Consider the following 46668-nt stretch of genomic DNA (forward strand, 5'->3'; position numbering starts at 1 on the left):
CTTACATGGACGTACTTGCAGCGTCCCCCGCAAGCGGACCCACCCCGCCATTCCCCAGGAACTCAGCTTTGGCTGTTGCTCCGGCCGTTGCAGTTGCTTCTGCGGGTGCCGGGCGCAGCCCGGCCGAAACCCGCGCTTTTGCCGCATAATCAGCACATGACCGACGACCGCATCATCGGCGCCGGCGCCACCCGCGAGGATGACGCCGCCGACGCCAGCATCCGCCCCAAGCGCCTTGCCGACTACCTCGGCCAGGTGCCGGTGCGCGAGCAGATGGAGATCTACATCCAGGCGGCCAAGGGGCGCGGCGACGCGCTCGACCATGTGCTGATCTTCGGGCCGCCCGGCCTGGGCAAGACCACCCTCAGCCATGTCATCGCCAACGAGCTGGGCGTGGCCCTGCGGGTCACCTCCGGCCCGGTGATCGAAAAGGCCGGCGACCTCGCCGCGCTGCTGACCAACCTGCAGCCGCACGATGTGCTGTTCATCGACGAGATCCATCGCCTGTCGCCGGTGGTGGAAGAAGTGCTGTACCCGGCGATGGAAGATTTCCAGATCGACATCATGATCGGCGAGGGCCCCGCCGCCCGCTCGATCAAGATCGACCTGCCGCCGTTCACCCTGATCGGTGCCACCACCCGTGCTGGCCTTCTGACCGCGCCGTTGCGCGACCGCTTCGGCATCGTCCAGCGCCTGGAGTTCTACAGCGTCGAGGAGCTGACCCGGATCGTGCGCCGCTCGGCAGCCATCCTGACCATCGACTGCACGGCCGATGGGGCAGGGGAGATCGCGCGCCGCGCGCGTGGCACCCCGCGTATCGCCAACCGCCTGCTGCGCCGCGTGCGCGACTATGCGCAGGTGAAGGCCGGCGGCCACATCGACGAGGCCGTGGCCCAGGCCGCGATGAAGATGCTGAAGGTCGACCCGGAGGGCTTCGACGAGCTTGACCGGCGCCTGCTCAAGACCATGGTCGACTACTTCGACGGCGGTCCGGTCGGCATCGAATCGCTGGCGGCGGCGCTGTCTGAAGAGCGCGGCACGCTGGAAGACGTGGTCGAGCCGTACCTGATCCAGCAGGGCTTCCTGGTGCGCACCGCGCGTGGCCGCATGGCCACCCACAAGGCCTACCGGCACATGGGCCTGAAGCCGAAGAACCCGCCGCAGGACCTGTTCGCGGAGGTTCCCGATGTCGGTTGAGCCCCGATTCAGTTGGCCGACACGCATTTACTGGGAAGATACCGACGCAGGTGGCGTGGTCTACCACGCCCGCTACGTGGCCTTCATGGAACGGGCCCGGACCGAATGGATGCGTGCGCTGGGCTACGGCCAGGAGCGCATGCGCGCCGAGCACGGGATGGTCTTCGCGGTGCGCTCGATGCAGATGGATTTCATCAAGCCGGCACGGCTGGATGACACCCTGCAGGTGAGTGCCCGCCTGGTCCAGCTGAAGAAGGCCAGCATGGTCTTCGACCAGCAGATCCTGCGCGACGGCGAGCTGCTGCTGTCGGCGCAGGTCCGCATCGCCGCACTGGAAGCGGCCAGTTTCCGCCCGCGTGGCATGGACGAGGCCGTCCTTGCCGTGCTGCAACCCCACCTCCACCCCGAATCCGAACACTGAGGAACAACGGATGATCGCAACGCTCCTGGCCCTGCAGGCCACGGTCACCGAGGCACTGCCGGCCGACGTCAGCAATGCCGCGACACAGACCCTTGCCCAGGCCACCACTGGCGGCGGCATCAACTACCTCGAACTGATGGCCAAGGCCAGCCTGCCGGTGAAGATCATCGTGCTGCTGCTGCTGGTCGGCTCGTTCGTCAGCTGGGTGATCATTTTCCGCAAGGCCCGCGTGTTCAAGCAGGCCACCCGCGAAGCCGACGAGTTCGAGAACCGCTTCTGGTCCGGTGCGGACCTGGGCAAGCTGTACAGCTCGGCCACCGACCGCAGCCGCAATGTCGGCGGCCTGGAAGCCATCTTCGAAGCCGGCTTCCGCGAGTACACCCGCCTGCGCGACAAGCGCCGCCTGGACGGTCGCGCCCAGCTGGAAGGCGCACAGCGTGCCATGCGCACCACCTACACCCGCGAAGTGGACCAGCTTGAGCGCAACCTGGAACTGCTGGCCAACATCGGCTCGACCGCGCCTTACGTGGGCCTGGTCGGTACCGTGTTCGGCATCATGGTGACCATGCACGACATGATCAGCAGCGGTGCGCAGGCCGGCATCGCCGCCGTCGCGCCGGGCATCTCCGAGGCACTGTTCGCCACCGCCATCGGCCTGTTCGTGGCGATCCCGGCGGTGTGGGCCTACAACCGCTTCACCACGCGCGTGGAGCGCATGTCGGTGCGGTTCGAGACCTTCGCCGAAGAGTTCAGCTCCATCCTGCAGCGCCAGAGCGCTGGCGACGAGTAAGCGCCTGACCCGGGAGTCCAAGCCATGTCCGCTGCCATCGGTCGCCGCAAGCGCCGCAAGCTGAAATCGGAAATCAACGTCGTTCCTTATATCGACGTCATGCTGGTGCTGCTGATCATCTTCATGGTCACCGCACCGCTGCTCACCCTGAGCTTCGACGTCGACCTGCCGCAGTCCAACGCCAAGGCGCTGGAGAGCAAGCAGGATCCGGTGATCGTCTCGGTGCGCCAGGACGGCCAGCTCAGCCTGAAGCTGCCCGACGCCAAGGACCCGACCGCCGTGTCGGCCGAGGAACTGGAAGGCCGTCTGGCCGGCATCGCCGCCCAGGACAAGGGCGTGCGCGTGATCGTCGCCGCCGACCGCGCCGTGGCCTATGAAAAGGTCATTGCTGCAATGGATGTGATCAAGCGCGCCAAGGTAGACAAGGTAGGCCTGGCCACCGATGCACGCTGACGCCCTGCCACCCCCGCATCAGCGCGAACCCGGCTGGGGCCTGCCCCTGGCGCTGGCGTTGCTGGTGCACCTGCTGGTCGCGCTGGTGTTCATCGTGGCCTGGTTCTGGTCGCCCGAGCGCAACACCGATGCCGCCGCCGGCGACCCCTCGGTCGAGGCCAGCCTGGCGCTGTCCGCGTCCGAGGCCTCCGCCGCGCGCCAGGCCCTGCGCCAGTCGGAGAAGCTGGAGGACCTGCCGCCGCCGGTGGCCGAGCCGATCCCGGTGCCGGAAGACACCATCCCGCCGCCGCAGCCGATTCCCGAGCCGCGCCCGCAGGACGCCCCCACGCCGCAGCAGCAACAGGCGCAGGAGCGTGTCGCGCAGCCGGACACCAAGGACCAGGAAGCGGTGAGCGCGCTGGCCATCTCGCAGGAGAAGGCCAAGCAGGAACAGGAAGCCAAGCGTCGGCAGGAGCAGATCGACCTGACCGAACGCAAGCGCCAGGAAGAAGCGGAGCAGAAGCTGCGCCTGGCCAAGCAGCAGGAAGCGGACGAAAAGAAGAAGCAGGCCGAGCAGGAGCGCGTGGCGGCTGACAAGGCCGAGGCCGAGAAGCAGAAGAAGATCGCCGAGATCCGCGCCCGCCGCGAGCAGGCCGAGAAGGAAGCCAAGCTGGCCGAGCAGAAGCTGCGCCAGGTGGCAGCCGCGCGTAATGCTGCCGGCAGTGCCGCTGCCGGTTCCAGCGGTGCCTCCCAGCCGGCCGCCGGTGGCGGTGGCAACAGCGATGATCTTTCGGCCAAGTACGCGGCCGCGATCCAGGCCAAGGTGCTGTCGCAGTGGGTGCGCCCGGATACGGTGCCGCTCGGCCAGCGTTGCCAGATCACCATCACCCAGATTCCGGGGGGCACGGTGATGCAGGCCAAGGTCAGCCCGAACTGCCCGTACGACGAGGCCGGCAAGCGTTCGATCGAGGCCGCCGTGCTCAACGCGCAGCCGCTGCCGTACCGCGGCTTCGAGTCTGTGTTCGCACGCACGCTCAACTTCACCTTTACCGCCCAGGATCGCTGAGGCGGGCAGGGCTGGGTGGCCATCGGGCCACCTGCGCCCACGGATGTCGCGCCTGCCTCTGGCGGGCCCGGTTTCAGCCGGGCAAGCTGGGGGCTGCTGTGGAATACCACCCTGCGGGGCGGTGTGGCCGGGGCAGGCGGTGCGATGTTAGCCACGACGTTAACGGTGCGTGAGAGGACGGGCTGGAACTGACCCGGAATTCACGTACCCTTGGTTCATGATTGCGAAGCGGTTCACTCCCGCTTTGTTATCCCTCGTTCCGGTTTCCCCCTATTGAGCGCTCCATGAAAAAGATGCCTCGCTGGCTTGCCGTGTTTGCGGCCCTGTTGCTGCCCTTTGCTGCCGTCGCGCAGCAGAAGGGGCTGGATATCGACATCATCGGCGGCAATGCCTCCGCGCTGCCGATCACCATCGTGCCGATGCCCTACCAGGGTTCGGCGGCTGCACCGCAGACCGACGTCGCCGGGGTGGTCCGCGCCGACCTCGAGCGTTCGGGCCAGTTCCGCACGCTGCCGGAAGCACAGATCGTCGAAAAGCCCGTGCGGGGCGGCGACATCCAGTTCGCCACCTGGCGCGCGCTGAAGCAGAACTACATCGTGGTCGGCCGCGTGCTCGACGCTGGTGCCGGCGCCTACCGTGTCGAGTACGAACTGTTCGACGTACCGAAGGGCGAGCGCCTGCTGGGCCTGGCGATGACCGCCCGTGGCAACGCCATGCGTGACGTCGCCCACCAGATGGCCGATGCCATCTACGAGAAGATCACCGGTGTCCGTGGCGCCTTCTGGACCCGCATCGCCTACGTGACCGCCAGCGGCAAGGGCGACGCCATGCGCTACGCGCTGATGGTGGCCGACTCCGATGGCTACAACCCGCAGACCATCGTGCGTTCGGCCGAGCCGCTGCTGTCGCCGTCGTGGAGCCCGGATGGCAGCAAGCTGGCCTACGTCAGCTTCGAGCGTGGCAATTCGGCCATCTACATCCAGAACATCGGCACCGGTGCGCGTGAGCTGGTCACCAGCTTCCGCGGCATCAACAGCGCCCCGGCGTTCTCGCCGGACGGCCGCAAGCTGGCCCTGACCCTGTCGCGTTCGGGTAACCCGGAAATCTACGTGATGGACCTGGGCAGCAAGCAGCTGACCCAGCTGACCAACCACTTCGCCATCGATACCGAGCCGACCTGGGCACCGGACGGCAGCGCGGTGTACTTCACCTCCGACCGCGGCGGCCGTCCGCAGGTGTACAAGGTCGGTGCGGGCGGCGGCAGTGCCGAACGCGTGACCTTCCAGGGCAACTACAACGCCAAGCCCTCGGTGTCCTACGATGGCAAGAAGATCGCCGTCGCCCAGGGCTCGGGCAACAGCTACAAGATCGCGATGATGGACAGCTCGCTGGGTTCGCCCCGCTGGAGCACGCTGTCCCCGGGTTCGCTGGATGAATCTCCGAGCTTTGCGCCCAACGCAAGCATGGTGTTGTACGCCGCCCGCGAGGGTGGCCGTGGTGTGCTGTACGCCGTTTCTGCCGATGCGCGCGTGCGCCAGCGGTTGGTTCTGGCTGACGGAGATGTGCGCGAACCGGCATGGTCCCCATACCGTACCCAGCGCTAAAAGAGTGTTAATATTTTCGCTGTCTTGAACCCCTCATCGGCCTAGGAGCCACAAAGGTATCGCCATGAACAAGTCCACCCGCGTTCTGCTTGTTTCCCTGCTGTCTGTGGCCGTCCTGGCCGGTTGCTCGAAGAAGGTGAAGGAAGAGCCGGCAGCCCCGGTTGACACCGGCACCTCGACCACCACCCCGACCGCTCCGTCGACCTCCGGCCTGTACGGCCCGGGCGACCTGGACACCGACGCTTGCCTGCGCCAGCGCGTTGTCTACTTCGACCTGGACAAGGAAGACGTGAAGCCGGAGTTCCAGGCCATCATGGCGTGCCACGCCAAGTACCTGCGTGACCGTCCGTCCTCGCGCATCACCCTGCAGGGCCACACCGACGAGCGCGGTTCGCGCGCGTACAACCAGGCCCTGGGCGAGCGTCGTGGCAACGGCGTCAACTCGGCCCTGCAGGCCAACGGTGGCTCGGCTTCGCAGCTGACCGTCGTGTCCTACGGTGAAGAGCGTCCGGTCTGCACCGAGTCGAACGAGTCCTGCTGGTCGCAGAACCGTCGCGTCGAAATCGTCTACACCGCGCAGTAATCCATGCGTATTGGCATCAAACTGATGCTGGTCGTTGCGGCAGCCCTCGTGGCTGCCGCACCGGCGCATGCACAGCGACAGAGCCTGGCCGACCGCGTTGGCGCGATCGAGCAGCAGATGTACAACAACAGTGCCAACCAGGACCTGTTGAACCAGATCAATCAGCTGCGGCAGCAGGTCACCAGCCTGCAGGCCTCGATCGAGCAGTTGCAGCACGACAACGCCCAGCTCAAGCAGTCCGCCCAGGACCAGTACCTGGATCTGGACAGCCGCCTGAACCGGTTGGAAGGGGGCAATGCCGCCCCGGCCCTGCCGCCCGTTCCGGCGAGCGCGCCGAAGGCCGCCCCGGCCCCGGCAAAACCCGCAGCGGCGGCCACTTCCGAGCGGCCGCCTTCCGTCCATGGTGATGCCGGCAGCCTTGCCGCCACCGGCGACGAGCGCACCTCCTACAACGTCGCCTTCGATTCGCTGAAGGCCGGCAAGTACGATGATTCGGCGCAGCTGTTCCTGAGCTTCCTGCAGCTGTACCCGAACGGCGTCTACGCGCCGAACGCGCTGTACTGGCTGGGCGAGAGCTACTACGCCACCCGCAATTTCCCGATGGCGGAGACCCAGTTCCGTGAACTGCTCTCGCGCTATCCGACCCACGACAAGGCCGCTGGCGGCCTGCTCAAGGTCGGCCTCTCGCAGTATGGCGAGGGCAAGGTCGACCAGGCCCAGCAGACGCTGGAGACCGTCGTGGCGCAGTACCCTGGCTCGGACGCCGCGCGCACCGCGCAGGACCGCCTGCAGTCGATCCGCCTCGGCAAGCAGATTCGCTGATCCGCTGACCGGGCGTACAATACGTGTCCTGTAGAGCCGAGCCCACGCTCGGCTGCTTTCGTTTCCGGACCGGCAAACCCGCCCGGATCCGGTAGAGCCGGGCCATGCCCGGCGGCTTGCATTACCGGCTGGGCCACACCCGACCGGCTGCAGTTGTAGAGCCGAGCCATGCTCGGCTGCTTTCGTTACCGGCCACGGTAGCCCACCCGCCACGTGTCCCACCAAGAAGTCCCCGCCATGACCGCCGTTACCCCGTCCAGCGCCGCCGCCACGCCCAGCGAGATCGTGCAGTCGCCGCTGCCACGCCTGAAGATCACCGAGATCTTCACCTCGCTGCAGGGCGAAGCCGATACCGCCGGCTGGCCGACCGTGTTCGTGCGCCTGACCGGCTGCCCGCTGCGTTGCCAGTACTGCGACACCGCCTATGCCTTCCATGGCGGCACCTGGTGGGACATCGACGACATCGTGGCCGAGGTGCTGGCCCAGGGCGTGCGCCACGTCTGCGTGACCGGTGGCGAGCCGCTGGCACAGAAGCGCTGCCTGGTACTGCTGCAGAAGCTGTGCGACGCCGGCATGGATGTCTCGCTGGAAACCTCCGGTGCGCTGGACGTCAGCGCCGTGGACTCCCGGGTATCGCGCGTGGTCGACATCAAGACCCCGGGTTCGGCCGAAGTGGCGCGCAACCGCTGGGACAACCTGCCGTTGCTGACCGCCCGCGACCAGATCAAGTTCGTCATCTGCAGCCGCGAGGATTACGACTGGGCCAAGTCCCTGTTGGCCGAGCACGATCTGGTGAAGCGTTGCACCGTGTTCTTCTCGCCGAGCAAGGGTGAGATCACCGCGCGCCAGCTGGCCGACTGGATCGTCGAGGACCGGCTGCCGGTGCGCTTCCAGATGCAGTTGCATAAAATCCTGTGGAACGACGAGCCGGGCCGATGAGCCCAGGCAGCGTTCCCTGATGTAGCTCCGGCGCGGGACAGCGTGCTGGCTTTCCCCTCCCAACCGGATGTTTTACCCATGAAGAAGGCAGTCGTGCTTCTCTCCGGCGGCATGGATTCAGCCGCCGTCATCGCCATGGCCCAGGAACAGGGCTTCGCCGTGCATGCCCTGAGCGTGCGCTACGGCCAGCGCCATACCTCCGAACTGGATGCCGCCGCCCGCGTGGCCAAGGCCCAGGGCGTTATCGCGCACAAGACCGTGGACGTGGACCTGCGCAGCATCGGCGGCTCGGCGCTGACCGACGACATCGACGTGCCCGAGGCCGGCGGTGCCGGCATTCCGGTCACCTACGTGCCGGCGCGCAACACCATCATGCTGTCGCTGGCGTTGGGCTGGGCCGAAGTGCTCGGCGCCAACGACATCTTCTGCGGCGTCAACGCCGTGGACTACTCCGGCTACCCGGACTGCCGTCCCGAATTCGTGGCCGCGTTCCAGGCGCTGGCCAACCTGGCCACCAAGTCGGGCGTGGAAGGCGCGGGCATCAAGGTGCACGCACCGCTGCAGTTCCTCAGCAAGGGCCAGATCGTCAGCGAAGGTGTGCGCCTGGGCGTGGACTTCGGCCTGACCGTGTCCTGCTACAACGCCGACGCCAACGGCGCCGCCTGCGGCCACTGCGATGCCTGCCGCCTGCGCGCGCAGGGCTTTGCCGAGGCCGGCGTAGCCGACCCGACGCTGTACGCCTGACCGCGCAATCACTCTCTCGGTGGGTGCGAACCGTTGGTTCGCACTCCTTGGCCTACCGCTGCCGCAACCACCCCGACGCGTCAATAAACGCCCGCACCGCCTTCGGATCGGCATAGTCCAGCTCGATCATCCGCGCGATGCCCGCCTTCTCATCGGCCTGCTGCCGCATGTACCCCTGCGCGATGCGATACCCGGCGTAGTACCCCACATCACTCACCCCGAACGGATTGCGGGCGCTGTTGTAGAGCCAGTTGTCGAGATTTTCCCCGTTCATCTCAGCAATGAAGCGTGTGCGGATTTCCGCTTCGTGTGTTGCGCCGTAGTCGTAGAAGGATAATGCCGGCCGGCGCCCACTCAGTCGCTCCGCCACATACTCGGCCACACCCTCGCGCACCGCGTACTGGGCCAGGCTGCCGGTGGTCTCGCGCTGCTGCGTATGCACGTACTCGTGCAGGTTGTTCTGCGCGTTGTTCGCCCCCGGACGGCTGTCGTAGAAGATCCGCAGGCGGCTGCGCATCGGCTCCGGCAGCTCGCTCACGTCCACGCGCTCATCGCCCAGCGCCATCTCCGCTCCGATCAGCACCTTGTCACCCAGCGTCGTGCCGCCGGTACGCAGAACACCGACCGCATAGGTGATGGTGGCAGGGCGCAGGGCGGGGTAGAGCGTACGGAAGGCAGTCAGGTCCCGTTCCAGTGTGGCGCTGGCCTGCTGCGCGTTGGCGGTCAATGGCCGTACCGACGTCCAGAAGCGCGGCCACGTACGCATGGCCGTGGCGTATTCGCGGGCGGTGTAGTTGCGGACCTGCATCAGCGCATGCAGGCCGGGGCTGCCTGGATCGATGTAGCGCTCCTGCACCAGTGCGACCTGGCGTTCAACGTCGGGCTCGGTGCGCACGGCGTCATAGGTAGCCCAGAAGCGGCCGATATCATCAGTGACGACCTGGGGCGGGGCGGCCAGTGCTGCGCAGGGCACAAGCAGGGCGGCAATGGGGCAGAAGGGCAGGCGCATCCGTGGCTCCGGGGAAGGATCACAGATGGGATGCGACGGAGGCCCGGAAGGTTTAAGCCGGCGGCCCAGATCGGGGTAGTGCCGGCCGCTGGCCGGCAACCTCGACGCACCAGGGTTTCACCCGGCCCGGCAAAGTAGGGTAGAATGCCCACCCCGCCGAAAGGCTGGGGCAGTGCAATGGGCCGTTAGCTCAGTCGGTAGAGCAGAAGACTTTTAATCTTTTGGTCGAAGGTTCGAATCCTTCACGGCCCACCAATTGCATCAACGACTTAGGCGACCGGTAGGTCGCCTTTTTTGTTGGCTCCGTAAAATGGTCCGTAATTCGCGCCTCAAACAGGCACTGGTATCGCTGGTACACTCGCCTTCACTTGAGGTAACGGACGGTCTCAGGGGGCCACGTGAGTAAAGAATTTCCACTGATCAAGGTCAGACAGTGGCTGACGAGTTGGGACCAAGCGGACTACAGCGCCGCGAACCTGCCTAAGCCGGCAGATCACTTCTTCATGGGTTCAATTCCCATCGCGGAACTTCGCCGTCTTGCAGGCGTCAGTCGCAGGCAGGTCGTTGAGGAGCGCAAACCTGGTGACGGCGGCTACCAGCGCGCCCATGAGGCTGAGAGATCCGGAAAGATTGCCAGGTACATGGAGTGGGGATTCCCGATCTCTTCTTCTTCGGGTATCAAGCCCCAAGAGCATAGAAACTTGATCCATCCAGGCTGGCTACCAACTGCCATCCTAGTAAACATCATTAAGCCCGAAGAAACGCGCCGTCGCCATGGCAAGAAGGCGACACTGCGGGCGGAGCATGCCATTCAAGTAAAAGAGGGAAGAGGCGGCAGCTTTGTTCTAAGCGTGCCTGACGTTCAGCTAGGTCAGGCTGGCGCCCTGGAGCCATTGGAGATCATTGACGGTCAGCATCGAATCTTCGCGGTCGACGAACTGGATATGTTGGCAGGAGAGTACGAGGTTCCCGTTGTCTTCTTCCATGGGCTGACGAACTCGTGGCAGGCATATTTGTTTTGGGTAATCAACGTTGAGCCCAAGAAGATCAATCCGAGCTTGGCGTTCGACCTGTATCCGGAGTTGCGAAACCAGTCATGGCTTGAAGAGGGTGAAAATCTCAAGGTCTATCGCGAGCATCGTGCTCAGGAGTTGACTGAGGCGCTGTGGCGCCATAGGAAGAGTGCTTGGCGTCAACGTGTGGAGCTGCTCGGCAACCGAATCGACGGACATGTGTCGAACGCTGCCTTCATTCGAACGCTGATGTCTACCTTTATTCGACGTTGGGGAGCGGAACACCGCATCGGCGGCTTGTTCGGTTCTACCAAGGGCGACGGCGGCGAGCGGATTCTCGAATGGACTCGTGCACAGCAGGCGGCATTTCTTCTGGTCATATGGCAATCGTTGTTGGAGGAGACCTCAAAAACGACGGTCAAATGGGCGGTTGCATGTCGCAATGCATATGCGCGCATTGATGGCGATGCCAGACAGCGCGCTAATCCTGATGACCTGGACGCCGCGTTCGCGGGCCCGCACACCTTGCTGGCCACCGATCAGGGTGTGCGCGCGATTTCCTACATATTCAATGCTATGTGTCAGGTTTCCTACTCTCAGCTGGGGCTGGAGGAGTGGGAAGTTGAGACAATCGAAGAAACCATGAGTGATGCGGCCATAACCGAAGCCCACAAGTCACTTACGGGCCGTAGTGAAATCATGCAGTATCTTCGAGCCGTTTCTAGACAATTAGTTGACGGTTCGATGGACTGGCGTACGTCTAAAGAACCGACTCTGACGGAAGAAGAAAAACTGCGTCAAGGCAGCTATCGAGGCAGCAGCGGGTACACGGCCCTACAGCAGACTTGCTTGCGAGTGTTGATGGATGCCAAGAACTCGGATGTCTCCAAGGCTGCTAAGCAGGTTGCCTACTTGGTGGGCATCGAATGAGTGGCTTTCATAGTAAGAAGGGTAAGGCTAAATCAAAAGCGAAAGGCAAGAGCAAAGCGGGGGAAATGAGCGCAGCGGAGGTATGCACGCTTGCGGCTCACAAGCCGGTTGCTGAAGCGCTTGCCAAGCTCGGCCCGGTGACTGGAAGAGGGGCTGTCTTAGACCAATCGGCTAATCTCGACGCTACGCTCGTGGCAGGCGAGCAGGTATCCCATCTCACGGAAGCCTGGCAGTACATGGGCGCCGCTGTGAGGGCCGTGCTGTGCAATGCTGGCGATAACGCCACGCATTTCGCTTACTATGCGCAGCTGCGCGCCGTGCTATCTATCTTCGCAGGCAGCGGAATTCGAGTTAGCTTGGGCAAGAGCTTTCTCATCGATGAGCATGGAAACGGGGTGCCGTTTAGCTTGATAGGTGCCGGAAACCGCACTCATCCCTTGGTGTGGTCGTTGTGGGACGAGTGGGTCAAAACGGAGTACGCCCATGATTTGATGGGCAAGAATATGCCTGTAATTTCTGGCATATCTCTTTCGGATCTGGCCCTCATTCCCTCCAGCTCTGGCGCCCTCTTGGGGGCGTGGGGTTACGATTTGGCCCGGGGAGAGAAGGACCACAAGGCACGCAACACCGCGAGCTATAACGCCAAATCTCGTTTTCCAAGCCCTTCTATTGGTGCGGAAACCGTTGATCTCGTTCGCAGAATTTGGACGCTGCTCATGGATAACGGCGGTGGCGTAGTCTTCGATGCCACTCTCGTTCGATACTTCGTTGAGCGCTACTTGACGAGTGCTGTTGAGCAGGGAGTTAGGGAGGCGCGCGTAGTTGACAGAATGAGCATTCTTGAACGTGTGATTGACCAAACCTCGGCAAATACTGGTGTGTCCAAATCAACGTTGGAGGAGGTGTTTAGGGCCGAAGTGGATACCCAGTTGTTTGAGCATGCTTCGGCACCCGAAACAAAGGTCGTGAACGTTGTAAGCAGGGCGCTCTTTCTTCTGCGCATCGCGACTCTTGCGCTCGCCGATGGCTTGGGCGCGGGAGCAAATCAGCACTGCAAAAATTGGTTGGTCTACTGGCTTGAAAGTGGTGGCCTCTACAATCCGGACGTCCACGGCACTCCCTCTGAAATTTCTATCGACTATGAGGAAGCGCTCGAAGAGTTCGACGAAATTGATTCGACGAACCTCCCAGCGTCGGCATGGGCTCGTGGCCTGGCTCAAACGTCCGCGCTGCTCTCAAGGCCCGAAGGATTTGTGGGATGGGCGCTACCACTATAGAGGGCTGGTTACGATTAGCTCTTCGTATTGACCGCGATCCTTCCCGGTTCCCGAGATGGCACTGAAGCGGCTAGTGGTTCGGCACTCGAATCCGCGATCTTTGTAAAGATCGCGGACAGATTCATGATTGGCGTTCGTGCTGACCACGAACGCACCTCTTGCCATTGCCCGCGCCAAACAATCTGCGAGACGTATTTGATCGCTCCAAGAGAATATGTTCTCGTTGTAGTTCAAAAATCCATTATTGTTGTGGCGGACCGTGTACGGTGGGTCGGCAAAAACCAAGTCACCTTCCGTTGCTCTATTAATGGCAATTGAAAAATCACCGGATATCAGCTCTGCTTTTCGCAGTGCGGCGGCAATAGATGAGAAGTTGTCCGACTCGAGCAGTACGGTATCTTTAGAGCCGCGGGGGACGTTGAATTGTCCTTTTCTGTTAACGCGGTAAATGCCATTGAAGCAAGTGCGGTTCAAGTAGATTAAGCGGGCGGCGCGTGCGACTGCATCGGTGGGCATGTCTTCGCGAACCTCGTAGTAGTACTCGTCCGAGTGCCTGATCGCATGCTGCTTCAATGCCTCCACGACTTTCCTTGAGCGCGACTTCACGGCTCTGTAGGTGGCAATTAGCTCTTCGTTAGAATCGCAAAGAATGGCGCGCGAAGGTCGTAGCGCAAAGAATACGGATGCTGAACCCGTGAATGCCTCAATATATCTATTGTATGTCGTCGGGAACAGATCAAGATGTTGAGCGACGAACCACCGCTTTCCGCCCGGCCACTTCAAGAATGGCGGCGTACGTTGCGCGATCTTGATGGGGGCGCGTCGCTTGGAGGGCATGGGTACTTTTCTAATCCGGTTCGCTGTCATTTTGCCATTAGTCGGGCGCGTTTTGCTTATTGGTTCTCTCGGCCGGCGGGCTTCACCCTAGGGATGCTCTTGTCGTAGACCTTCATCATCGCGTCTGTGACCCCCAGCGCATCCTGTCGCTCCCCTCGGTTCCCAGCTGTGTCGGTCCCGCCCTTCCGCTTCAGATCGTGGAGGCTGAAGCGCTCTTCGGCTGAGATCACTCCTGCTCCAATTGCGAGATGAACGAAGCGTTGCCACGTGCTATCCAGGCTGCTTTTCTGCAATGGCTCGCCATGCTCGGCGAGGAAGAGGTAGCGCTGGTCAGTCCGCATCTGTATCGGCAGGCTATGGCGGTCAATGATGGAGTCACGGCGCGTGATCGCGGCATCCCATGCACTTCGCAGCCTTGGCGTCCACTCCACCAGGCTATCGCGACTGCGTTTCCGGCGATTGGTGTGCAGCCCTTCAGTCGTGCCTTGCGCTTCGGTGAGTGTGAGCGTCTCAATGCCGCGCAGTCTACAAAGGTAGCCCAGCTCCATGATCATCCATAGGTATGGCGGTACTGAACCCTCTGTCCTCGCCGTTCGCGTGGAGCGTTCGCGCGCGAACGCTATCAGCTTGGCATAGGCTTCATCGGTAGGAAGACGTTGACGCCTACGCTCCTTCGCCTGCTCAAGTCCCTGGGCAGGATTATGGTTCACGATGCCCCGATTCAATGCCCAGCGGAACACTAGCCGTGAGTAGCGCAGCACTTTGTTTGCCTTGGTGGGTGTTCCTGCAGATTCGATCCGATCAATAAGGCGCTGGAAATTGTGATTCCGCAGTTTGTTGACTTGGAGCTTGCCGAACGGCAGGCCCAGGTTCGTGGGGTAGCCCACTAGAACATTGCGCGCCGACTCGTAGTCCGCACGTGTGCCAGCCGCGAGCCCCTTGAACTTGGCGCTGTCGTGGTACTGAGTGCAGACCCATTCAACGGTTCCGGTGCCTTCTGCTGACTCCATGAGTCCATGCAACTCGGAGAGCTTGGCTTGGGGGCCCGCGACCGTTCGGCGAGCTTTCCGGGGGCCATCAATGCCTGTCGCGGCTTCGAAGACGTACCAGCGGCCACGGCCCGTCGCATCCCAGTAAACGCCCTTTGGGATCTTCGTCTGGTCGATGTGCGTCGGGATGGACGGATTGTGTTTTCGCGGTCGAGGTGCCATCAGATGACGTCGTTTCCATAGGTGTCGTTGGAGGCCTGCTGCAGGCCGAGTGCTGCGTTCATCGCGGCAGCGGTGGTCCAGATGCCGCCCTTGCCGTCGTACTTGTAGCGAATCCCTTCCTTGCGAGCCCACGCTTCCACAGTGGACAGGCGCGGCCGTTCGCCAGGCCGGCAGAGTTCCTGCAGATCCTGAAACTGGAGAACTTCTCCAATCATGGAACCAGGACCAGTTGGGTCGGGAGTCCGGGCGTAGGAACGCCCCCTCCTAAAGGAGTGGCAATAGCGTGGCGCGGCGGCACTGTATGCTTCGCCCGCAGTACCCGCTGTCGGTAGGTTCCTTCAGCCCGTATTTGCCAGAGTCGAGCGACGAAAGGCCGGAGACCGTGAAATCCTGTGTTGTGGTAATTGGTGGCGGGGTCTTCTCGGTCCCTTAGGCGGACTTGATGATGCTGCGTCCCAGCATGGTCGTTGCCGACGTGTGGTCTGGTGACTTCGCGAGCGGTCGAAAAAGGTACGGTATGGTTACTTCTCTTTGCGTCGCCTTGCTGGTCAAGCTGGCCATAGTTGGCGTCGGATTCTTCCTTGTAGCAGAGGCATAGCTTGTCGCCCGACTGGGACCGCTCCGGAGCATCAGTGCCTGCGAGCGCGTGAGTCGAGCGTGGCTCCAGTGGGCCGCTGATTGAGAGCGAGTTGTTGCATTTCTTGGTCTCGCTGAACTCCGCCGTCACGCCTAGAGCTATCGCAATGGTGCAGTCGTCCAAGCGGTGCGGGCATTTCTGCATTCGTTGCTTTTCTCGTCTATGCTGCATCGAGATAACCCGATCCAACCATCGTAATAATGGAGAGCGAGAAGAATGGCCACTGGCGCTGTGACTAAATGGTTGAATGACAAGGCTGTGTACGGTTCGGCAGCGGTTTACGTTACGGGTTCGTACGCGTTTGGACGATATGTTCTGTCCGAGTTGAACACGATCTGGCCTTGGAACACGTTGTTGCTCTTCGTTCTGGCATTTTTTGTGTTGCTCGGTTTGACCATTACAGCAACGGCAGTGCTCGTAAAGGCACATCATGAGCGCACGGGTGCAGTACTCAGCAGCTTGAAGCAATCGGGGCTCTTTTTCGGGCTTGCAATCTCTTGCGGCTTTGCTTGGTATGCCGGCATTCAAGTGGAGCGGATGGTCCAGGATCGAAAGGTGAATCCCGCAGCGACTGTGTGTAAGCATGTTTCACTCCCTCAGGCTGAGTCTGTCGAACGTGCAGAGGTGGCATTGAGCGATTCTGGGAGTTCGGACCCGGACATTTCCTCCTTGCACGAAGAACAATGACCTGTTCGGGCAGGGCTGCGGGTATAGGCGGATAGCTTCAGCAGAAGGGCTAGTGCAGGATATCGTCCCCATCTTTGCTGCTATCTCGACACGCGTGAGGGCCGGCTGCCCGAGCAGTGCCTCGCAGATCTGCCGAACCAAGCATAGGACTGCGTTGTACGCCAGCGCGGTATTCATGGGTGAGTTCCAATTGCATCACGGGCGGCGATAGCCAAGGGCCGTACGAACCATGCTGCAAGGCCATCCTCGGTCTCGCCCAGCCATGCAAGCCGCCAATCCTCGCCTGGTGAAGCTGGGTTCCAGTTGTGCAGCTCCTGCGCGGCGCTGTAGACGCCCGATCCGATACCTTGCTCGGAAAATTCGCCCTCAACCACGACAAGGTCGAAGCCTTGCGCAAGGAACAGCGGCCGCAGCGACACCTCGCGACCGTCGGCCCACGCCGGCACGTCCGGATGGCACAGGATCTCGCCGTAGGCATTGCGCGCTGGGAGGCGACTCGGGTGGTACAGGCCCCGCCACGGGTCGGCCGGGTCGACCACGGTGCGCGTCTGATTCCTGACCAGCTTCAGCAATTCGGTCGCCTGCGCCAGCCGGGCACGGGTGGTATCGCAGAGCGGCGTGTCGCCGTCCTGCAGGCTGCTACGCAGTGTCGTGACGTACGCGGATACGGCGGCTTCGAATACGCGCAGATCTTGCAAGCGAGGCAGGCGATGATGCAGATCACGCAGCGCGGTCTGGGCCTGGGCGAGGGTGATGGCCTTCGCTTGGTTGGGCAGCCAGACAGCCTCGACAGCGATCGCACTGATCGTTTCGAATGCCTCGCGCAGAACGGGGCAGTTCGTGGGGAGAGTGGCAAGTTTCTCGGTCATCGGCGGGCCTGCTTGAATTGGGTATCGGTGTTGACGAACGCGCCAGCGAGCGGCGCTACCGGTGACGCCTGCTCGGCGCCAGCGATGCGAAGGGGGAAGGGCGCGGCGTGGCGATAGCGGCGATTGGGGTCCGACGCGAACTTGCCCCCTTCGATGCGAATCACCTGGTACTCAGGGAATGCCTCATCCGGCAGCACTAGACGTGCCTCCTCCATCAGCGCGACAAAGCGCGCCTGCCACTCGACCGGCATCGACTGCAGGGTGCGTCGCGGCACTACGTGGTAGGCGGCGCGACTGACGCCGAATGCATGCCATACCGGGCCGTCCGAATAGGTGCTACCGGGCCTGCCGGGCTCGATGACGGTAGCTGCGTGCGATTCGCTGCTCATGCGAGCCTCAGTCGATGTCATGGGCTGCCATGCGCTCCGCATAGCTGCCGTGGTTGGCAGCGTGACGGCTCATCAGCGGGCGAAGTGGGGTGTGCCCCAGCACCTCGATGTGCCCGCCCGCTGCGAGGAAGGCGTCCAGGTCGTCGGCCAGTTGCTGCCGGTCCAGTTCCCGGTGTCGGATCGTGGTCGCCGCGTCACTGACGCCTGTAAGCGGACCTGGCGTGCTGGCCGGCTGCACCCGGGCAGGTGCCGCGCGCAGCGGGGCGATTGCATGTTGCGTGTGGCTGGAGAGGCGCCAGATCCCGCGCACGCCCGTGCGGTGGCAGATGGCCTGGCCGCTGCGCGCCAACCCCTTCAGCGTGTAGCCGATAGCCTGGTGCGTGCTGTTGATGCGGCCAGCGGTCTTGATCTGCTCGACCGTGGCGCCCTGCGGGAACATGGCGAGGACGTTGCGCACTTCAGAAGCGCGTCCGGTCTGCTGTGGACGGGCGCTCATGCGCGGGCTCCTGCAATCAGTTCGCGCATGGCCCAGCCGTGGTGCATCACCTTGGATGAGCTGTCGGCGACAGCATCGGGGTTCTCGGTCAGGACCAGTGTGTTATCCAGCGGATAACTGCTGTGCCCATCCCAGTCTTCAATCACGGACTGCAGGCCGAAGTGTTCGCGCAGCTCCTGCGCGTTGGCGTTTTTGCCACACAGGTGCGGCCCATAGATCACAACAGAACGGCTCATGCGGGGATTCCTCGCGTGCTGCGCGTAGCGCGGTGGTTGGGGGAGATCGACCGAACACGCACGCCCTGGCGGTCGAGCCAGCGGCGCGCGGCCTGTGCGGCAAGTCGGTTGAGGGAAAACGTGACGCCGCCGAGGGTGAGCGAGTGGTGCGATACCCCCACGCTCCGGCTGGCGCTGGCGGCGACCTTCAGGAGCGACTCGCGGGGCGCAGCGGTGTAGAGGCCGGCCCATAGCCAGCCTTGGCACACCATCAGCACGAGCGACTCGCCCTGGTGGCCGGTGGCGAATTGCTGCTCCACTGGCAGGATGGGCTGCACGCTCATGCTGTGAGCGCCAGGTCGCGTGCCCTCGCGATCTCGGCCTCTGCGGCAGCGAGGCCGAGATCGGTCAGGGTCGCCTTGCGCGGCAGCTGCGGGTCGTCGTACCGGATTAGGACGCGCTCATCCAGCCAGTTCATGACGCGGCGCGTGAAGACCTTCTCCGGTCGGTTCGTGGGCGCGAATCCGGCGCGGGTGCGGTGCAATGCGTGGTCCGAAGCGGCATGCGCTGCCAGCAGCGCGGCGCGTTCTTTCGGCTTGAGTGCGGCGGCCATAGCGTGTCTCCTGGTCAGGCTGCGATGGAGGTGGAAGGGGCGGCTGAGGCGAGTTCGGCCAGCACTTCGCCGCGGTGGCGGGCGAGGTGGGAGATCGGAATGCGGTAGTGGGCCAAGGTGCTGTCGGTCCAGCGCAGCTCGGCCAACGCGGCACGGTCGCAGGGAACCGGCCGGGTCGCGATGCCGCAGCGGTGGCACTCGATGTGGACCAGGTCGGGGCAAGCCGTCCCCAGGCGATGGCCGGTGGGGGCGCCGCTGGTGGTGACGATCTGCGGGCGATGGCCGTGGCCGCAGGAGGGAACCGATGCAGGCAGCGGGCGGGAGGTCTGGCGCATGGTCAGCCCCTCACCGAACTGCTGGTTGCCCAGCGGGCCTTGGCCGCATTGCGGTCGGCGTGGGCGCCGTGGATCTCGGCGATGCGCAGCGGCACGACAACGGCAGCCACAAGTGCAACTGCCAGCCAGGCGATACGGAGGCGGCGGCTCATTGCGTCGCTCCGTCGGTGCTGGACTGAGCAGATGCGAGGAGCAGGCGGTTCAACAGGTTGAGCCACTTGTTGAGGCCCTCGGCTTCCTTCTCGGGTACCCAGAAAATGGTGCTATCCGCTTTAAGCAGTAGATGGCCGCGGTTGTCCCTCCGAATGCCCATCAGGTGGTCCGGTAGAAGGGTGAGCTGGGTCAATGTGGCGCCATCAATGCCGCGCGCTTTCTGTCGGGCGGTCGCATTGCGGCGGAGGGCCAGCGAGAACTGACGTTCGCCCTGGTCATATGTGATCGTCAGGGTGCAAGAACCGGCCATCTGCACGAGGTGCACCTGTTCTCTTTCACCGACGAATGCGCAGCGGCTCATGCGCGCACCTCGACCGACGATTCGCAGTTCGGTACAACGACGAGCGAGCCATCGACGGTGAGTCCGGGGTGCCCGCCAGTTGCTTCGCAAAGATCCTGCTGGAGGTTCATCGCGTCCTCTTGCCAAGCGCGTGCGGCGTCTTCCGCCAGCCAAAGCTGCTGCCGCAGTTCCTCGTTCTCGACCGCTAGCCGGGCGGCCTCAGCGCAGAGCTGGCTGAACGCCTCGCGATCAAGGCGGCGCAGGATCGCGGCTGCAGTGAGCGCGCTCATGCCCGCACCTCGGCCGACAGGTCCCGCGAGAAGGCTTCTAGGCGGAGGCTGGCAACGCCCATGCGCCGGGAGCGGCGCAGCTGGTTGCGACTGTGTTCGCCCTTGCTGCGAACCCACAGGGTTCGGGCGGTGCTGTGATCGCGTGCTGCCACTGCCCGCAGGGCCTTCACGGCCAACAACGGCAGCAGGCAGGGGCTTGGATCGGCGTAGCGATGAGACATGGCGCGCTCCTGTTCGAAGGAGGGCGCCGGCGGGTCAGGGGCCGAGGGGGCGGCTGCTACCGGCCAGGGGAGGGGCCAGTAGCGTGGCGACCCGCCGGTCGCCCGCCAGCTGCACAGCTGGCAGGGCGGACTCTACAAACAAACTTGCGCCCTCGTCAACAAGAAAACTTGCGTCGATGCGATTGGAGTGGACTTGTGCCGGCCAGGAGGCTGTCCTCGCCGCAGCTGAATGCGCCCTCGAATGCTAACCTTCAGGCCTTCTATGGAGGGAGGGGAGCTGTATGGAAGTCTTCTTCAGCACACTGGGCGCTCTGGGCGTCTGGCTGGTTGCCTTAGCCGTGCTGGCATTGGTGGTTATGGGGTTGCTCATGCCTTTTGCCGTGTTCGGCATCAAGCCGCTACTGCGGGTGCTTATCGAGGAGCAACGCAGGAACAATCGGCTGCTGGCTAGGCAGGGGTTGAGGGACCAAGGAATTGAGGCAGGGGACGTGGCAGGCGTGGCCACGTCCAAAGATGACCGTGAGCCGCAGACGCTACAGGACTTCATCCGGGAACGTGGCGGGCATAGTCCGTAACTGTCCTCGTCAAGGGTTCGGCAGCACTTCAGCCATGTTCTTGATGAGCCCAGTTTGCTCAAGCGGGAAGCCTTCCATGATGGCTTCCCTTGCTTCTTCCATCTCGCAGAGCAACGCACGAAGCTCTTGCGCTGAAAGGTCGGTTAGGCGTTGCCTCAGGACCAGGTGCTGGTCGACTAGCCAGCTCAGCTGGAAGGCTTCACATAGCAGGCGAATCCTGCGGATGTACGCGAAGGCGATCGCGTCATTTGACGCTGTCGCGTGGCACTGTCGTGGGCACCTTGCGTCGGGCGGCCGTGCCTGCTGCCGAACTTTGCTAGCGAGTGCCTGCGCGAGAGCTTCCAGTGCTGCCGCTTCCTTCATGATCAACCCCCTTTGAAATCTGGCGCTTCCGCAGGTGTGCGGTGAAGTCGACCACGTTGTCTGGCGTAACTGCCTTCTCCTGACGGGCGGCCAGGTAGTTGTGAGCCAAGATGACAATCGAGGCGTCACTCGCGTCTTCTGGATCGAATGAAGACCCGAGCGCAAGGCAGGCTAGGCGGACAAGTTGGTACGACGCGGCAAGCGTAGGGGCGTCGAGTTGCACTGATTGAGATTGTGCAGAACGGGGTGCTGAGAGGGCACTGAGCGGCTCGCCCTTGTCCCAGGTCAGGAACTGCTCAACAGACATGCCGAACGCGCGCGCCAACTCCGGGATGTACCGGGGGCGGCGGGTTGGAGTGTCCAGCAGTTGCTGGATGTGCTGGTACTTCACGTTGGGTGCGCCCGCTGCGCGGACACGGGCTGCAAGAGCCTCCACACCAAGCCCGTGGGCCTCCATCAGGCCCCGTGTGATTTCACCTATCAACATGCAAGCAATCTTGCACTGTTGATTCGCAAGAAAGATTGCGCTAATTTACCGCAAGAATTCTTGTGACCGGGCATTCCATGACCCCTCTGCAACGGGCTATTGCGATCTGTGGCACCCAAAGTGAGCTGGCTCGTCGGGTTACCGGCAAGCCCGCCACGGGCTACGTCTATCACTGGCGCAAGAATGGTGTGACCGAGGAGGTGGCGATCGCCATTGAGCGGGCGGTTGCTTCGGTGATGGCCGAGAACCAGGACGCAGCGCTGCGCGCCGATACCCTCGGAGGAAAGGTTACCGCCGAAGAACTGATCCCGGGTGTCCGCTGGGAGCGTGATTCTGACGGCGCAATCGTGGGCTATTTCAAAAGAGTCATCGGATCGGCGGGGGGCGTTAATGCCAGCCCGTGATCCTGCCCTAAGCATCGCCATAGCTCGCTTCGGTTGGGTTCGAGGGCACCAGCATTACCGCCTGCACCTCATTCGGCAGCAGCTCCGCAAGGGCGGGGTGGTTCTGATGCTTCTGGCGATGATTCTCCTTCTGGCGTTCGGAGTGCAAGGGCGCCCACAAGACCGCAACAACGCCGCCTGTCCCGGTGCGAACGTCAAAGGATCGAATGGCCTGAAAGCGCATGCGCTGAGGGAAGCTGATGATCTCTGGCATAGCCGGAATTTTGAGGGCGGCACCGGCCGGCATGGAACGATGAAATGCTCGGCATTTCAGGGGGAGGGCGCATGACTTGCCTTCGCTCTGATCTGCATTGGCGGGACGCCCTAAACAATGCAGTTTCCTGCGCACCAGGTGGTGTGCAAGACGCCGCTGCACACGTGAGCAAGCGTCGCGGAAAGTCCATTACTACAGAGACGCTGCGGAAGAAGTTGCGTGGAATCGAGGGCGAGTCTGTCTCCATGGAGATGGCCGAGATCCTCACCGAGTACCTACAGCGATTCGTGGGTACGCAGGCAATGGCAACCGACTGGGTGTGCTCATTGGCTGGACAGTTCGGCTTGATGGTGGATTACGTGCCAGCGCCACCTGTCGGCGGTTGGCCTGACGAGCTGGCGGCGATCCAGAGCAAGCTCCTCGAACTGCACAAACTGACAGGCCAACTGGCTGGGGCGGGCATTGATGCACTGGCCGACCGACGGCTGAGCATTCCAGAGGCTGATCGCATCCAGGACCTGTCCCGCGAAGTGCGCACGCTCTGCTTCAGGCTGGAGCGCAACGCATGCCGTGCGGCTGCACAGCAGGGGATGGAGGACTGACGTGGCAACCCACCACGCCCATCGATCCATGTATCGAAGGCGTGGCCCGGCCAGCGCTGCTGCGCTGCAAGCGATGGAGCGGGCGGCACTTGCGTTGACCGACGCGGTGCCGGGCTTAGTAGGCGATGAAGCGCTGGCAGAACGTGAGCGCATTCGCCAAGAAACCGAACGTAGAGATAGCGCACAGCGCCAGCTCGATGAAGGAGGTATCCGTTGGGTGTGAATCGATGTCTGCACCAGGCCCTGCTGATTGCTGGTCAGCCACGGTCAGAATGGCGCGCACAGATCGAGCAGATCGCAGAAACCTGCCAGGCGCCAGGCGTTTGCACAGGTGGCGTTGGCTGCCGGCAGCGAATTGCCGAGTACCTGCGGGTGCAGTGGTGGATGATCGAGCGTCGCGAATCACAAGCCGCGAGGCGCCGCTGATGGCGAACAGTTGCGTAGACACCGATGCAATACGCGAGTCGGCAAACATCGCCGATGTCATCGGCCGTTACGTCAAGCTCAGGCCAGCTGGTCGTGGGGAGTACAGCGGGCTATGCCCGTTTCACGATGAGTCCTCGCCGAGCTTCACTGTCAACGAAGTCAAAGGCTTCTACCACTGCTTCGGCTGCGGCGCGCATGACGACGTGATCGGCTTTCTGGTGCATCACCTGCAGATCGGATTCCTTGAGGCATGTGCACAGCTCAGTGGCGGTAAGTTGGGCGTCGCGGCAGAGCGAAAGAAACTCCCGAGCCAAGAGTCATTGCGGGTGAAGTGGGTGCCTATCCTGCCCGTGCCTGACGATGCCCCCTCATTGCTGACTGACAGCGGTTGGACGGTGCCCATCTGGAACGCCAAGCGCGACAAGCTCCGCAGGATGAAGCCGGCCAGAGTGTTTCCCTACCGCGACGCGGAAGGGCAGATCCTTGGGTACGTGCTGCGTTGTGAGTTCATCGACCACGACAGCCGCAAGCTGAAGAAGTGGACGCCGCAAGTGACCTGGTGTGTCGGACCGGCCGGGCAGAAACAGTGGTGCCTTGAGAGCTTTCCCGGGGCACGGCCGCTGTATGGGCTGGATGCCCTGGCTGCGAAACCCGACGCGCCGGTGTTGATCCCAGAGGGAGAGAAGTGTCGCGACGTGGCGGCACGAGCGTTTCCTGGCTATGCGGCAATCAGCTGGGCGGGAGGCGGAAAGGCCGTCACGAAAGCGGACTGGTCACCACTGGCCGGCCGGGATTGCGTGCTCTGGCCTGATGCCGACGTTCCTGGGCAGCAGGCAATGTTGGGGTGGAGCAACGATGCAAATCAGTTCAAGCCGGGAGTCGCCCAGCTGCTGAAGCGGGCAGGCGCCAGATCCATCCGCTTTGTGGATGTGACGGGCCAGCCAGATGGTTGGGACATTGCGGATGCACTGGAACGCGATGGCTGGACGCCTCGGCAGCTCGCCGCTTGGGCGGCGAATCGGGTCGTTGAGGTCGACGTGGTGGCTGCCAATGGCGCATGACAGGAGGCTGGAGGAGCGTTTGCTGCACTCCAACGCGAAGCTTGCTCGCGCCTACCGAACTGCGGCGCAGGCCGCCCTGGATAACCCATATGAGCACTCTCGGCGCTTGCGCCGGGAGCGGGCAAGAGAATACCTGCGCCTGGCGCGGGGCTACGAAAAGGCAATGCGGCAATGAGCGTGGGGACAAGGCGCAGGATGACAGTGATCGATGGTGGCGGTGCGCCACCGCCAGGCGGTGGCGGGGTAGACCCCAACGCCTGGAAGGAGCACCTCACCAGAAATCGCGATGGCAATGTCGAGGGCACGCTGCACAACCTGATTCTGATCATGGAGAACGATGATCGGCTTAAGGGGCTGTGGTGGCTCAACGACTCCAGTAATCAGGTAAAGCTGCACCGAGATCCACCGTGGACAGGCGGAAGCAGGGATGAGTTCATTGACTCGGATGCCTACGAGCTGGCGGCGTGGCTGCAACACCCGGATCGCTACTGGATGAAGTGCAGCGATGATCTTGTGCTGAAGGCTGTCATCGCTGTCGCACGCCGGCACCGCCGTCATCCCATCAAGGACTACCTCGGTGCCTTGCAATGGGATGGAGTGCCCCGCGTCGAGCGCATGCTCGTTGAGCTATTCGGTGCGGCGGACAATGCCTACAGCCTGCGCGCAGCGCAGTGCTTCATGGTAAGTGCCGTGGCTCGCATCTTGTGGGTAGACGCCAAGCAGCCCAGCGTGGGCGCACAGGTGGACTTCATGCTGGTGCTGGAAGGTGAGCAGGGCAAGCGGAAGTCGAGCGCCCTGCGCGCGATCTTCGGCAGCGAATGGTTTGTCGAGACCAGCGAATCTCCGAGCGGAAAGGACTTCTACCAGGTCATCCAAGGTGCGTGGGGCGTCGAGATTGGCGAGATGGACTCGTTCTCGAAGGCCGACGTGACCAGCGTAAAGACCGCCATCACCAGGCGCGTGGACAAGTTCCGTGCGCCCTACGAGCGCGTGCCTCGCTCCTACCGCCGCGAATGCGTGTTCGCCGGCACCACGAACGAGCATCAGTACCTACGCGACCCGACCGGTGGGCGGCGCTTCCTCCCCGTGCGAACTGACGGCGACGTGCAGATCGCAGAGATCGCGACGTTGCGCGACCAGCTGTGGGCCGAGGCTGTGACCATGTTCAACGCTGGGTTCGAGTGGTGGGAGCTGCCGGCAGACGCGAAGGAAAAGCAGGCCAGCAGGTACGTGGGCGACAGCTGGGAGGGGCGAGTCGAGCAGTGGCTCGACCTTCGGATGGAGCCGAGCAAGTACCCGACACGACTGGCGATGACGCCGCAGATCGACTGGGCGACCACCGACAACCTCCTGACGTACGCCATCGGCTTGGACCCTGGCAAGCACGGCAAGCCCGAGCAGATGCGGGTCGCCTCGATAATGAAGACGCTGGGCTGGGAGCAGCAGCGCAGGCGTTGGCCCGATGATGGCGGCCGGGAGCCCCGGTGGTTCAGGCCTGGCCTCGCAATCGATGACTGGCTGGCAACCGTACAGCGGTCAAGGCAGGAGGGCCCCAGTGGACCTGACTTCTGACCAGACCTCTCCAGCTTCGTCCACACCCGTCCGAACCACTGACCAGACCTGCCGCCTACTGCGACAGCGCTGTCCTGACCGTCCACACCATTCCTCGCGCGCGTACATGTACCAACACACCGCCCCAGTTCTCAGTTACTCAGATCAAAAAAATAGGTGTGGACGGTATGGACAGTGTGGACAGCCTATTAACGACGCGGGTTCCGGCCGTCCAGACCTTGCCTTGATGGTTTGGACGGTGCGGACGGCTGGCATGTTCCACGCGAATCATCGTGCGGTTGGTTGGGCAGGCGGGGCAAGGGGGAGATGGCAGGCCGATGGGTCCTCCCCGGCCTCAGATTCCACGGGTATTCGGTCGCGCAATTTCTCGCTAGTCATGAAGCATTTCCAAGGGGGTTGTAGTGGTTTCTGATCTGGGCAGCCCGATGAAACAGGGCGCGTTTGGGGATCTGGTGGGCATATCCCAGCAGGCGGTCAGCGACCTGGTGCGTCGTGGCATCCTCGCTGACGGTGCTGCAGGTGATGAGTGGCTGCTTGCCTACTGCGATCACCTGCGCGAGGTTGCTGCTGGCCGGGGCGGAGAGGCGGGCAAGGATCTGACCGCCGAGCGTGCCCGGCTGGCGCGAGAGCAGGCTGACCGCTTGGCGATGCAGAACGCCGTGACCCGGGGCGAGCTGGCGCCGGCACACCTCATGGAACAGGTGTTGTCGAAAGTCGGCGCGCGTGCGGGTCGTATCCTTGAGACGATCCCGGGCACGTTGCGGCGCCGCCTTCCGCAGCTGAAGGCGGCGGATGTCGAGGTCGTGGCTCAGATTGTCGCCAAGGCACGAAACCTCGCCGCGTCGATGCGCCTGGCCGACGTTGACGCTGACGATGACCCTGATGAAGGCGCGTCCACGGCGGTGCCGGTTGATGCCGAGGATCAATGCGAATGACGCTTCTTCGTGGAATCGATGCAAGCCAGCTGCACGCCGTGGAGCGCCATCTGCAGCGCGGGCTAGCCTCATGGGCGGTGCAGGAGCCCATCACGCTGGAGGCGTGGGCTCGGGAGCATTTCTACCTGTCTGCTGAGTCAAGCTACGTTGAGCAGAAGTGGACACCCTGGCCGTTCCAGCGCGGCCTGATGGCGGTGATCAGCAACGACGACGTGGCCGAGGTCTCGGTAAAGAAGTCGGCGCGCGTGGGCTACACCAAGATCCTCCTGGCCTTCCTTGGCTACAACGCAGAGCACCGACGCAGGAACCAATGCATCTGGCAGCCGACTGACGACGACTCAGACGACTTCGTCAAGTCGGAGCTGGAGCCTATGCTGCGTGACGTGGAGTGCATGCGCGCGGTGTTCCCGGCCTACCTGGCCCGGCACAAGGACAACACCCTGCAGCAGAAGAAGTTCATCGGTTCGCTTCTGCGCGTGCGCGGCGGCAAGGCTGCGAAGAACTACCGTCGAATCTCCGTGGACGTTGCCCTACTGGACGAGCTGGACGCATTCGACAACGACATCGAAAAGGAAGGTGCACCGGACTCGCTGGCCGCCAAGCGCCTGGAAGGCGCGACATTCCCCAAGCTTGTTGCTGGCAGCACTCCGAAGCTCAAGGGCTTCAGCCTGGTGGATACGCGCTACTCGCAGGCGGATGAGCGATTCACCTACCAGGTGCGTTGCCCACAGTGCGATGCCTTCCATGCCTTGACGTGGGGGGGCAAGGACGAATCGCACGGCTTCAAATTCGAGCGAGACGCAACTGGCGGCGTTGTCCACGTCTATCACCTCTGCCCGCACTGTACCTACCCGATGACGCAGGGCGAGTATCTGCTGGCCGCTGAGCAGGGCGAATGGGTGAACTCGCGCGGCGATCTCTGGCTCCGCGCCGATGGCCGCTTCACCACGCCGGAGGGCCATGCGGTCCAGGCTCCGCGACATGTGGCGCTTCACATCTGGACCGCCTACAGCCCGGCAGTTGCGTGGCAGCAGATTGTCCGGGAGTTCCTGGAGGCGTACATCAAGCACCAGGAAGGCGACGACAGCAAGCTGAAGGCGTGGACTAACACGACTCTGGGTGAGGCCTGGGAGGGAGAGGTCGAACGCACGGACGCTGATGAGCTGGCGAACAGGGCCGAGCCATTCCCGCTCAAGACGATGCCCCGCGACTGCTTGCTGCTCCTGTGCGGTATGGATACCCAGGACAACCGGCTAGAGGCTGGCGTATGGGGCGTCGGGCGAGGGGGGCAGATGTGGACCATCGACCACCGCGTGTTCTTCGGTAATCCTGCGCAGATGGAGGTCTGGACTGAAGCTGAGGCGTTCCTGCGGGAGCAGGAATACACACACGCCAGCGGCAGGGCGCAACGGATCTATGCGACCGCGATCGACTCGGGCGGTCACCATGCCGACGCTGTGTACGCCTTCGCACACAAGTTGAAGGCGTTGCGTGTGCACGCGGTGAAGGGCGCGAGCGGCCAGGAGCGGTCCATCGAGAACGGCAACAGCCGCGTGGGCTACCGCTTCAATGGCCGTATTGAGAAGCACGGCCCGGTGCTCTGGCACGTGGGCACGAACCTCGCGAAGGATCGGTTCCAGTCGCGCCTGGACGTTGCCGTTCCGGGCCCGGGCTACGTGCATCTGTCAGATCAGCTCTCGCCCGAATGGTTCAAACAGCTGGCGGGCGAGATCCGCGCTACGCGGAGGATGAAGGGTGGGTCGGAATCCAGGTGGACCGCAACGCGCAAGCGAATCGAGGTCAAGGACTGCCTGACCTACGAAATATGGCTGGAGGAACGGCTCGACCTGTGGGGGCCCAAGAAGGCGAAGTGGTGGGATCAGTTGGAGGAACAGGTGCAGCCGGAAAACGATCTGTTCGGCCTCCCCCCGGCTGCTGCATTGCCGGCGGAGGACGTTGCAGTGCCCGCGCTGCCGGTGACCCCGGTTATGAAAAGGCCCCCGCCGGTCCCGGCGCGCGTCGCGCGCGATTCCCGTGAAACGTCACGCGATGACTTCGGGTCGAGCGGTTGGAGTAGCCGCCTATGAGCAACTCGCGCGACATCGATGCTGCTGAGCAGCTGCGTCGCCTGGTGATTCGGGGCATCGTCGAGCAGACCGGCTTGAACGAGGAGCACGCGATGCCCTATGCGACGGCGGTGCTGACCGTCCTGCAGACCGAGTATGGCGGTGAGCGACTGCACATTCCCAAGGCGGCCGTGCAGGACAAGCCGTGTGCACGCGTGGAGGCAATTCGCGCCGAGCTTGCCGAGGGACAAAACTGGCGATTGGTTTGCCGCAGGCACGGGATATCGAGGGCTGCTCTGTATCGCTTGTTCCCTGGTGGATTGCCTAAACCGTCGAAAGCGAGCTGAGAATTCGGGGCCCGTCTCACCTTCTGTCAAAGATTGAGACGGCAGCCTCGTAAGTGGCTGATTTGCGTGGGGTGGATTCTTGATCGTCTCACGCGGCTGGTAACGGTTGAGACGACCTCGTCTCCAAACTATCTCCATGCCGACACCCGCTCAGATCATGCTGCAGACGTACCTGGCCGCCGAGGCTGCGGTACTGCAGGGTCAGTCGTTCCGCATGGGGGAGCGGCAGCTGAATCGTGCCGACCTGGCGGAGATTCGTGCAGGTCGACGCGAGTGGGAGGCCAAAGTGAACATGCAGGCGCGAGGTGGTAGCCGCACGTCCGTGGCTCTTGCCGATTTCCGGGGGGGCGAGTGAACCGGCTTGACCGCGCCATCGCCGTTGTGGCCCCCGGTTGGGGCGCAAAGCGTGCAATGGCGCGTGCGCGTATCGCTGCCTACAGCAGCGCATACGACGGCGCCACGCCCAGCCGTCTGCGGGAGGCTGCGCGCGAATTTGGCTCCGGCAACACGGCGGTTGCCAGCGGCGCGACCCGAATCCGTACCCAAGCGCGACACCTAGATCGTAACCACGACATCGTGGTGAACGGCTTCAACCAGATGGTCCAGAACGTCATCGGCCGTGATGGCATCGGCATCGAGCCGCAGCCACGCGATGCGAACGGGAACATCGTGGAGTCCCTGGTCGATCAGATTACCCCGCTGCTGCGGGACTTCTGGAAGCGCCCGGAGGTCACCTGGTGCCATGACTTCGGAGCGGCACAGCGGCTGATGACGCGGACCCTGTTCCGCGACGGCGAGTGTCTGTATCAGGACCTGATCGGGCCGGTGCCGTACCTCGACCACGGCACTGTGGTGCCTTACAGCATCGAGATGATGGAGCCCGATCTTCTGCCGATGGATCTGAACGATCCTGGTCGGAACATCATGCAGGGCGTTGAGCGGAACGCATGGAACCGCCCTATCGCGTATCACCTGTACAAACAGCATCCTGGTGACCCGAACGCGGTCATGCCGGAAGTGAAGCGCGTGAGCGCTGACTTCGTTCACCACGCAAAGATGGTTGATCGGATCGGGCAGGTGCGCGGCGTCAGTTTGCTGGCGTCTGTCCTGACCCGCCTGGATGACCTCAAGGACTACGAGGAATCCGAGCGTGTGGCCGCCAAGATCGCGGCAAGCATGGCGGCCTTCATTATCAAGGGCGATCCGCAGAGCTATGGCGAGAACGAGACAGTTCCGGAGCGGCGCAGCATGCGGTTCCAGCCCGGCATGGTGTTCGATGACCTGGTGAAGGGCGAGAGCGTTGGAACCGTCGACACCAATCGCCCCAACCCCAACCTGGAGACTTACCGCAACGGGCAGTTGCGCGCGGTAGCCGGTGGTATGCGGGTGTCGTTCTCGTCGCTGTCGAAGAACTACAACGGCACCTATTCGGCTCAGCGGCAGGAGCTGGTCGAGCAGTACGGCGCATACGGCGTTCTGGCCTATGAGGTGATCTCGCAGATTGTCCGGCCGATCTACGAGCGCTTCATCCAGGCGGCGATTGCATCCGGCGAGCTGGTCGTTCCGCGCGGCGTTTCGATGACCACGGTGACCGATGCGATGTACATGCCGCCGGTGATGCCGTGGATCAACCCGGTCCATGAGGCGACGGGCCTTCGCATGATGATCCGCGCGGGCATCCGCTCGCTCACCTCGGTCATCAGCGAACGCGGCGGGCGCATGTACGACACGCTGGAAGAGATCCGCAACGAACGTAAGTGGGCGCGTGACCTGGGGATCACCCTGGACAGCGATCCGGGCCAGGTGAGTGACGCAGGCGTGGCCCAGGCCAGCGCTGATGCCAGTTCCATTCCAACCCCATCTGAGGATGTGCAATGAATCACCTCACCCGTAACGCCATGGCAGCGGCGCTTGGCGCTGTATTGGCAGCGACCTTTGCATTCGACGCGAGCGACATCGAGGCGCTGCAGCCGGAGGCAAAGGGTAAATCGGTCCTCGCGTTGAACACCACCAGCGGCGGTGAGGCTGAGCTGCTGATCTACGGCCCAATCGGCGACTACTTCTGGGGTGAGGGCGTCACTGCCGCCAGCGTGGTCGAGCAGCTGGCCGGAACCACGGCGAGCGTGATCAACGTGCGGATCAACTCCGATGGCGGCGTGGTCACCGATGGCTTAGCGATCTATAACGCACTGAAGCAGCATCCGGCGACGATCAATGTCACCGTGGACGGTGTTGCCGCCAGCATCGCCAGCCTGATTGCCATGGCCGGCAGCACCCGTCGTATGCACGAGAACACGATGCTGATGCTGCACGGTCCGCAGGGCGGCGGCTGGGGCTTCGCTGGCGACTTGCGCGAGCGGGCCGATCAGATCGACGTGTATGGGCGCCAGATGCTGGTGACGTACTCGGGACGTGCCAAGAACCCGGCCGACATCGAGACGATGTTGACCGATCGCAAGGACCACTGGCTTACCGCCGCCGAGGCGCTGGCGCTGGGCCTGATCAGCGAAGTTATTCCCGACGTGCAGCCTGAGCCTGCGGACTCCGTCGCGGCAGCAGCGCTGCTGTCCTATGTGAGCGCGATCTCTGGGACCGAGGGCGCCGTGCACGCCCTGCTGCGCAAGCACATCCAGGCAACCACCACCGCTTCAGCCTTCGCCTCGCTCCGCGAGGTTCACCAGCGGGCCGTTGTGGCCCACCTTGAGGAAACCAGCATGAAACAGCAGTGCCAACTGATCATGGCGCAGGCGGGCACCGCTCCGGCTGCACCGGCCCCCGCCGCCCCGGCATCACCCGTACCCGCCACTCCGGCCCCGCCGGTCGCAGCGGCTCCTGTCGCGCCTGCGTCCTCCGCGCCGGCTGCAACGGTCGAGCAGGTGATGGCGGCAATCTCGGCCCGTAACGCCGCCATTCGTACCGTCTTCGCCGGATTCCGTGAGGTCAGCGGCATCCAGGCGCTGGAGGCCGAGTGCCTGGCTGATGCTGCGATCACAGAAGACGTGGCGCGCGGCAAGCTGCTGGCGAAGCTGGCGGCGAGCGGCCAACCGCTAGCTGGCGGCTTCGGCATCACGGACGTGGTGCCGGAGGAGGACAACCAGCGTCGCGCCCAGGTCAACGCGCTTCTGGCTCGTGCCGGCGTGTTGACCGGTGCAGACGCCGAATCCGCACGCAATGGCAACCCCTACGCGCACACCACCCTGCTGGCGCTCGCCGAGCGCTCGCTGATCCAGGCCGGTGTGCACACGCGTGGCATGGATCGCGAGCAGATTGCGCGCCGTGTTCTGGCTGTGCAGACCACCAGCGACTTCCCGGTTCTGCTGGAGAACGTGCTGCACCGGGTTCTGGTCGGGGCCTACAACCTGCAGCAGTTCACCTGGACCCGATTCTGCGCAACCGGCACGCTGTCCGACTACCGTCCCCACAGCCGCTACCATCTTTCCTCGTTCTCCGACCTGAAGCCGGTCAATGAAGCGGGTGAGTACGAGAACGGCGTGCTGGGCGATGGCGAGGTAGAGACCATCAAGGGCGCTCGCAAGGGGCGTATCCTGCAGATCACCCCGGAAGTGCTGGTGAACGACGACCTGGGCGCGTTCGTGCGCATCACCACGGCGCTGGGCCAGGCCGCAGGCCGCACGATCGAAAAGGACGTCTACGACGTGCTTAAGCAGAACGGCGGTCTGGGGCCGGTCATGAATGACGGCAACACGCTGTTCCATGCGGAGCACGGCAACATCGCAACTGGCGCTGCCGTGTCAGTCGATTCATTCGACGCGATGCGCCAGATGATGGCGCTGCAGATGGACCCGGCCGGCAATGACTACCTCGATATCTCGCTGTCGCGGTTCCTGGGTACGGTCGCCATGCACGGCCGCGCGAACCTGGTGAACAACAGCGAATACGACCCGGACGTGACCGGCAAGTTCCAGGTCAACAACACCTCGCGCGCTACCTTCAGCGACATCATCACCTCCCCGCGCCTGGGGACCGGCAAGGGCTGGTACGGCTTCGCCGATCCGAATGTGGAGCCGGTGATCGAAGTCGCGTTCCTCAATGGCGTGCAGACGCCAGTGCTGGAGCAGGAGACCAACTTCCGCACTGACGGCCTCAGCTGGAAGGTCGTTCACAAGTACGGCGTGGGCGCGGTGGGCTGGCGCGGCGCTGCCTTCAACCCGGGCGAGTAACCGGCCACTCTGCTGCGGCCCTCCTGCCGCAGCCGGGTTCACCTACTTCATCCACGCAAGACGCCAACTGAGGACCATCATCATGGCGAAGAACTACAAGTTTCCGGGTGCGGTGATCGACATCATCGCGGCATCCGCCCTGGTCAGTGGACAGGCATCCATCGTCGGCCAGCTGTTGGCCGTCGCATTGGTGGACATCCCCGCCGGCGCCAAGGGCAGTGCCCAGATCGAGGGTGTGTTCGAACTGCCGAAGCTCGCCAGCGCGAACATTGCTGCGGGTGCTGGGCTGACCTGGGACGCCCAGGGCGGGAAGCTGATCGTCACCGGTGCAGATGCTGGCGACCTGGAGAACTGCGCCGTGGCAATCGCTGCCGCTGGCAATGGCAGTGCAACCGTGCTGGCAAAGCTGACCCCGGGCTCTGGCTCGGTGAAGTCGGCGTAAGTCTTGGCCGGCACCGCTCACATACGCCTGGGTGGCGTGAGCGGTGCCGGTTCTTCCACAGCGAAACCGGGGGATCGCATGGGCACCACCAGCACGCCGCGCGGCGTACGCAACAACAATCCTGGCAACATCGACCGCACCAGCACGCCGTGGCAGGGTGAGGATCGGTCCGCCGCGGCCATCGCGCGCGAGCAGCGCTTCTGCGTGTTCCTGACCCCGCAGGCCGGGTTCCGCGCTCTGGCGAAGACCCTGCTCACGTACCAGCGCAAGCATGGCCTGCGCACGGTGAAGGAGATCATCGGGCGCTGGGCACCCCCGGTGGAGAACGATACTGGTGCATACGTCCTGCAGGTTGCCACTGCGGTGGGCGTTGCGCCTTCGGAAGTCATCCGCTTGGATAACGCGGTCACCCTGAGCCGTCTGGCTACCGCAATCGCTAGGCACGAGAACGGCGGCATGTACTGGCGGCCCGACGTGATCGATGCCGGCGTTGCTGAGGCGCTGAAGTGATTGGGGGCGTTGAGGGGGCTGGAGCTCCTTGGTGGCTCGCTGCCAGCGCAGTCGCGCTGTGGCTGCTCCGAGAGACGTGGGGTGCGGTTCTTGCGCGCCGCAAAGAGCGCACCGAAACCGACGCCAACGTAGATCTGCTCAACGGGCTCGTTGAGCGGGTGAAGTCGTTGGAGACCTCCCAGGCGGAGGTGGTCAAGCAGTACAACGAAGAGGTTCGCTTGCGCATGAAGGCGCAAGAGGATGCTCATCGGCTGAGGCTTCGCGTCATCTCGCTGGAGTCCGCGCTCAAGCAGTTGGGAGTGGTCGTCCCTCCCGTCGAGGAGCCTGTGGCATGAATCGGGTGCTTTTGGCGCTGCTGCTTGGCTTGAGCGTCCTGGTCATCTGGCAAAGGGGTTCGGTTGCCCAAGCGCACCGGGCTGCCAACGTCGCCTCGGCTGCCCGAGACAAGGCTCGCGATGAGCGTGATGCCGCCAACACGGCACTGGCCGAGGCGCATGACGTGCTTGCAGCGGAACGTGCAAGCGCTGAAGCAGCAAATCACCTGGCTGCCACATATGAAAAGGAAAAGAACGATGCACAGAAAGCGTCTGATCGCCTTGTCGCTGATCTTCGCGCTGGCAACCAGCGCCTGCACCAGCGTTGGCAGGCGTCCATCGCCACCGCTGAGCTGTCCGCGGCCGCCGCTGCCGCTAGCCAGTCTGATGGTCGAGCCGACGACCGAATCGAAAGTGCGGGCCGAGTTGTTGGCGCCGCCGCCCAGTGCGACGCCCAAGTGAGGGGGCTTCAGGCCTATGCGCTGCTGTGTTCGGGAGGTGCTCGATGAGCGAGCTGGATTTCCTGCGTGAAATGGATGCGACCATCCACGGCGCATTTTCCCTCGCCGGCATGGTCTCGACTGCGAGGGTGACGTCGGAGAGGAGCGGAGCCGTGACCGATGGCGTGCGGGTCTACGTCGACCGCGATGTGGAGACCATCGGTGAGCTGCGCCAGTTCGTTTCCGGGCGCGTGGAAGTCGCATACCTGCGAGCCGATGTCGAGGTTGAGCCGGGCGATCGCATCGAGGTCGCTGGCGAAGTCTTCGTGAACATGAAGAAGCTCAGTGACGACGGCTCCCGCAGCCGGTGGCTGGTGCGTCGTGGTTGAGCGGCCCGAACCCCTGTCCTGGCAGCTGGTCGAGTTCCTCCGCGATCGCGTGCGGTTGATTCGTACCTCTGCCGGCTTCCTTACCGACATCGGCGACGGGTTAATTGTCATTGACGATGATGAGGTGAGCGAGCAGTACTCCGATGCAGCCACTCTCATCTCGGTTCATCAACTCTCACGCAGTGGCGGTGGTAGTGCTCAGGTCAGCTCAGATGCCGCGATCACCGTCGAGTTCGAAGTGCCGCGCGGCAGTGGTCGGGAGAACCCTCGGCTTCTGGTACATCGCGCCAGGCACGACCTGATTCGCGTGTTGACCTTCAACACAAAGCTGCTGCCCAAGGGCGTTACCACATTCGAAATTCTCGCAACGCAGATGGAAGCCCTGGAAGACGACGCAGGGCATTCCGCCGTCGTCGCTCAGATCACCGCGCGGGCTGGTCTGACCGAGACCTTTGAGCCCGTCCCCAACCCGTAGGAGCAACACCACCATGGCACAGCCCAAAGTCCGCAAATTCGCAGGCGACCTGCGCTTCTGGGAGCACGGCGCGAACGGCGCGCGGATTCCCGTCATCCCAGAACCAGCCGACAAGTTCGGTAACCAGCCGCTGGAACAGTCCTCGCTGACGTTCGGCTACGAGGCTGGCGACAAGGTGGAGATCAAGAGCAAGCGCCGAGATGCACGCTATCAGCAGATCATCCACGTTGATTCCAATCCCGGTGTGACCAACGTGTCCATCACGGCCTTGGAAGTGCCGCCGGCCATCCTTGCTCGCATGATGTACGGCACTCTGGTCGTTACCAATGTGTCCGCTGGTACGGCCACAGACGTCTCTGTTGATGTGAAAAGCGCGGATGTGCCGGTCAAGCTGCCCCACAACTTCCTGTTGGCTGACACCGCTCCGGTATTCAGGAAGGGTGCGACCGAACTGGTGAAGGGAACGGATTACGACCTCGATCCGAAGTACGGCCTCCTGATTCCGAAGGCTGGAGGTGCGCTGCAGGCTGGCGACACGGTTCTGGGAACGTATCAGTACGACGCCTATCTGGAGACCGCGATCAGTGGCGGCACCACGCCGAGCAAGTCCTTCCTGATCTTGGGCGATGTACAGGACCGCATCAGCGGCGATGAAGGCCTGCTCACCATCCCCAATGTCGATCTTACCGTGGACGGCGACGTTGACTGGTTCAGCGACGAGCCGGTCCAGGTGGCGCTCACCGGACCGATGATCTTCCAGGCTGGCGAGAGCGACTTGTACACGTTCAAGCTCGCAGAGCAGTCGGCGGGCTAGGCGGTCTGGTGACCTCGGTAAGGGGAGGGCGCCCGAGCGGCGCTCTCCCGGTATGAATCAGGAAGGGCACTGTGGCCTCCAATCGCAACAACAACCTGCTCAAGTACTACGTCAGCGGCCGGCGGGCAAAAGGCTTCCATGGCCTGACCGACCTGGCCGGCGAGGTGCTGAATCGGTACGACCTGTCTGTGCAGCGTGCCTTTGTTGGCCTGCAGCGCCGGGCTGGGCCGGCTACTGCGCAGGAGGTCCGTGCCTCTTACAACATCCGCGCCTCTGCGCTGCGCGGGAAGTATCGCGTGGAAACGGGCGAGCGCGGCTACAGCACCGGCAAACGTGGCAGGGATGACTTCCTTTCGATCTGGGCCAGCACGCGGCAGATCTCGCTGATCGAGTTCGGTGGTCGCTGGGCCGGTCGCAAATCCCGAGGTGCCACGGCCGGCATTGGCGTGGGCGAGTCGAAGACCTACGACGGTGCCTTCATCGCCACGATCAAGGGTCGCAGGGCCATTCGGGTGCGCAGCTGGGATCGCGCGCAGCAGAAGCGCCACGGGCGCGGCCCGGTCCGCATCCTGCGTGGGCCAAGCCCGTTCGAGATGCTCTCGGGTGCTGATGGCAACGACCGCGCCCTTGCGGCGCGTCGCCGGCTGATCGAACGCTTCCACACCACCTACCTGACTGAACTGCGCCGCCAGTGGCGCGTCAACGGAAGCTCCAATGGCTGATCGGCTGGAAGAAGCAATTCGGGTCGTCATCGAAACGCAGGGCCGGGAGGGCGTGGATGAACTGCGCGCAGCGTTTGGCGATCTGGGGGATGTCTCGGTCGAGACCGCTGGCAAGGCGACGAAGCTGCTCGACTCGCTCACTGGGCTGAACGAGGCGGCGGCGAAAGCGGATGCCTTCGACGGCATGCTGGCCGATCTCGCGGAGCTGGAAAAGCAGTTTGATGACAATCAGAAGGCCGCGCTGGCGCTCAGCCTCGGCATCGGGGAGATGGAGAAGCCCTCCCGCGAGGTGCTGGCTGCCCAGCGCGATCTACGTAAGGAAGGCGAGCGCCTGAAAAAGGCGCTCAACGAGCAATGGGACGCTGTAGGCAAAGCCGACGAGGAGCTCTCTTCGCTCGGCGTCAACACCGCGAACCTGGCCGATCACCAGCAGCGCCTGCGTATCGAGGCGACCCGCAGCGCGGCAGCGCTCACTGAGCAGGCCCGGGCCGCTGCGGCAGAGGCCGAGGCGGGGCGTCGGCGCAAGCAGCAGATCGAGGAAGGCGAGGCTGCCTTCCGCAAGCAGGCTACTACCAGCAAGGCGGCCGCGAAGTCGTTGGCTGAGTACAGGGAGCGCGCCGCTGATGCCGCCGCCAGCAGCGGCGACCTGGCAAACGCCACGGATAGCACGGTTAGCTTGTTCGGCAAGCTCAAGGCGGTCGCCGCTGGTGCGATCGCGTTCGTCGGCCTGAACCGAGTGGTTGATGGCATCAAGGCCATCGTGAAGGAGGGCAGCGACGCTGAGCAGGAATTGGCTCAGCTGGAAGCAGCCTTGCACGCCACGGGGCGCACCAGTGAGTTCACCGCGCAGAGCCTGGCCGCCATGCGCCAGCAGTTGCAGAGTGGGCTGTTTGACGATGGGCAGATCAGCGCCGCCCAGGTGCGTCTGCTCTCCTATACCAACATCGTGGGCGAGCAGTTCCCGGCAGCGATGCAGATCACCATCGACCAGGCCCAGCGGCTGGGCATGTCGCTGGAGCAGTCTGCCGAGGTCGTAGGCAAGGCTCTGCAGACGCCGTCGAAGGCAATGGAGAGCCTGAGCAAGCAAGGCTTCACGCTGGATGACAGCCAGAAGTCGCTGATCAAGAGTCTGGAAGCGACCGGTCAGGTGGCTAAGGCTCAGGCGATCATTCTCGACCTGCTGGCCGAGTCGTATGGTGGCGCGGCTGCAGCGGCGAAGGTGGGCACCATCGCCGGCCTGTGGAAGGCGGCCACCGATCGCTACAAGGATTGGAAGCAGGAGGTCGCCGACCAAGGCGTGCTGACCTACTTCAAGGAACAGCTCACCAGCCTGCTGACCACCCTGGACCGACTGGCCGCCGATGGCAGCCTGTCGCGCTGGGCCAAACAGGCCGCCCAAGCCATCATCACCATGGCAGAGGCGGTGAAGGGCACGACGCAGTGGGTTGTGGACCATGCTCGCGTGATCGGCCTGATGGCTGCTGCGTATGCGCAGTTCAAGATCGTGGGGGCCCTGCTCCAGCTGAACGCATGGCGCGCGGCGCTGATCGCAACCACGAACGCGCAGATTGCCAACAATGCAGCGGTCGCAAGCGGCAGCCGGGGAATCGGTCGGTTCGGTGCGTTGCTGCGCGGTTTGCCGAAGGCAGTCCCCATTACTGTCGCCGTCCTGGGGCTCGAAGCGGCGATGGGCGGTCTGGATGTCCTCAAGACCGTGGCGCAGGACATTTGGAAGCAGCACGACCCGGCGCTGAAGCGTGCCGGTGAAGCGCAGCGCGCTTACATCAGCCTGGTCCGCGATTCGGCGCTGCAACTGCGTGAACAGGCAGTGTCCTTCGTCGCATACCGTGACGTAGTTATCAAGTCAGCCGAGGAAGTCGCCAAGCTGGGCGAGGCGGAGCGGCAGGCTTACGAGAAGCGCCTGTCCGGTCTGGAGCAGTACCTCACGGCGCAGGAAGGCTTCCTGCTGATGCAGCAGAAGGCCGGCGTCGCGACGGCTGAGCAGCTGCAGCAGCTGGGTCAGGTCACACAGAAGTTGCTGGAGGTGTCGACGGGCTTTGCGGCTCTCCGGGGTGGCGTCCAGACTGCTGCGGACGCGCTCACGAACGGCATCGGCCCGGCAGCACAGCTTGTGGTGCAGCAGTTGGCGGGGATCGACGGGAACGCCAAGCTCGCGAAGGAATCGATCGGCAAGGTGTTCGAAGGGCTCAACTTTGCAGACACGGCGAGCCTGGAGGCGGTCGGAGCGGCGTTGGGCTACATCGCCTCCCAAGGCGCTGCCGCAGAGCGCAATGTGCGCGATGGGTTGCTGGAGACGCTGAAGAAGCTCTCCGGGGAGGAGCTGCTCCGCTTCCAGGCATCGGCCCAGTCGGCGTTTGAGGCAATGCCGCAAGGCGCCACCAATGCCGCCGCCGTGCTGCAGACCACGCTTGTTACTGCGATGGAGCGGCTTGGTGTTTCCGCATCGCGCATGGGCGTCAGCTTCAGCGCTGGTGGTAAGGATGCGATCGCCGCTTTCGGTGCGGTGGCTGAGAGTGCGATCGCGACCGGTGTCCAAATCGAGACGGCCTTCAAGGCAGCGCTTGGCAAGGTCGCGACGCTGGACGAAGCTCGAACGCTGGGTGCGCTGCTGGAGTCAGCAGGGCGGCAGGGCAAGGTCGGCTTCGATGCGGCCGCGCGGTCGGCTGCAGCGCTGAACGCTCGTATCCGCGAGATTCAGGTTGCCATTGACCCGCTGGCTGACGAGTTTGCCCGGCTTGGCATCCAGTCCCAGGCGTCGCTCAATGCGACGCGCGACGCCGCCAAGAGCGCCTTCGAAGCGATCCGTGACGGCGCGGCGCGCGGCAAGGCCTCTGTGGAAGACGTTCGTCGCGCCTTCCGGGCATATGCCGATGCAACCCGTGCTGCAGCCGCAGACAGCGACCAGTGGCGTCGGGACAACGTCGACAGCCAGCTCGCGGTTCAGGAATCGATCTACGACACCGAGCGCAGCATGCAGCGGCTGGGTGACGTGAGTGACGTGGCAATGCGGCAGCTGCAAGACGGTGCCAGCCGCAGCCGCGAGCGGCTGGAGGAGGTGCGCGAGAGCGCGGGAGGTGCGGCGGACCAGGTTGACCGGGTGGGGAGTAGCTCCGAACGAATGGGCAAGCAGATGGGGCAGGCCGGGGCCGCTGCGCAAGGAATGGCGTTCAACATTGGTGAGGTCTCCGAATCGGCGTTGCAGGCGATGCGCAAGCTCAGCGGCCCTAACCCGCTTGTGCAGTTTGCCAATGCACTGAACCGCGTTACCGACCAGCGCAAGAAATTGGCGGAGTACAAGGCGGAGCTTCAGGCGGCGGCCGAGGCGGAGGATGAGCTTTCCAAAGCAGCGAAGGAACGGCTGGCAGGGCAGTTCGACTACGTGGGCAAGGGCGAAATCGCAGAGGTGGCGCAACTGGAGGCCCAGGTCATGCGGCAGCGGCAGCAGCGAGATCAGGAAGCCTCCGCCGCGCTCGCCGAGCGGCGCAAGCAGGCTGAAGCTGAGGCAGAGGCTCAGGCGAGGGCGGACGCCGCCCGTGTCGGCAGCAACGGCAGCAATGAACAGGTCATCGTCATTGACTGGAAGCTGCCTTCGAAGGAGGTGGTGGCTGGTGCCACCGCAGCCGAGGTGCAGCAAGCACAGCGCCTCGCGGGCCTCGTCGCTCCCTTGGTCCTGCGCCAGGTTCAGCAAAGCAGGGCCGTTTCTGTGCGGGGGCGTGGCTGATGACCCGCATTGTTCTTGCCGGAATCGAACTGCCGGCCGACCTTCAATGGACCGACGAGTTCACAGCCTGGAAGGTAGGGCAGCAGGCGCGTACAAGCCTGACGGGTGCCTTGATCGTTCAAGAGTCTGCGCGACAGGCCGGGCGGCCAATCACGCTTCAGACAACCCGGGACGGTACCGCCTATGTCGGCGTCGTCAGTCTTCCCGTGCTACGGGCCCTGCAGGCCAGCGAGAGCGAGGCCCGCCTGGCGCCGCTGGATCTGGTCATGCCGGCCCACAACAGCGGCGAGCGGTCGTTCCAGGTGCGGTGGCGCCGCACCGATGGGCCGGCCATCGAAGTCGACCCCACCCGCTTTGCTGTCCCCGCGCTTGATGCGGACCTCTTCTCCATCACCCTTCGCCTCATGACGGTCTGACCAATGACGATCTCTGCTACCGATATCAAAATGCGCCAGTCGCAGCGCCTCACCGACAACCCTGATGGCGGCGGCCGTATGGTCCAGGCCGAGATTGTCGATGGTGCGATGAACAACCTGTTCCCCGACATCGGTGATGAAGAGCGGACCACGGGCCGCTCCACGCTCCGCAAGATGTTCGTGCACGTGGATACGCCTGGACCAGACGTGCTCAAGGATGCGATCGCGGTGCTGATCGACCCGCCGTCCGACCCGCGTGTGACCGTGACCATGTTCGCCACCGGCTCCTACAGCGATGTGCGCCTGGACGCGAAGAACCGCGTCGAGAGCTACATCACCCGCGGCACAGAATCGCGATTCATCCTGTTGGGCGACCACTTCATCGGGCAGATGACCATCCAGGTCTACACCACCAAGGATGCGCCGAGCCCGGACATCAACGACAACCTGAGCCTGCTGACGCTGGCTGCCTCGGGGCGCGATCCCGGCGAGCAGTACGTGCGGGTGAAGAACGTGCTTTCTCGGACCACGCGGACGTTTACCGACGACCAAGGCGCTTTCGAACGTGACGTGCTGGTGATCGAGCTGGTCAACGCGCTGCTGCTCAACTTCTACGGTCAGGAGGTCATTCGCTACACCGCGACGAAACCGGCCAGCCGGGTATATGAAACCAATGTGGTCGATGCCACCAGCTACCACAGCGTGAAGCGCCTCACGGCTGCCGGGAAACCCGGTGACCTGTCCGTGCAGATCGACTCGCCCTATGTGCCAATCGTTCCCACGTCCACCGCTGAAACCGCCGTGAGCGACGTTCTGGCTGGCATGGGAACGTTGAGTCACGTCCCCTCGGGGCCAGCCAACAGCCTCGCCCTGAGCTTCACTAGCGCATTCGTGGCTGGTGTTGCCGTCACTCGCTTCCTGGGCACGGGCATGGCTGTCGGCAGCGTGAAGGTGCTGGTGGGCAGCATCGAGCTTTCGGATGACGGCACCGGCGGCCTGGGGTCTGCAGCGGTCACGCCCTGGTCGGGTACCGTGGATTATCAGACCGGCGCTGTGTCGCTAGTTCATTCCACCGGTGCGGGCAGCACCAGCGTCAGCATCACCGCCACGCCTGCCGGCACCATTCCAATGCAAGGCTTCACCGATGAGATCGTGGTGACCCAGAACAACCAGGGGATGGTCTGGCTAGCCCAGTTGGTGCCACTGCCGGCGCCGGGTACTGCCGTGGTGGACTACCGCGCGCTCGGACGCTGGTACCGCCTGACCGACAACGGTCGTGGCCAGCTCGTTGGCAAGCCCGGGCAGGGCAGCGGCACCATCAACTACATGACCGGCTCGCTGGTGCTGACCACCGGTGCGCTGCCCGACCTGGACAGCAGCATCATCAGTGCCTGGGGCACATCGATCATTGCCGAGGCCCGTGCAGGCGACACCAACATCAAGCCGCCCGCACTGCGGTTCATGCTCGGCAATGCCGGTGCCGCGCCCGGGACCGTGCGCCTGACGGTGCGGGTGGGCGGCGCGGATGTGAACGTGGTCGACAATGGCGTCGGTGGCCTGCTCATCGCTGGGCAGCTTCGCGGCTCGGTCGCCTATGCAACGGGCGAGTGCCTGCTGCAGCTGGATACGCTGCCCGACGCCAATAGCCAGGTGGCGGTCAACTACGACTGGGGTGAGCCGCTTAATGCCGCGCCGCAACCGGTGCCGGATGGAAACGGCCTGGTCTCATTCACGCTGCCGCAGGGGCCAGTCAAGCCGGGCTCGGTGATGTTGGACTGGGTAGTCACCGTCATGCGCGACGCCTACGATCTGGCTTCCGCGCCACAGCCCATGCGCGTCATCGCCAAGGACGACGGCAATGGCAACCTGGTGGCGGTCTCGGTGGGGGACGCCGCCGCCACCACCGCGCTGGGGGCCATCAATTACAGCACCGGTGCAGTGAGCCTACAGGCTGGAAAGTTCATGGTTCGTCAGGTGTCGTACCCGCAGTACGAGCTGCGCTCGGGGCGGTTGAGGGTGGTGGGCTATGGCCGCGTGGACGTGCTGGCGCAGTTCTCCGCAGGCACGCTAGTTTCGGTTGGCTGGACGCTGGCTGGTGCTGACACGGAATTGGCCGAGGAGTCGTTGCCACTGCCGCCGGTGTCGCTGCAACTGACGCCGACCATCAGCGATAGCATCGTGCCTGGCAGCGTCAGGTTCAGCTTCCGGGGGCGGACCTACGTGGACCGCAGTGGCGGGCTCTACCACACGGTCGATCCTTTGACCGGGGCGGGTGTCTACGCCGGCACTATCGATTACACCGCCGGCGTGGTGAGCTTGACCCAATGGCTGGCCGGTGGCGCCAACGGCGTACAGATCCAGTCTCTGCTGACGCGTATCGGTGACCCGGGCGTTGCCAACAGCTTCTTCCGTGCGCCGGGCTCGCCACTGCGGCCGGGGATGTTCACGCTACGAGCCAACCGCCTTGATGGCGAGATGCTCACTGCGACGGCTGACATCAATGGCGTGATCTCCGGTGCGCAGATCCGCGGCACCGTGGACTGGGAGAGTGGCGTCGCCAAGGTGCAGTTCGGCCAATTGGTGCCGGTGGCTGGCAATGAGGGCCAGCCCTGGTTCGATCCTGATCTGGTGGAGGGCGACCGGATCTGGCGCCCGGCGCTGGTGCTGGCCGGCTCCATCTACATGGGGGCGGTCGTCTACCGCTCGATTCCGCTGTCGGAGGTCGTCATCGGCCTGTCGTCGGTGCGCCTCCCAAGCGACGGGCGCGCCCCGGCCTTCAAGCCCGGGCAGACGGTGCTAATTCACCACACCGCTAAGCACAGCATTGCCTCGCCGCAGGCAGGACAGGTGGTTGTATTTGGTCGGACGCGAGTCGCTGGCGTTGAGGTCCGCGACGCTGTCGGCAAGCCGATTGAAAGCGCCTGGTATACGGTTGATATGGACGAGGGCAGACTGACATTCAGTGACCCACTCAACCTAGCAGCTTACGCCCTCCCCATCGTTATCAGCGAACGGGTCGAAGATCGCCGACTGGTGGTGCAGCCACAGATTACCGGGGAGATCGAGATCAACACAGGGCTGACGCACGACTATCCGCTCGGGGAGGCAATGATCAGCACTGCCCTTCGTCTCGGAGAGGCGAACGGCTCGCTTGATCTGCAGGCGCGCGTGGAAAGTCTGTTCGATCAAGGGACGTGGACTGGGGTCTGGAGCAACGTTCCTATCGGTAGCGCGGCGCCAGGGACCTACAACGATACCGACTTCCCATTGGAAGTCGCCAACAGTGATGCAATTACCGAGCGTTGGGCGGTCCGCTTCACCAGCGCGACGAACTACGAAGTGATCGGCGAAACAGTCGGTGTGATTACCACGGGTAGTACCACGACGGATCTTGCACCGCTGAATCCCCGCACGAATCGGCCGTACTTCCGCATGCGGGCCGGTGGCTGGGGGGCAGGTTGGTCTACGAACAACGTGGTCCGATTCAACACGGTCGGCGGTTTGGCGCCGGTCTGGATGGTGCGTACGACCCTGCCTGGCACGCCGGCCGGGGCAACTGATTCCACCCGATTGATGGTGGTCGGCAATGTGGCTGGAGGTATCTAATGAGCTTGGTTCCCACCGTTTATCGCAGCACTGATCCTGGTGCGCCCGTTCTGAACGGTCAGGCCGGAACGCTAATCGCGCTGCTGCATGCGGTGCTGGTCACCGGCTATGGCAGCGGAGGGAGTGTCAAGCCACCGGCTGGTTGGACTAGGCCATATGCTACTGCTGGCGTGCATGTCTATCGCAATAGCGCTGAGAGCGGATCTGGTGCCTACTTGCGAGTGTGCGACGACGCTTCTGCTCCGATGCTCAGCACGGGGCGCTTGGCGCAGGCATTTGCCTATAGTTCGATGAGTAGTATCGACTTGGGGGAGAATCAAACGCCGCCCGCGACACTGCAGGCGCGAGGATCACTGATCGCCAAATCTCCCGTCCAGACGGCCGCTGCTCGGCCATGGATGGTGGTCGCCACAGAAATCGGCTTCTACCTTTTCACTTCATGGCACAACTATGCGTCAGGAATGGGCGCCTACTACTATGGAGACCTCATTAGTAGCGTGCCAGGGGATGCATTCCCGTTTGCGTTGTTTGGATCAGCAGAGATAACCAATTTCAACGGGTCGTACAACGACTTTGTATGTTCGGTGTTTCACGTTTCCGCGCTGGAGGGGGCGATCTCTACCTCGCCGACTCTGGGAACTATGGTTCCTGGAGGCTACACAATGCGGCACTACAGCGCTGGCCTTGGCTCGCCTGGTCGCATCGAGACAACGGGAGTGGCGCCTGGCGTTGGCGGCTCGATCCGATCGTACGGATCGGGTGCCTATCCAGTGGGCCCAGATCCGGCGCATGGTGGTTACAACTACATCGATGCCATTGTGCGCGAGGCTCCGTTTGGCATTCGCGGAAAGCTGCCGGGGGTCTTGGTGCCGCTCCATGCTCGGCCGCATGTTGCAGGAGAGCTCGTACCGTTCATTGATGGGTTGGGTCTCGGCCAATGGTTGGCAGTCAACTACAACGTTGCTGCGCCAAACACCCCTGACCGCGATGGTCAGGTGCTTTTCCGTCTGGATGCGCCCTGGAAATGATCTACGGCGCACTCTATCGCAGTTGGGGACCTCGCGGAGGCGATGGCTATCTCGGAGGTAATCCGCCCGCCGGCGAGGATGACGGGCGGGCGAAGATCATGAATGTGCCACGGCGAGTTCGGGTCCAAGTGTTCACGATGTTCGACGCAGTCAACGTTGTCTATCTGGGCTCTGTACTGAGCGGGCACGATGGGGTCTGGCGCATGTACGGCATTGACCGAAACCTTCGCTATCGAGTCATCGGTACCGATCTGTCTGGAATGGTCAATTCGGCCATTCAGGACTGGATCACACCCGCAAAGATGGAGGGCTGATGGCGGCGGTGGGGGGATACGTCGGGGTAAACCTCGGGCCCATGTTCCTGGGGGGCGGTGGTTC

The 46668-nt window shown here is 63.5% G+C and carries 56 protein-coding genes and 1 tRNA gene; 39 read left to right on the forward strand and 18 right to left on the reverse strand.

What is annotated here, in order from left to right; genetic code table 11:
• Positions 1 to 156: 156 nt before the first annotated feature.
• From ruvB to queC, 10 genes are all read left to right on the forward strand, one after another.
• Positions 157 to 1197, forward strand: coding sequence for a Holliday junction branch migration DNA helicase RuvB (ruvB, locus tag QRO95_RS12320; RefSeq protein WP_285302673.1), 1041 nt, complete (start codon positions 157 to 159; stop codon positions 1195 to 1197).
• Complete coding sequence (ybgC, locus tag QRO95_RS12325; RefSeq protein WP_071229045.1) at positions 1187 to 1618, forward strand: tol-pal system-associated acyl-CoA thioesterase; 432 nt, start codon at positions 1187 to 1189, stop codon at positions 1616 to 1618. Before ruvB ends, ybgC begins: the two co-directional genes overlap by 11 nt.
• Positions 1619 to 1628: 10 nt before the next feature.
• Positions 1629 to 2408 carry a protein TolQ gene (gene tolQ / locus QRO95_RS12330; protein ID WP_006438802.1) on the forward strand — a complete coding sequence of 260 codons (780 nt, stop codon included), beginning with the start codon at positions 1629 to 1631 and terminating at the stop codon, positions 2406 to 2408.
• Positions 2409 to 2432: 24 nt separating this feature from the next.
• On the forward strand, positions 2433 to 2861 hold the full coding sequence (gene tolR, locus QRO95_RS12335; protein WP_049400778.1) for a protein TolR: 429 nt from the start codon (positions 2433 to 2435) through the stop codon (positions 2859 to 2861).
• Positions 2851 to 3906: a cell envelope integrity protein TolA gene (gene tolA / locus QRO95_RS12340; protein WP_005410750.1), complete on the forward strand. Its 1056-nt coding sequence runs from the start codon at positions 2851 to 2853 to the stop codon at positions 3904 to 3906. The genes tolR and tolA overlap by 11 nt, the downstream gene beginning before the upstream one ends.
• 284 nt (positions 3907 to 4190) lie before the next feature.
• Positions 4191 to 5510, forward strand: coding sequence for a Tol-Pal system beta propeller repeat protein TolB (gene tolB / locus QRO95_RS12345; protein ID WP_032128528.1), 1320 nt, complete (start codon positions 4191 to 4193; stop codon positions 5508 to 5510).
• Between the two features lie 64 nt (positions 5511 to 5574).
• Positions 5575 to 6093 (forward strand): peptidoglycan-associated lipoprotein Pal, encoded by a 519-nt coding sequence (pal, locus tag QRO95_RS12350; protein WP_032128527.1) that lies wholly within the window; start codon positions 5575 to 5577, stop codon positions 6091 to 6093.
• Between the two features lie 3 nt (positions 6094 to 6096).
• Positions 6097 to 6915 (forward strand): tol-pal system protein YbgF, encoded by an 819-nt coding sequence (ybgF, locus tag QRO95_RS12355; RefSeq protein WP_010481611.1) that lies wholly within the window; start codon positions 6097 to 6099, stop codon positions 6913 to 6915.
• Between the two features lie 237 nt (positions 6916 to 7152).
• On the forward strand, positions 7153 to 7854 hold the full coding sequence (gene queE / locus QRO95_RS12360) for a 7-carboxy-7-deazaguanine synthase QueE (RefSeq protein WP_049422912.1): 702 nt from the start codon (positions 7153 to 7155) through the stop codon (positions 7852 to 7854).
• 78 nt (positions 7855 to 7932) lie between these two features.
• A complete protein-coding gene (gene queC, locus QRO95_RS12365) occupies positions 7933 to 8598 on the forward strand; it encodes a 7-cyano-7-deazaguanine synthase QueC (protein ID WP_032128525.1) in 666 nt (221 codons plus the stop codon).
• Between the two features lie 52 nt (positions 8599 to 8650).
• Here the strand turns inward: queC and QRO95_RS12370 are convergent, their stop codons facing one another.
• Complete coding sequence (locus tag QRO95_RS12370) at positions 8651 to 9607, reverse strand: DUF2268 domain-containing putative Zn-dependent protease (protein ID WP_285302674.1); 957 nt, start codon at positions 9605 to 9607, stop codon at positions 8651 to 8653.
• 179 nt (positions 9608 to 9786) lie between these two features.
• Here QRO95_RS12370 and QRO95_RS12375 point away from each other — a divergent pair.
• The 3 genes from QRO95_RS12375 to QRO95_RS12385 all read left to right on the forward strand — a co-directional run bounded on the left by QRO95_RS12375 (position 9787) and on the right by QRO95_RS12385 (position 12827).
• Positions 9787 to 9862, forward strand: a tRNA-Lys gene (locus tag QRO95_RS12375).
• Positions 9863 to 10005: 143 nt separating this feature from the next.
• The gene (locus tag QRO95_RS12380; RefSeq protein ID WP_285302675.1) at positions 10006 to 11550 is read left to right on the forward strand and encodes a hypothetical protein; all 1545 of its coding nucleotides are present in this window, start codon (positions 10006 to 10008) and stop codon (positions 11548 to 11550) included.
• Positions 11547 to 12827: a hypothetical protein gene (locus tag QRO95_RS12385; RefSeq protein ID WP_285302676.1), complete on the forward strand. Its 1281-nt coding sequence runs from the start codon at positions 11547 to 11549 to the stop codon at positions 12825 to 12827. Before QRO95_RS12380 ends, QRO95_RS12385 begins: the two co-directional genes overlap by 4 nt.
• Here the strand turns inward: QRO95_RS12385 and QRO95_RS12390 are convergent.
• From QRO95_RS12390 to QRO95_RS12400, 3 genes are read right to left on the reverse strand one after another with little or no spacing between them, the layout of a single operon-like run.
• Positions 12822 to 13664 (reverse strand): Dam family site-specific DNA-(adenine-N6)-methyltransferase, encoded by an 843-nt coding sequence (locus QRO95_RS12390; RefSeq protein ID WP_285302677.1) that lies wholly within the window; start codon positions 13662 to 13664, stop codon positions 12822 to 12824. The two genes, QRO95_RS12385 and QRO95_RS12390, sit on opposite strands and share 6 nt — an antisense overlap.
• 56 nt (positions 13665 to 13720) lie before the next feature.
• Entirely contained in the window at positions 13721 to 14875 is a 1155-nt protein-coding gene (xerC, locus tag QRO95_RS12395) for a tyrosine recombinase XerC (protein ID WP_285302678.1), read from the reverse strand.
• Positions 14875 to 15090 (reverse strand): hypothetical protein, encoded by a 216-nt coding sequence (locus QRO95_RS12400; protein WP_285302679.1) that lies wholly within the window; start codon positions 15088 to 15090, stop codon positions 14875 to 14877. The genes xerC and QRO95_RS12400 overlap by 1 nt, the downstream gene beginning before the upstream one ends.
• Before the next feature lie 638 nt (positions 15091 to 15728).
• Between QRO95_RS12400 and QRO95_RS12405 the strand changes: the two genes are divergently transcribed.
• Positions 15729 to 16199, forward strand: a complete 471-nt coding sequence (locus QRO95_RS12405; RefSeq protein WP_285302680.1) for a hypothetical protein — start codon at positions 15729 to 15731, stop codon at positions 16197 to 16199.
• Between the two features lie 173 nt (positions 16200 to 16372).
• Here QRO95_RS12405 and QRO95_RS12410 read toward each other — a convergent pair whose 3' ends face one another.
• The 11 genes from QRO95_RS12410 to QRO95_RS12460 are packed head-to-tail and all read right to left on the reverse strand — an operon-like array spanning position 16373 to position 20120.
• Positions 16373 to 17068 (reverse strand): hypothetical protein, encoded by a 696-nt coding sequence (locus QRO95_RS12410; protein WP_285302681.1) that lies wholly within the window; start codon positions 17066 to 17068, stop codon positions 16373 to 16375.
• On the reverse strand, positions 17065 to 17457 hold the full coding sequence (locus QRO95_RS12415; RefSeq protein ID WP_285302682.1) for a hypothetical protein: 393 nt from the start codon (positions 17455 to 17457) through the stop codon (positions 17065 to 17067). Before QRO95_RS12415 ends, QRO95_RS12410 begins: the two co-directional genes overlap by 4 nt.
• A 7-nt stretch (positions 17458 to 17464) precedes the next feature.
• Positions 17465 to 17953, reverse strand: coding sequence for a hypothetical protein (locus QRO95_RS12420; RefSeq protein ID WP_285302683.1), 489 nt, complete (start codon positions 17951 to 17953; stop codon positions 17465 to 17467).
• Complete coding sequence (locus QRO95_RS12425; RefSeq protein WP_285302684.1) at positions 17950 to 18189, reverse strand: hypothetical protein; 240 nt, start codon at positions 18187 to 18189, stop codon at positions 17950 to 17952. Before QRO95_RS12425 ends, QRO95_RS12420 begins: the two co-directional genes overlap by 4 nt.
• Positions 18186 to 18512, reverse strand: coding sequence for a hypothetical protein (locus tag QRO95_RS12430; protein WP_285302685.1), 327 nt, complete (start codon positions 18510 to 18512; stop codon positions 18186 to 18188). Before QRO95_RS12430 ends, QRO95_RS12425 begins: the two co-directional genes overlap by 4 nt.
• Positions 18509 to 18781 carry a hypothetical protein gene (locus QRO95_RS12435; protein WP_049400536.1) on the reverse strand — a complete coding sequence of 91 codons (273 nt, stop codon included), beginning with the start codon at positions 18779 to 18781 and terminating at the stop codon, positions 18509 to 18511. Before QRO95_RS12435 ends, QRO95_RS12430 begins: the two co-directional genes overlap by 4 nt.
• Before the next feature lie 14 nt (positions 18782 to 18795).
• Positions 18796 to 19116 carry a hypothetical protein gene (locus tag QRO95_RS12440; RefSeq protein WP_004152669.1) on the reverse strand — a complete coding sequence of 107 codons (321 nt, stop codon included), beginning with the start codon at positions 19114 to 19116 and terminating at the stop codon, positions 18796 to 18798.
• Positions 19117 to 19118: 2 nt separating this feature from the next.
• A complete protein-coding gene (locus QRO95_RS12445) occupies positions 19119 to 19268 on the reverse strand; it encodes a hypothetical protein (RefSeq protein WP_285302686.1) in 150 nt (49 codons plus the stop codon).
• Positions 19265 to 19630, reverse strand: coding sequence for a hypothetical protein (locus tag QRO95_RS12450; RefSeq protein ID WP_285302687.1), 366 nt, complete (start codon positions 19628 to 19630; stop codon positions 19265 to 19267). The genes QRO95_RS12445 and QRO95_RS12450 overlap by 4 nt, the downstream gene beginning before the upstream one ends.
• Positions 19627 to 19899 (reverse strand): hypothetical protein, encoded by a 273-nt coding sequence (locus QRO95_RS12455; protein ID WP_285302688.1) that lies wholly within the window; start codon positions 19897 to 19899, stop codon positions 19627 to 19629. The genes QRO95_RS12450 and QRO95_RS12455 overlap by 4 nt, the downstream gene beginning before the upstream one ends.
• The gene (locus QRO95_RS12460) at positions 19896 to 20120 is read right to left on the reverse strand and encodes a hypothetical protein (protein ID WP_032969469.1); all 225 of its coding nucleotides are present in this window, start codon (positions 20118 to 20120) and stop codon (positions 19896 to 19898) included. Before QRO95_RS12460 ends, QRO95_RS12455 begins: the two co-directional genes overlap by 4 nt.
• 281 nt (positions 20121 to 20401) lie before the next feature.
• On the opposite strand from QRO95_RS12460, the gene QRO95_RS12465 reads away from it, so the two are divergent.
• Complete coding sequence (locus QRO95_RS12465) at positions 20402 to 20695, forward strand: hypothetical protein (protein ID WP_057500288.1); 294 nt, start codon at positions 20402 to 20404, stop codon at positions 20693 to 20695.
• 9 nt (positions 20696 to 20704) lie between these two features.
• On the opposite strand, the gene QRO95_RS12470 is transcribed toward QRO95_RS12465, so the two are convergent.
• Both QRO95_RS12470 and QRO95_RS12475 read right to left on the reverse strand, forming a co-directional pair.
• Positions 20705 to 21058 (reverse strand): hypothetical protein, encoded by a 354-nt coding sequence (locus tag QRO95_RS12470; protein ID WP_107380196.1) that lies wholly within the window; start codon positions 21056 to 21058, stop codon positions 20705 to 20707.
• Entirely contained in the window at positions 21012 to 21545 is a 534-nt protein-coding gene (locus QRO95_RS12475) for a hypothetical protein (protein WP_285302689.1), read from the reverse strand. The genes QRO95_RS12470 and QRO95_RS12475 overlap by 47 nt, the downstream gene beginning before the upstream one ends.
• A 77-nt stretch (positions 21546 to 21622) precedes the next feature.
• Here QRO95_RS12475 and QRO95_RS12480 point away from each other — a divergent pair, with 77 nt between their 5' ends.
• Positions 21623 to 21949, forward strand: a complete 327-nt coding sequence (locus tag QRO95_RS12480; RefSeq protein WP_285302690.1) for a hypothetical protein — start codon at positions 21623 to 21625, stop codon at positions 21947 to 21949.
• Positions 21950 to 21956: 7 nt separating this feature from the next.
• On the opposite strand, the gene QRO95_RS12485 is transcribed toward QRO95_RS12480, so the two are convergent.
• Positions 21957 to 22202, reverse strand: coding sequence for a hypothetical protein (locus tag QRO95_RS12485; protein WP_285302691.1), 246 nt, complete (start codon positions 22200 to 22202; stop codon positions 21957 to 21959).
• Positions 22203 to 22366: 164 nt separating this feature from the next.
• Here QRO95_RS12485 and QRO95_RS12490 point away from each other — a divergent pair, with 164 nt between their 5' ends.
• From QRO95_RS12490 to QRO95_RS12600, 23 genes are all read left to right on the forward strand, one after another.
• Positions 22367 to 22804 (forward strand): hypothetical protein, encoded by a 438-nt coding sequence (locus QRO95_RS12490; protein ID WP_285302692.1) that lies wholly within the window; start codon positions 22367 to 22369, stop codon positions 22802 to 22804.
• Position 22805: 1 nt separating this feature from the next.
• Positions 22806 to 23027 carry a hypothetical protein gene (locus tag QRO95_RS12495; protein ID WP_285302693.1) on the forward strand — a complete coding sequence of 74 codons (222 nt, stop codon included), beginning with the start codon at positions 22806 to 22808 and terminating at the stop codon, positions 23025 to 23027.
• Positions 23028 to 23229: 202 nt separating this feature from the next.
• On the forward strand, positions 23230 to 24291 hold the full coding sequence (locus QRO95_RS12500; protein WP_285302694.1) for a CHC2 zinc finger domain-containing protein: 1062 nt from the start codon (positions 23230 to 23232) through the stop codon (positions 24289 to 24291).
• 195 nt (positions 24292 to 24486) lie between these two features.
• The gene (locus QRO95_RS12505; protein WP_285302695.1) at positions 24487 to 25863 is read left to right on the forward strand and encodes a VapE domain-containing protein; all 1377 of its coding nucleotides are present in this window, start codon (positions 24487 to 24489) and stop codon (positions 25861 to 25863) included.
• A gap of 401 nt (positions 25864 to 26264) precedes the next feature.
• A complete protein-coding gene (locus tag QRO95_RS12510; RefSeq protein ID WP_285302696.1) occupies positions 26265 to 26798 on the forward strand; it encodes a terminase small subunit in 534 nt (177 codons plus the stop codon).
• Complete coding sequence (locus QRO95_RS12515; protein ID WP_285302697.1) at positions 26795 to 28885, forward strand: phage terminase large subunit family protein; 2091 nt, start codon at positions 26795 to 26797, stop codon at positions 28883 to 28885. Before QRO95_RS12510 ends, QRO95_RS12515 begins: the two co-directional genes overlap by 4 nt.
• Complete coding sequence (locus QRO95_RS12520; RefSeq protein WP_049420639.1) at positions 28882 to 29211, forward strand: hypothetical protein; 330 nt, start codon at positions 28882 to 28884, stop codon at positions 29209 to 29211. Before QRO95_RS12515 ends, QRO95_RS12520 begins: the two co-directional genes overlap by 4 nt.
• Positions 29212 to 29368: 157 nt before the next feature.
• Positions 29369 to 29566, forward strand: coding sequence for a primosomal replication protein PriB/PriC domain protein (locus QRO95_RS12525; RefSeq protein WP_285302698.1), 198 nt, complete (start codon positions 29369 to 29371; stop codon positions 29564 to 29566).
• On the forward strand, positions 29563 to 31089 hold the full coding sequence (locus QRO95_RS12530; protein WP_285302699.1) for a phage portal protein: 1527 nt from the start codon (positions 29563 to 29565) through the stop codon (positions 31087 to 31089). Before QRO95_RS12525 ends, QRO95_RS12530 begins: the two co-directional genes overlap by 4 nt.
• Positions 31086 to 33392, forward strand: coding sequence for a ClpP-like prohead protease/major capsid protein fusion protein (locus tag QRO95_RS12535; RefSeq protein ID WP_285302700.1), 2307 nt, complete (start codon positions 31086 to 31088; stop codon positions 33390 to 33392). Before QRO95_RS12530 ends, QRO95_RS12535 begins: the two co-directional genes overlap by 4 nt.
• 82 nt (positions 33393 to 33474) lie before the next feature.
• Positions 33475 to 33834, forward strand: a complete 360-nt coding sequence (locus QRO95_RS12540) for a DUF2190 family protein (RefSeq protein ID WP_285302701.1) — start codon at positions 33475 to 33477, stop codon at positions 33832 to 33834.
• Between the two features lie 78 nt (positions 33835 to 33912).
• Positions 33913 to 34344: a structural protein P5 gene (locus tag QRO95_RS12545; RefSeq protein WP_285302702.1), complete on the forward strand. Its 432-nt coding sequence runs from the start codon at positions 33913 to 33915 to the stop codon at positions 34342 to 34344.
• Positions 34345 to 34511: 167 nt separating this feature from the next.
• Complete coding sequence (locus QRO95_RS12550; RefSeq protein ID WP_285302703.1) at positions 34512 to 34679, forward strand: hypothetical protein; 168 nt, start codon at positions 34512 to 34514, stop codon at positions 34677 to 34679.
• The gene (locus QRO95_RS12555; protein ID WP_285302704.1) at positions 34676 to 35167 is read left to right on the forward strand and encodes an endopeptidase; all 492 of its coding nucleotides are present in this window, start codon (positions 34676 to 34678) and stop codon (positions 35165 to 35167) included. The genes QRO95_RS12550 and QRO95_RS12555 overlap by 4 nt, the downstream gene beginning before the upstream one ends.
• Positions 35164 to 35487: a hypothetical protein gene (locus QRO95_RS12560; protein WP_285302705.1), complete on the forward strand. Its 324-nt coding sequence runs from the start codon at positions 35164 to 35166 to the stop codon at positions 35485 to 35487. Before QRO95_RS12555 ends, QRO95_RS12560 begins: the two co-directional genes overlap by 4 nt.
• A complete protein-coding gene (locus tag QRO95_RS12565) occupies positions 35444 to 35962 on the forward strand; it encodes a hypothetical protein (protein WP_285302706.1) in 519 nt (172 codons plus the stop codon). The genes QRO95_RS12560 and QRO95_RS12565 overlap by 44 nt, the downstream gene beginning before the upstream one ends.
• Positions 35963 to 35975: 13 nt before the next feature.
• On the forward strand, positions 35976 to 36776 hold the full coding sequence (locus tag QRO95_RS12570) for a hypothetical protein (RefSeq protein ID WP_285302707.1): 801 nt from the start codon (positions 35976 to 35978) through the stop codon (positions 36774 to 36776).
• Between the two features lie 71 nt (positions 36777 to 36847).
• Positions 36848 to 37498, forward strand: coding sequence for a hypothetical protein (locus tag QRO95_RS12575; RefSeq protein ID WP_285302708.1), 651 nt, complete (start codon positions 36848 to 36850; stop codon positions 37496 to 37498).
• Entirely contained in the window at positions 37491 to 41240 is a 3750-nt protein-coding gene (locus QRO95_RS12580; protein ID WP_285302709.1) for a Laminin subunit alpha-2, read from the forward strand. Before QRO95_RS12575 ends, QRO95_RS12580 begins: the two co-directional genes overlap by 8 nt.
• Positions 41240 to 41656, forward strand: a complete 417-nt coding sequence (locus QRO95_RS12585; RefSeq protein WP_043402241.1) for a hypothetical protein — start codon at positions 41240 to 41242, stop codon at positions 41654 to 41656. Before QRO95_RS12580 ends, QRO95_RS12585 begins: the two co-directional genes overlap by 1 nt.
• Positions 41657 to 41659: 3 nt before the next feature.
• On the forward strand, positions 41660 to 45262 hold the full coding sequence (locus QRO95_RS12590; protein WP_285302710.1) for a hypothetical protein: 3603 nt from the start codon (positions 41660 to 41662) through the stop codon (positions 45260 to 45262).
• Entirely contained in the window at positions 45262 to 46290 is a 1029-nt protein-coding gene (locus tag QRO95_RS12595; protein ID WP_285302711.1) for a hypothetical protein, read from the forward strand. Before QRO95_RS12590 ends, QRO95_RS12595 begins: the two co-directional genes overlap by 1 nt.
• Complete coding sequence (locus tag QRO95_RS12600) at positions 46287 to 46604, forward strand: hypothetical protein (RefSeq protein WP_285302712.1); 318 nt, start codon at positions 46287 to 46289, stop codon at positions 46602 to 46604. The genes QRO95_RS12595 and QRO95_RS12600 overlap by 4 nt, the downstream gene beginning before the upstream one ends.
• Positions 46605 to 46668 lie beyond the last annotated feature (64 nt).

Source organism: Stenotrophomonas maltophilia group sp. Smal13 (assembly GCF_030236855.1).
Lineage (GTDB): Bacteria > Pseudomonadota > Gammaproteobacteria > Xanthomonadales > Xanthomonadaceae > Stenotrophomonas > Stenotrophomonas maltophilia_A.

Bases quoted from the DNA above. Each gene is read 5' to 3' on its own strand.
- QRO95_RS12540 (WP_285302701.1), top strand. From the start codon at position 33,475: ATGGCGAAGAACTACAAGTTTCCGGGTGCGGTGATCGACATCATCGCG.
- QRO95_RS12520 (WP_049420639.1), top strand. From the start codon at position 28,882: ATGAGCAACTCGCGCGACATCGATGCTGCTGAGCAGCTGCGTCGCCTG.
- QRO95_RS12460 (WP_032969469.1), bottom strand. From the start codon at position 20,120: ATGTCTCATCGCTACGCCGATCCAAGCCCCTGCCTGCTGCCGTTGTTG.
- QRO95_RS12555 (WP_285302704.1), top strand. From the start codon at position 34,676: ATGAATCGGGTGCTTTTGGCGCTGCTGCTTGGCTTGAGCGTCCTGGTC.
- QRO95_RS12545 (WP_285302702.1), top strand. From the start codon at position 33,913: ATGGGCACCACCAGCACGCCGCGCGGCGTACGCAACAACAATCCTGGC.
- QRO95_RS12400 (WP_285302679.1), bottom strand. From the start codon at position 15,090: ATGATTGGAGAAGTTCTCCAGTTTCAGGATCTGCAGGAACTCTGCCGG.
- QRO95_RS12465 (WP_057500288.1), top strand. From the start codon at position 20,402: ATGGAAGTCTTCTTCAGCACACTGGGCGCTCTGGGCGTCTGGCTGGTT.
- QRO95_RS12435 (WP_049400536.1), bottom strand. From the start codon at position 18,781: ATGGCCGCCGCACTCAAGCCGAAAGAACGCGCCGCGCTGCTGGCAGCG.
- QRO95_RS12480 (WP_285302690.1), top strand. From the start codon at position 21,623: ATGACCCCTCTGCAACGGGCTATTGCGATCTGTGGCACCCAAAGTGAG.
- QRO95_RS12440 (WP_004152669.1), bottom strand. From the start codon at position 19,116: ATGCGCCAGACCTCCCGCCCGCTGCCTGCATCGGTTCCCTCCTGCGGC.
- ybgF (WP_010481611.1), top strand. From the start codon at position 6,097: ATGCGTATTGGCATCAAACTGATGCTGGTCGTTGCGGCAGCCCTCGTG.
- queE (WP_049422912.1), top strand. From the start codon at position 7,153: ATGACCGCCGTTACCCCGTCCAGCGCCGCCGCCACGCCCAGCGAGATC.
- QRO95_RS12600 (WP_285302712.1), top strand. From the start codon at position 46,287: ATGATCTACGGCGCACTCTATCGCAGTTGGGGACCTCGCGGAGGCGAT.
- tolB (WP_032128528.1), top strand. From the start codon at position 4,191: ATGAAAAAGATGCCTCGCTGGCTTGCCGTGTTTGCGGCCCTGTTGCTG.
- ruvB (WP_285302673.1), top strand. From the start codon at position 157: ATGACCGACGACCGCATCATCGGCGCCGGCGCCACCCGCGAGGATGAC.
- QRO95_RS12425 (WP_285302684.1), bottom strand. From the start codon at position 18,189: ATGAGCCGTTCTGTTGTGATCTATGGGCCGCACCTGTGTGGCAAAAAC.
- QRO95_RS12445 (WP_285302686.1), bottom strand. From the start codon at position 19,268: ATGAGCCGCCGCCTCCGTATCGCCTGGCTGGCAGTTGCACTTGTGGCT.
- xerC (WP_285302678.1), bottom strand. From the start codon at position 14,875: ATGGCACCTCGACCGCGAAAACACAATCCGTCCATCCCGACGCACATC.
- QRO95_RS12455 (WP_285302688.1), bottom strand. From the start codon at position 19,899: ATGAGCGCGCTCACTGCAGCCGCGATCCTGCGCCGCCTTGATCGCGAG.
- QRO95_RS12525 (WP_285302698.1), top strand. From the start codon at position 29,369: ATGCTGCAGACGTACCTGGCCGCCGAGGCTGCGGTACTGCAGGGTCAG.
- QRO95_RS12410 (WP_285302681.1), bottom strand. From the start codon at position 17,068: ATGACCGAGAAACTTGCCACTCTCCCCACGAACTGCCCCGTTCTGCGC.
- tolA (WP_005410750.1), top strand. From the start codon at position 2,851: ATGCACGCTGACGCCCTGCCACCCCCGCATCAGCGCGAACCCGGCTGG.
- QRO95_RS12505 (WP_285302695.1), top strand. From the start codon at position 24,487: ATGACAGTGATCGATGGTGGCGGTGCGCCACCGCCAGGCGGTGGCGGG.
- QRO95_RS12580 (WP_285302709.1), top strand. From the start codon at position 37,491: ATGGCTGATCGGCTGGAAGAAGCAATTCGGGTCGTCATCGAAACGCAG.
- QRO95_RS12370 (WP_285302674.1), bottom strand. From the start codon at position 9,607: ATGCGCCTGCCCTTCTGCCCCATTGCCGCCCTGCTTGTGCCCTGCGCA.
- QRO95_RS12595 (WP_285302711.1), top strand. From the start codon at position 45,262: ATGAGCTTGGTTCCCACCGTTTATCGCAGCACTGATCCTGGTGCGCCC.
- pal (WP_032128527.1), top strand. From the start codon at position 5,575: ATGAACAAGTCCACCCGCGTTCTGCTTGTTTCCCTGCTGTCTGTGGCC.
- QRO95_RS12405 (WP_285302680.1), top strand. From the start codon at position 15,729: ATGGCCACTGGCGCTGTGACTAAATGGTTGAATGACAAGGCTGTGTAC.
- QRO95_RS12500 (WP_285302694.1), top strand. From the start codon at position 23,230: ATGGCGAACAGTTGCGTAGACACCGATGCAATACGCGAGTCGGCAAAC.
- QRO95_RS12390 (WP_285302677.1), bottom strand. From the start codon at position 13,664: ATGCCCTCCAAGCGACGCGCCCCCATCAAGATCGCGCAACGTACGCCG.
- QRO95_RS12415 (WP_285302682.1), bottom strand. From the start codon at position 17,457: ATGAGCAGCGAATCGCACGCAGCTACCGTCATCGAGCCCGGCAGGCCC.
- QRO95_RS12570 (WP_285302707.1), top strand. From the start codon at position 35,976: ATGGCACAGCCCAAAGTCCGCAAATTCGCAGGCGACCTGCGCTTCTGG.
- tolQ (WP_006438802.1), top strand. From the start codon at position 1,629: ATGATCGCAACGCTCCTGGCCCTGCAGGCCACGGTCACCGAGGCACTG.
- QRO95_RS12470 (WP_107380196.1), bottom strand. From the start codon at position 21,058: ATGAAGGAAGCGGCAGCACTGGAAGCTCTCGCGCAGGCACTCGCTAGC.
- QRO95_RS12585 (WP_043402241.1), top strand. From the start codon at position 41,240: ATGACCCGCATTGTTCTTGCCGGAATCGAACTGCCGGCCGACCTTCAA.
- QRO95_RS12450 (WP_285302687.1), bottom strand. From the start codon at position 19,630: ATGAGCCGCTGCGCATTCGTCGGTGAAAGAGAACAGGTGCACCTCGTG.
- QRO95_RS12420 (WP_285302683.1), bottom strand. From the start codon at position 17,953: ATGAGCGCCCGTCCACAGCAGACCGGACGCGCTTCTGAAGTGCGCAAC.
- QRO95_RS12475 (WP_285302689.1), bottom strand. From the start codon at position 21,545: ATGTTGATAGGTGAAATCACACGGGGCCTGATGGAGGCCCACGGGCTT.
- QRO95_RS12535 (WP_285302700.1), top strand. From the start codon at position 31,086: ATGAATCACCTCACCCGTAACGCCATGGCAGCGGCGCTTGGCGCTGTA.
- QRO95_RS12590 (WP_285302710.1), top strand. From the start codon at position 41,660: ATGACGATCTCTGCTACCGATATCAAAATGCGCCAGTCGCAGCGCCTC.
- QRO95_RS12485 (WP_285302691.1), bottom strand. From the start codon at position 22,202: ATGCCAGAGATCATCAGCTTCCCTCAGCGCATGCGCTTTCAGGCCATT.
- QRO95_RS12515 (WP_285302697.1), top strand. From the start codon at position 26,795: ATGACGCTTCTTCGTGGAATCGATGCAAGCCAGCTGCACGCCGTGGAG.
- QRO95_RS12430 (WP_285302685.1), bottom strand. From the start codon at position 18,512: ATGAGCGTGCAGCCCATCCTGCCAGTGGAGCAGCAATTCGCCACCGGC.
- tolR (WP_049400778.1), top strand. From the start codon at position 2,433: ATGTCCGCTGCCATCGGTCGCCGCAAGCGCCGCAAGCTGAAATCGGAA.
- queC (WP_032128525.1), top strand. From the start codon at position 7,933: ATGAAGAAGGCAGTCGTGCTTCTCTCCGGCGGCATGGATTCAGCCGCC.
- QRO95_RS12385 (WP_285302676.1), top strand. From the start codon at position 11,547: ATGAGTGGCTTTCATAGTAAGAAGGGTAAGGCTAAATCAAAAGCGAAA.
- QRO95_RS12560 (WP_285302705.1), top strand. From the start codon at position 35,164: ATGAGCGAGCTGGATTTCCTGCGTGAAATGGATGCGACCATCCACGGC.
- ybgC (WP_071229045.1), top strand. From the start codon at position 1,187: ATGTCGGTTGAGCCCCGATTCAGTTGGCCGACACGCATTTACTGGGAA.